General features: G+C 68.5%; 55 protein-coding genes (2 of these 55 only partly in view). 25 read left to right on the plus strand and 30 right to left on the minus strand.

Annotated elements, in window-relative coordinates; all coding sequences use genetic code 11:
• Positions 1-206 carry the beginning of a response regulator transcription factor gene (locus tag KOE53_RS12530; protein WP_370566978.1) on the minus strand. The gene continues 520 nt to the left of window position 1, outside the view, so 206 of the gene's 726 nt are visible here — the first part of the coding sequence; the start codon lies at positions 204-206; its stop codon lies off the left edge, out of view.
• Between the two features lie 92 nt (positions 207-298).
• Here KOE53_RS12530 and KOE53_RS12535 point away from each other — a divergent pair, with 92 nt between their 5' ends.
• On the plus strand, positions 299-898 hold the full coding sequence (locus tag KOE53_RS12535) for a YqaJ viral recombinase family protein (protein WP_188046337.1): 600 nt from the start codon (positions 299-301) through the stop codon (positions 896-898).
• Here the strand turns inward: KOE53_RS12535 and KOE53_RS12540 are convergent, their stop codons facing one another.
• From KOE53_RS12540 to KOE53_RS12560, 5 genes are all read right to left on the minus strand, one after another.
• Complete coding sequence (locus KOE53_RS12540; protein ID WP_188058711.1) at positions 899-1,507, minus strand: TetR/AcrR family transcriptional regulator; 609 nt, start codon at positions 1,505-1,507, stop codon at positions 899-901.
• A 91-nt stretch (positions 1,508-1,598) separates the two neighbouring features.
• Positions 1,599-3,818, minus strand: a complete 2,220-nt coding sequence (locus KOE53_RS12545) for a YhgE/Pip family protein (RefSeq protein ID WP_251364332.1) — start codon at positions 3,816-3,818, stop codon at positions 1,599-1,601.
• Positions 3,815-4,555, minus strand: coding sequence for an ATP-binding cassette domain-containing protein (locus KOE53_RS12550; RefSeq protein WP_188058712.1), 741 nt, complete (start codon positions 4,553-4,555; stop codon positions 3,815-3,817). The genes KOE53_RS12545 and KOE53_RS12550 overlap by 4 nt, the downstream gene beginning before the upstream one ends.
• 153 nt (positions 4,556-4,708) lie before the next feature.
• A complete protein-coding gene (locus KOE53_RS12555; protein ID WP_188058713.1) occupies positions 4,709-5,320 on the minus strand; it encodes a PH domain-containing protein in 612 nt (203 codons plus the stop codon).
• A gap of 96 nt (positions 5,321-5,416) precedes the next feature.
• Positions 5,417-6,271: a biotin--[acetyl-CoA-carboxylase] ligase gene (locus tag KOE53_RS12560; protein ID WP_188058714.1), complete on the minus strand. Its 855-nt coding sequence runs from the start codon at positions 6,269-6,271 to the stop codon at positions 5,417-5,419.
• 91 nt (positions 6,272-6,362) lie between these two features.
• Between KOE53_RS12560 and KOE53_RS12565 the strand changes: the two genes are divergently transcribed.
• The 3 genes from KOE53_RS12565 to KOE53_RS12575 are packed head-to-tail and all read left to right on the plus strand — an operon-like array spanning position 6,363 to position 9,017.
• Entirely contained in the window at positions 6,363-7,988 is a 1,626-nt protein-coding gene (locus tag KOE53_RS12565; RefSeq protein ID WP_223159990.1) for an acyl-CoA carboxylase subunit beta, read from the plus strand.
• 15 nt (positions 7,989-8,003) lie between these two features.
• On the plus strand, positions 8,004-8,285 hold the full coding sequence (locus KOE53_RS12570; RefSeq protein ID WP_188046331.1) for a hypothetical protein: 282 nt from the start codon (positions 8,004-8,006) through the stop codon (positions 8,283-8,285).
• 54 nt (positions 8,286-8,339) lie between these two features.
• Positions 8,340-9,017, plus strand: a complete 678-nt coding sequence (locus KOE53_RS12575) for an NUDIX hydrolase (protein WP_188046330.1) — start codon at positions 8,340-8,342, stop codon at positions 9,015-9,017.
• Between the two features lie 189 nt (positions 9,018-9,206).
• Here KOE53_RS12575 and KOE53_RS12580 read toward each other — a convergent pair whose 3' ends face one another.
• The 7 genes from KOE53_RS12580 to KOE53_RS12610 all read right to left on the minus strand — a co-directional run bounded on the left by KOE53_RS12580 (position 9,207) and on the right by KOE53_RS12610 (position 17,742).
• Positions 9,207-10,778 carry a zinc-binding metallopeptidase family protein gene (locus KOE53_RS12580; RefSeq protein WP_215401709.1) on the minus strand — a complete coding sequence of 524 codons (1,572 nt, stop codon included), beginning with the start codon at positions 10,776-10,778 and terminating at the stop codon, positions 9,207-9,209.
• 78 nt (positions 10,779-10,856) lie between these two features.
• Positions 10,857-12,536: a thiamine pyrophosphate-binding protein gene (locus tag KOE53_RS12585; RefSeq protein WP_188058715.1), complete on the minus strand. Its 1,680-nt coding sequence runs from the start codon at positions 12,534-12,536 to the stop codon at positions 10,857-10,859.
• Complete coding sequence (locus tag KOE53_RS12590) at positions 12,533-14,221, minus strand: amidohydrolase (RefSeq protein WP_188058716.1); 1,689 nt, start codon at positions 14,219-14,221, stop codon at positions 12,533-12,535. The genes KOE53_RS12585 and KOE53_RS12590 overlap by 4 nt, the downstream gene beginning before the upstream one ends.
• Before the next feature lie 2 nt (positions 14,222-14,223).
• Entirely contained in the window at positions 14,224-15,273 is a 1,050-nt protein-coding gene (locus KOE53_RS12595; protein ID WP_188058717.1) for a C-terminal binding protein, read from the minus strand.
• Positions 15,263-16,072, minus strand: coding sequence for an amino acid ABC transporter ATP-binding protein (locus KOE53_RS12600; RefSeq protein ID WP_188058718.1), 810 nt, complete (start codon positions 16,070-16,072; stop codon positions 15,263-15,265). Before KOE53_RS12600 ends, KOE53_RS12595 begins: the two co-directional genes overlap by 11 nt.
• The gene (locus KOE53_RS12605; protein ID WP_188046692.1) at positions 16,069-16,815 is read right to left on the minus strand and encodes an amino acid ABC transporter permease; all 747 of its coding nucleotides are present in this window, start codon (positions 16,813-16,815) and stop codon (positions 16,069-16,071) included. Before KOE53_RS12605 ends, KOE53_RS12600 begins: the two co-directional genes overlap by 4 nt.
• Positions 16,816-16,887: 72 nt before the next feature.
• Entirely contained in the window at positions 16,888-17,742 is an 855-nt protein-coding gene (locus KOE53_RS12610) for an ABC transporter substrate-binding protein (RefSeq protein WP_188046693.1), read from the minus strand.
• A 234-nt stretch (positions 17,743-17,976) separates the two neighbouring features.
• Here KOE53_RS12610 and KOE53_RS13900 point away from each other — a divergent pair, with 234 nt between their 5' ends.
• Positions 17,977-18,915, plus strand: coding sequence for an Lrp/AsnC family transcriptional regulator (locus KOE53_RS13900; protein WP_188046694.1), 939 nt, complete (start codon positions 17,977-17,979; stop codon positions 18,913-18,915).
• Positions 18,916-19,097: 182 nt separating this feature from the next.
• Here the strand turns inward: KOE53_RS13900 and KOE53_RS12620 are convergent, their stop codons facing one another.
• The gene (locus KOE53_RS12620) at positions 19,098-19,583 is read right to left on the minus strand and encodes a hypothetical protein (protein ID WP_188058719.1); all 486 of its coding nucleotides are present in this window, start codon (positions 19,581-19,583) and stop codon (positions 19,098-19,100) included.
• 149 nt (positions 19,584-19,732) lie between these two features.
• Between KOE53_RS12620 and KOE53_RS12625 the strand changes: the two genes are divergently transcribed.
• Positions 19,733-20,914: an acetyl-CoA C-acyltransferase gene (locus KOE53_RS12625; RefSeq protein ID WP_188058720.1), complete on the plus strand. Its 1,182-nt coding sequence runs from the start codon at positions 19,733-19,735 to the stop codon at positions 20,912-20,914.
• Positions 20,915-20,952: 38 nt separating this feature from the next.
• Here KOE53_RS12625 and KOE53_RS13905 read toward each other — a convergent pair whose 3' ends face one another.
• Positions 20,953-22,389: a PucR family transcriptional regulator gene (locus KOE53_RS13905; protein ID WP_188058721.1), complete on the minus strand. Its 1,437-nt coding sequence runs from the start codon at positions 22,387-22,389 to the stop codon at positions 20,953-20,955.
• A gap of 136 nt (positions 22,390-22,525) precedes the next feature.
• On the opposite strand from KOE53_RS13905, the gene KOE53_RS12635 reads away from it, so the two are divergent.
• The 5 genes from KOE53_RS12635 (at position 22,526) to KOE53_RS12655 (ending at position 27,743) form a co-directional block, all read left to right on the plus strand.
• Complete coding sequence (locus KOE53_RS12635; protein ID WP_188046698.1) at positions 22,526-23,623, plus strand: alcohol dehydrogenase catalytic domain-containing protein; 1,098 nt, start codon at positions 22,526-22,528, stop codon at positions 23,621-23,623.
• A 59-nt stretch (positions 23,624-23,682) separates the two neighbouring features.
• The gene (locus KOE53_RS12640) at positions 23,683-25,116 is read left to right on the plus strand and encodes an APC family permease (protein WP_251364333.1); all 1,434 of its coding nucleotides are present in this window, start codon (positions 23,683-23,685) and stop codon (positions 25,114-25,116) included.
• Between the two features lie 152 nt (positions 25,117-25,268).
• Entirely contained in the window at positions 25,269-26,585 is a 1,317-nt protein-coding gene (locus tag KOE53_RS12645) for a hypothetical protein (RefSeq protein WP_188058722.1), read from the plus strand.
• Between the two features lie 43 nt (positions 26,586-26,628).
• Positions 26,629-27,195: a hypothetical protein gene (locus tag KOE53_RS12650; protein WP_188058723.1), complete on the plus strand. Its 567-nt coding sequence runs from the start codon at positions 26,629-26,631 to the stop codon at positions 27,193-27,195.
• 59 nt (positions 27,196-27,254) lie between these two features.
• Positions 27,255-27,743 carry an Lrp/AsnC family transcriptional regulator gene (locus KOE53_RS12655; RefSeq protein WP_188046701.1) on the plus strand — a complete coding sequence of 163 codons (489 nt, stop codon included), beginning with the start codon at positions 27,255-27,257 and terminating at the stop codon, positions 27,741-27,743.
• 3 nt (positions 27,744-27,746) lie between these two features.
• On the opposite strand, the gene KOE53_RS12660 is transcribed toward KOE53_RS12655, so the two are convergent.
• The 9 genes from KOE53_RS12660 to KOE53_RS12700 form a co-directional block, all read right to left on the minus strand.
• The gene (locus KOE53_RS12660; protein ID WP_223160220.1) at positions 27,747-28,235 is read right to left on the minus strand and encodes an Lrp/AsnC family transcriptional regulator; all 489 of its coding nucleotides are present in this window, start codon (positions 28,233-28,235) and stop codon (positions 27,747-27,749) included.
• Between the two features lie 92 nt (positions 28,236-28,327).
• On the minus strand, positions 28,328-29,050 hold the full coding sequence (locus KOE53_RS12665) for a 3-keto-5-aminohexanoate cleavage protein (RefSeq protein WP_188058724.1): 723 nt from the start codon (positions 29,048-29,050) through the stop codon (positions 28,328-28,330).
• Positions 29,051-29,137: 87 nt separating this feature from the next.
• Complete coding sequence (locus KOE53_RS12670; RefSeq protein WP_188058725.1) at positions 29,138-29,824, minus strand: RraA family protein; 687 nt, start codon at positions 29,822-29,824, stop codon at positions 29,138-29,140.
• A complete protein-coding gene (locus tag KOE53_RS12675) occupies positions 29,824-30,630 on the minus strand; it encodes a nitrilase-related carbon-nitrogen hydrolase (RefSeq protein WP_188058726.1) in 807 nt (268 codons plus the stop codon). Before KOE53_RS12675 ends, KOE53_RS12670 begins: the two co-directional genes overlap by 1 nt.
• A gap of 34 nt (positions 30,631-30,664) precedes the next feature.
• Positions 30,665-31,780, minus strand: coding sequence for an ABC transporter ATP-binding protein (locus KOE53_RS12680; RefSeq protein WP_188058727.1), 1,116 nt, complete (start codon positions 31,778-31,780; stop codon positions 30,665-30,667).
• 26 nt (positions 31,781-31,806) lie between these two features.
• A complete protein-coding gene (locus KOE53_RS12685) occupies positions 31,807-32,871 on the minus strand; it encodes an ABC transporter substrate-binding protein (RefSeq protein ID WP_188046706.1) in 1,065 nt (354 codons plus the stop codon).
• 44 nt (positions 32,872-32,915) lie between these two features.
• The gene (locus tag KOE53_RS12690) at positions 32,916-33,698 is read right to left on the minus strand and encodes an ABC transporter permease (RefSeq protein WP_188046707.1); all 783 of its coding nucleotides are present in this window, start codon (positions 33,696-33,698) and stop codon (positions 32,916-32,918) included.
• Positions 33,699-33,701: 3 nt separating this feature from the next.
• Positions 33,702-34,586, minus strand: coding sequence for an ABC transporter permease (locus KOE53_RS12695; protein ID WP_241095506.1), 885 nt, complete (start codon positions 34,584-34,586; stop codon positions 33,702-33,704).
• A 220-nt stretch (positions 34,587-34,806) separates the two neighbouring features.
• Entirely contained in the window at positions 34,807-35,211 is a 405-nt protein-coding gene (locus KOE53_RS12700) for a (deoxy)nucleoside triphosphate pyrophosphohydrolase (protein WP_188058728.1), read from the minus strand.
• Positions 35,212-35,316: 105 nt separating this feature from the next.
• Between KOE53_RS12700 and KOE53_RS12705 the strand changes: the two genes are divergently transcribed.
• The 4 genes from KOE53_RS12705 to KOE53_RS12720 are packed head-to-tail and all read left to right on the plus strand — an operon-like array spanning position 35,317 to position 40,327.
• Positions 35,317-36,819 carry a sugar ABC transporter ATP-binding protein gene (locus tag KOE53_RS12705; protein ID WP_188058729.1) on the plus strand — a complete coding sequence of 501 codons (1,503 nt, stop codon included), beginning with the start codon at positions 35,317-35,319 and terminating at the stop codon, positions 36,817-36,819.
• On the plus strand, positions 36,816-37,802 hold the full coding sequence (locus KOE53_RS12710; RefSeq protein ID WP_188058730.1) for an ABC transporter permease: 987 nt from the start codon (positions 36,816-36,818) through the stop codon (positions 37,800-37,802). The genes KOE53_RS12705 and KOE53_RS12710 overlap by 4 nt, the downstream gene beginning before the upstream one ends.
• Positions 37,802-39,364 carry an FGGY family carbohydrate kinase gene (locus tag KOE53_RS13910; protein WP_188058731.1) on the plus strand — a complete coding sequence of 521 codons (1,563 nt, stop codon included), beginning with the start codon at positions 37,802-37,804 and terminating at the stop codon, positions 39,362-39,364. Before KOE53_RS12710 ends, KOE53_RS13910 begins: the two co-directional genes overlap by 1 nt.
• Positions 39,365-39,397: 33 nt before the next feature.
• Complete coding sequence (locus KOE53_RS12720) at positions 39,398-40,327, plus strand: sugar ABC transporter substrate-binding protein (RefSeq protein WP_188058732.1); 930 nt, start codon at positions 39,398-39,400, stop codon at positions 40,325-40,327.
• A gap of 174 nt (positions 40,328-40,501) precedes the next feature.
• On the opposite strand, the gene KOE53_RS12725 is transcribed toward KOE53_RS12720, so the two are convergent.
• On the minus strand, positions 40,502-41,089 hold the full coding sequence (locus tag KOE53_RS12725) for a hypothetical protein (RefSeq protein WP_188058733.1): 588 nt from the start codon (positions 41,087-41,089) through the stop codon (positions 40,502-40,504).
• Positions 41,090-41,257: 168 nt separating this feature from the next.
• Here KOE53_RS12725 and KOE53_RS12730 point away from each other — a divergent pair, with 168 nt between their 5' ends.
• Positions 41,258-42,502, plus strand: coding sequence for a MalY/PatB family protein (locus KOE53_RS12730; protein ID WP_188058734.1), 1,245 nt, complete (start codon positions 41,258-41,260; stop codon positions 42,500-42,502).
• Positions 42,499-43,839, plus strand: a complete 1,341-nt coding sequence (locus tag KOE53_RS12735; protein ID WP_188058735.1) for an O-acetylhomoserine aminocarboxypropyltransferase/cysteine synthase family protein — start codon at positions 42,499-42,501, stop codon at positions 43,837-43,839. The genes KOE53_RS12730 and KOE53_RS12735 overlap by 4 nt, the downstream gene beginning before the upstream one ends.
• A gap of 20 nt (positions 43,840-43,859) precedes the next feature.
• Here the strand turns inward: KOE53_RS12735 and KOE53_RS12740 are convergent, their stop codons facing one another.
• Genes KOE53_RS12740 through KOE53_RS12750 form a run of 3 tightly spaced genes read right to left on the minus strand, consistent with a single transcriptional unit; the run spans position 43,860 to position 45,922 of the window.
• On the minus strand, positions 43,860-45,020 hold the full coding sequence (locus KOE53_RS12740; protein ID WP_188045970.1) for a UDP-N-acetylmuramate dehydrogenase: 1,161 nt from the start codon (positions 45,018-45,020) through the stop codon (positions 43,860-43,862).
• A gap of 6 nt (positions 45,021-45,026) precedes the next feature.
• A complete protein-coding gene (locus KOE53_RS12745) occupies positions 45,027-45,467 on the minus strand; it encodes a MaoC/PaaZ C-terminal domain-containing protein (protein ID WP_188045971.1) in 441 nt (146 codons plus the stop codon).
• Positions 45,464-45,922 (minus strand): FAS1-like dehydratase domain-containing protein, encoded by a 459-nt coding sequence (locus KOE53_RS12750; RefSeq protein WP_188045972.1) that lies wholly within the window; start codon positions 45,920-45,922, stop codon positions 45,464-45,466. Before KOE53_RS12750 ends, KOE53_RS12745 begins: the two co-directional genes overlap by 4 nt.
• A 164-nt stretch (positions 45,923-46,086) precedes the next feature.
• Here KOE53_RS12750 and KOE53_RS12755 point away from each other — a divergent pair, with 164 nt between their 5' ends.
• The 3 genes from KOE53_RS12755 to KOE53_RS12765 are packed head-to-tail and all read left to right on the plus strand — an operon-like array spanning position 46,087 to position 47,914.
• Positions 46,087-46,293 carry a hypothetical protein gene (locus KOE53_RS12755; protein ID WP_188058736.1) on the plus strand — a complete coding sequence of 69 codons (207 nt, stop codon included), beginning with the start codon at positions 46,087-46,089 and terminating at the stop codon, positions 46,291-46,293.
• The gene (folP, locus tag KOE53_RS12760; RefSeq protein WP_353055657.1) at positions 46,290-47,192 is read left to right on the plus strand and encodes a dihydropteroate synthase; all 903 of its coding nucleotides are present in this window, start codon (positions 46,290-46,292) and stop codon (positions 47,190-47,192) included. Before KOE53_RS12755 ends, folP begins: the two co-directional genes overlap by 4 nt.
• Positions 47,192-47,914, plus strand: coding sequence for a pyrimidine reductase family protein (locus tag KOE53_RS12765; protein WP_188058737.1), 723 nt, complete (start codon positions 47,192-47,194; stop codon positions 47,912-47,914). Before folP ends, KOE53_RS12765 begins: the two co-directional genes overlap by 1 nt.
• A gap of 100 nt (positions 47,915-48,014) precedes the next feature.
• On the opposite strand, the gene KOE53_RS12770 is transcribed toward KOE53_RS12765, so the two are convergent.
• A complete protein-coding gene (locus KOE53_RS12770; protein WP_188058738.1) occupies positions 48,015-48,614 on the minus strand; it encodes a DUF937 domain-containing protein in 600 nt (199 codons plus the stop codon).
• Between the two features lie 192 nt (positions 48,615-48,806).
• Here KOE53_RS12770 and KOE53_RS12775 point away from each other — a divergent pair, with 192 nt between their 5' ends.
• The gene (locus KOE53_RS12775; RefSeq protein WP_188045976.1) at positions 48,807-50,573 is read left to right on the plus strand and encodes an acetyl/propionyl/methylcrotonyl-CoA carboxylase subunit alpha; all 1,767 of its coding nucleotides are present in this window, start codon (positions 48,807-48,809) and stop codon (positions 50,571-50,573) included.
• A 9-nt stretch (positions 50,574-50,582) separates the two neighbouring features.
• Here KOE53_RS12775 and KOE53_RS12780 read toward each other — a convergent pair whose 3' ends face one another.
• A complete protein-coding gene (locus tag KOE53_RS12780; protein ID WP_188058739.1) occupies positions 50,583-52,037 on the minus strand; it encodes a PucR family transcriptional regulator in 1,455 nt (484 codons plus the stop codon).
• A 409-nt stretch (positions 52,038-52,446) separates the two neighbouring features.
• Between KOE53_RS12780 and KOE53_RS12785 the strand changes: the two genes are divergently transcribed.
• The 4 genes in view from KOE53_RS12785 to KOE53_RS12800 are tightly spaced (at most 5 nt apart) and all read left to right on the plus strand, a layout consistent with a single transcriptional unit that may run on beyond the window.
• A complete protein-coding gene (locus KOE53_RS12785; protein ID WP_188058740.1) occupies positions 52,447-53,574 on the plus strand; it encodes an extracellular solute-binding protein in 1,128 nt (375 codons plus the stop codon).
• A 5-nt stretch (positions 53,575-53,579) separates the two neighbouring features.
• Positions 53,580-54,494 carry an ABC transporter permease gene (locus tag KOE53_RS12790; protein ID WP_188058741.1) on the plus strand — a complete coding sequence of 305 codons (915 nt, stop codon included), beginning with the start codon at positions 53,580-53,582 and terminating at the stop codon, positions 54,492-54,494.
• Positions 54,494-55,279: an ABC transporter permease gene (locus KOE53_RS12795; protein ID WP_188045980.1), complete on the plus strand. Its 786-nt coding sequence runs from the start codon at positions 54,494-54,496 to the stop codon at positions 55,277-55,279. The genes KOE53_RS12790 and KOE53_RS12795 overlap by 1 nt, the downstream gene beginning before the upstream one ends.
• Positions 55,276-56,079: the 5' portion of an ABC transporter ATP-binding protein gene (locus tag KOE53_RS12800; RefSeq protein WP_241095504.1), read on the plus strand. 387 nt of this gene lie beyond the right edge of the window; 804 of the gene's 1,191 nt are visible here — the first part of the coding sequence; it begins with the start codon at positions 55,276-55,278; its stop codon lies off the right edge, out of view. The genes KOE53_RS12795 and KOE53_RS12800 overlap by 4 nt, the downstream gene beginning before the upstream one ends.

A 56,079-nucleotide genomic window follows, 5' to 3' on the forward strand; every position in this document is an offset into this window, starting at 1 on the left:
TGCATGCCATCGAGATCGGGCAGCATGATATCGAGCACCATGATGTCGGGCTCGAACGACCGCACCGCAGCGAGCGCCTCTTGTCCGCTAGCGGCCGTCGATACGTCCCATCCCTCGTAGCGCAGCGCCATCGCGAGCAGACTTGACAGGGACTCCTCGTCGTCAACAACGAGTGCCCTGATCTTCTCTCCATTTGCCTTAGACAATGTGCTCCCCAACATGAGCCTCATTGTCCGGCTAAAGGCTATGAATCCGCTCGAAGGTTTCCGACTGCTTCGTAGGTGGGAGAATGGAACCCATGTCCACTCCGCCGACTCAGCCTGATTTCGCCTACCGACGGCGTCTCGTCACAGACGGAACCGACCGTGTCGCATGGATGCGAGCCCGGGCGCGTGGCATTACCGCGACGGATGTTGCGAAGCTTTCGACGCCAAAGTCCATCGACAGCGCGGCTTGGGCGAAGCTGCACGGGACGGGCTTTAGCGGAAACGCGTTTACCGACCACGGCAAGGCCCGGGAGCCCGAGATTGCCGCCTGGGTGCGCGACGGGTACCGCATCGAGTCGAGCTCGGCACTTTTCCACGCCCCCGGCGACATCCGACACCTCGCGACGCCCGACGGCATTGGCGAACGCGCGGACGGCGTGCTCGAGCTGGCCGAGATCAAGACGACGAACAAGGTGTGGCGTTCGATCCCCCGCAACTACCTGCGTCAGGTGTGGTGGCAGCAGTATGTGCTCGGCGCGGAACGCACCCTCGTGGTGTGGGAACGACACGAGAACTTCGTGCCCGTCGGTGACCCCGAATGCCGCTGGGTCGACCGCGACGAGAACGAGATCGCACATCTCGTGGGACTCGCGGGCCAGATGATCGACACGCTCATCAAACGAACCAGCTAGCTACCGCTCGCCGCTCAGCGACAGCTGCGCGAGCACGGCCTCGACGACCGTTTCGCGGGGCAGGTCAGGCTCAAACACGAGCCACTCGAGGCCCGCGAGCAGCGAGGCGCCAAACACGCCCGCCGCGCCGATCAGCCTCGCCGGGCGCGGCGTCGGCGCGGATCCTGCCCCGTTCTCAACAGCCGCAGCATCGAGTGCCGTCGCGAACAGCCCGAGCACCTCGTGGCGCAGCGCCGCAAACGACTGCTGCCAGCTGCGGTCCATGCGGAAAAGCTCGGCCGCCATCAGCTTCGCGAACTCCGTATTCTCTTGCGTGAGGGTGATCACGCCGGCGACGAGCGCGCGAAGCGCCTCCTGTCCCGAGAGCCCGGCCGATCGCTCGGACAGGCGCGCGGCGACCGCCACGATGCCTTCCTCGAGCAGCACCTCGAAGAGACGGTCCTTCGAGGAGAAGTTGTAGTACAGACTGCCTTTGGCGACCCCCGCCAGCTGCGCCACGTCGTCCATCGACGTCCCCGTGATGCCTCGCGCCGACGCCAGCTCGAGCGCCGCGTCGAGAATCGCGCGCTTCGTCGGCGAGGTGCGGCGAGTGGGTGCGGGTTCCGCCATGAGGTTCTGCCTTTCGCTCGCCTGGGATGGGGAAGCTGAGCTTCCACCATCCCAGGCTAGATCACCGGGTCCTGCCAGCCCGCCCGGCCCGCTAGATCACGAGCTCGGGGTAGAGCCGCTTCATGCTCCACACCCGCTGCCGCGCCGCGCTCCACGAGCTCACCGCGAGCGAGCCGATCAGGATCCCGGCCATGACCAGGATCGAACCGAGGAGCCGGCCGTCGATGCCGCCGGTGATGAGCTGGCGCAGCCCGTCGACGACCCAGCTCGCCGGCATGAATGGGTGCAGCGCCTGGAAGAATCCGGGCGTCGTCTCGACGGGGTAGGTGCCGCCCGACGAACTCAGCTGCAGCATGAGGAGCACGAGGCTGATCACGCGGCCGGCCGCCGACCCGAACAGCACGATGAACATCTGCTGCAGCGCCATGAAGGCCAGGGTCACCAGCAGCATGAACAGCGTCGTGCCCACCCAGTGCGTGGGTTCGAGGCCGATGCCGTAGACGAGCACCAGCATCATGATGACGACCTGGCCGACGCCGATGACCACCGCGGGCACGAAGCCGGTCAGCACCGCGCGCAGTCCGCTCGCACCTGCGGCGAGCGCGCGCTGCGGCAGCGGACGCAGGATCAGCCAGGTGATCAGCGCACCGACGAAGGTCGCCAGGGCAATGAAAAAGGGCGCGAAGCCCTCGCCGAATCCCCCAGCCTCGGCCGCGTTCGCCTCTTCAAGCGCGATCGGCGCCGCAGCGATGTCTGCGCGGCCCGCGATCTCCGTCTGCGTCAGGCTGGGGATGCGCTCCCCGCCCTCGGCCAGGCTGGTGTGCAGCTGGTCCGCGCCGGTCGCGAGGCGCGTGGCCCCGTCGCCGAGGGTGCCCGCCCCCGTCAGGATCTTCCCGGCGCCGTCTGCCACAGCCGTGGCGCCCGTGTCGAGCCGGGTGATGTCGGGGCTCCCCGCCGCGAGCGATCCGGCGAGGGTGCCGGCTCCGTTTGCGAGGGTCGCCGCGCCGCCCGAAGCCGCGCCGAGGCTCGAGGCTAGGGTTGCCGAACCGTCGCGCGCCTTCGCCACGCCGTCCGCGACCGCGTGTGCACCGTCGTTCAGCTGCGCAAGCTTCGTGGGGTCGGCACTCGCCAGCTGCCCCACGAGCGCCTGGACGCTCGAGTTCAACGTGGCGATGTTGTCGCGCAGGGTCACGCTCGATGCGGACAGGCTGCTCGCTCCGGTCGAGACACTGTGCGCGCCGGTACTAAGCCCCTGCAGCGCCGGCAAGAAATCGCTCGCTGGGGTGCCAGCCGGTGCCGCCGCGATCTGCGCGGCGAGGTCGGCGAGGCCGGCATCGACCCCGCTCGCCCCGGCCGCGACCGACCCGGCGCCGTCGGCGAGCTGCGATGATCCCGCCGCGAGACCGGCAGTGCCGTTCGCGAGGGTCGGCGCCTGTTCTACCAGTGTGCCGGCAAGGCCGGTGACCTCGCGTACGCCCGTCTCGACCTGGGCAGCCCCGGCCGCGAGATCGACGAGGCCGGTGTTGAGCGTGCTCGCGCCGCTCGCTGCCGCACGCATTCCGTCGGCGAGTTGCGTCGCACCGTCTGCTACCTGGCCGGATCCCGCGACCGCTGCGCCGTACTTCGTGCGCAGCGTGCCGACGCCGTCGGCCACCTGGCTCGCGCCCGAACTCAGTGTGCCGAGCGACGCGGCGAGCGTGCCCACTCCGTCGGATGCGGTCTGCAGCCCGTCGGCGAGGGTGCCCGCGCCATCGGCGGCCTGACGGATCCCGTCGCCCGCCTCGTTCAAGCCGACGAGCATGGCGTCGGCCGTCTGCGCACTCACCTGTTCGGCGACGGCGTCGCGCAGCTGGGTCATGCCCTGCTTGCCCATCGTGGTCGCGAGAAAGCCGTTGGCGTCGTTGTACTCGACGTCGATGCTCGCCTGGCGCGGCCCGTCGGTGCCGACCGAGATCGCATCCTTCGAGAAGTTCGCGGGCAGGGTGACCGAGAAGTAGTAGCTGCCGTCCGCGACGCCGCGCGCGGCATCAGCCGCGTCGGTCTCGACCCACCCGAGGTCGGCAGAGTCGACGAGCTCTGCCACCACATCGTCGCCGAGATCGAGAGCCTCGCCGTCGCGTGTGGCGCCCCGGTCCTCGTTCACCAGGGCGACGGGCAGGTTGGTCATCTCGCCCGTCGGGTTCCAGAATGCCCAGAGGTACAGCGCGCCATAGATCAGCGGAATGAAGAGCAGCACGGCGACGGCGACCTTCGGCAGCACCCCGTGACGGAAGCGCTTGAGCTCGGTGCCCGGGGAGAACATCGACATCATCGCGCGCTCACCTGCGCTGCGGCGATGGTCTGCGACGGAGAAGTCGCGGCCCCGGCCGGCGCGAGCCAGGCCACGGTGCAGGGCACGTCCGCGGCAGCTGCCTCGGCCCGCGCGGTGCGGGCGGCGCTTTCGGTGCCGGAAGCGATCACCCGAACGCCGGTCGCCGCGATGCGGGCGAGCGTCGCCCAGATCGCGGCGCGGTCCGCCTCGGACTGGAGGCGGTCGGCGCCGTCATAGACGAGCAGTTCGGGCTCCGCGAGGAGCGCGAGGGCGAGCTGCAGGCGCGCCCGGCTGAGCTCGTCGAGGTCGCGGACGAGAGTTCCGCCGGTCGGCGCGGATCCTGCCGCCGGGGCGAAGACCGGCGCGAGCGCGGCGCGCACGTCGTCCTCACTGGCGCGACGCTTCGGCGCCCACCAGGGGGCGAGCCAGGCACGACGCTCGGCGATGGTCTGGGCGAGCGTCACCGTGTCCTCGAGGTCATCGATCTCGTGGAAGCCCGCGATCGCGGCGCGGCGCTGGAGCGCACGGAGGTCGTGCGGGAGCTTGTCGCCGAGCACGCTGGCGGAGCCTCCGCTTGGGCGCATCCGTCCGGCAAGAGTGAGCAGCAGCGGGGTGCGACCGCTGCCCGGGGCGCCCGCGATGACCGTGAGCGGGGTGTCGCTCACGAAGCTCACAGGCCCAAAGACGGGCCCGCGTCGGGTGGCGAGACGCAGCTCGTCGGTTCGGATGATGGTCACGATTGGTCCTCTCCCCGGGGTCACCGGGAACTCCTGATTTGTACTGACCAGTCAGTTTAAATCGGATCGAGGGAAATCGCAAGGCACTACCTGGGCACGCCAAAGCGCCGCCGCGTCACAGCGGGCGGTGAGAGACACGCAGGCTCGTACGCGCTAAATTCGCGCGGTGTCGCCGGTCTCGCCGGGCATCCCGTGGACACCCAGGGCGGAGGTCGCGTTCGGGGCGAGGCGGTCGAGCGCATAGCTGCGCTCAATGAGTTCGTGTAGCGCGTCGACCATGCGCTCGACCTGCGGCACATCGCGCAGCACGAGGGGTGCCTCGGCGCCCACGAGCAGCTCGACGTCGCCCGCGGCCCACATGCGCTGGCCGAGCGTGCGGCGCGAGCGCACCTCGCGGATGCGCCCCAGCGACACTTCCTGGCGGTGGCGCACGAAAAACCCCGAGCGCACGATCACTCGCCGCGACGTGATGGTGTCCGTCTGTGCGAGCCAGGCGAGAAATGGGAGGACCACGAAGAGCAAGAGCGCGAGACCCGCGCCGAGTACCGCCAGGAGGTTCTGCCAGGGTTCGTCGAAGCGGCCGATGAACACTCCGGCGGCGCCGGCGATCACGACGAGCGCGAGGGCGACCCACGCGAGGTGACGCGCGTGACGTCGCACCCGCAGCACGACGACCTCGGGGCGCAGGTGGGCGGCCGTTGCGGGGCCCAGCGAGGCCTCCACTTCGGCGACCCGCAATGCGGCGCGCTCCTCACGGTTCGACATGCCTCCTATTGTGTCGGACGCGCCGAGGTTGAGCCTCCGCGCGCGCCGTGAACTTCAGCTCGGAGAGCGCGATCGCTCGCGGCGGTTGCCCCGGGGCTACCGCAGGTGCTCGACGTCGCCGGCGGAAACGGTGAGGGGCTCCCGCTCTTCGCGCTCCACAATCAGCGATCCGTCCGCCGCGAGCGCGCGAGCGAGCCCCTGGACGACCTCGCCACCAGGGAGATGTGCTCGCACGTGCGCCCCGAGGGTTGCCGAGTCGGCGATTACCCGGGCACGCGCCGCATCGGCGTCGGTCTGCGCCAGGCGGGCGAGCCGCAGCAGCTCCGTGCCCGCCGCTGCGAGCACCCGGTCGAGCAGCTCGGCGCCGGCCGGGTCATCCACGGTGGCGGCCACGGCCCCGGGCGCGCCCTCGGCCGCAAGCGACGTCGCTCGCTCGGTGGGCAGCGCGTCCCTCGAGATCAGCAGGTTCACCCCGGCACCCACGATCGCATCACCCGCGCCATCGACGAATCCGGGCAGCAGCTCGCACAGGATCCCGCAAATCTTTCGTCCGATTCCGCCACGCTCGGCGGAATCCTGCCCGAGATCGAACACGTGCACGTCGTTCGGCCACTTCACCGCGACGCGCGCGCCCGGGAGTTCCACCCGCACCGCCGCGGCCACGGCCGAGCCGGCGAGCAGTGGAAGCCAGCCGACCCCCAGCGCGCCCGCGGTCCCCTCAATGGAAACGTCTCGGATGAGGAACGACACGGCAAGCGCGGTGCCGCTTGGGGTGGCCCACTCGCGTCCCAGGCGCCCGCGCCCAGCGGTCTGCGTGGCGGTGGCGATCGCGGTGCCGTGTGGCGCATCGGGCCGCGCCGCTCGAAGCTCGCGCAGCGACTGGTTGGTCGAGGGGGCCTCTTCGAGCCAAATGACCTCGGGCAGGGCAGCGCGTGAGCGAGGGAGTTCCATACCCGCAGTGTACGAGTTGGCGAAACCCTCGAACACTTTCCGGATTCCCTTGGAGGACATCTCCTGAGTTGCGCATGTACCGCGCGGTAGGCTGACTGACGTGACTGCCCCTGACGCTACCCCCGAGAACGCGACCGCCGAGCCCCTGACGACGACGGCCGCGCGCATCGCCGACCACCGTCGCAAGTACCAGGAGGCCGTCGGAGACCGCGACGCCCAGGCTGCTGCCAAGCAGCACCCGCGCGGCAAGATGACCGCACGCGAGCGCATCAACGAGCTGCTCGACCCGGGCTCGTTCGTCGAGTTCGACAAGTACGTGAAGCACCGCACCCACGCCTTCGGCATGGACAGCAACCGCCCCTTCGGTGACGCGGTCGTCACGGGCGCCGGCACGATTCACGGCCGCAACGTGGTCGTGTACTCGCAGGACTTCACCACCTTCGGTGGCTCGCTCGGCGAGGTCGCCGGCGAAAAGATCATCAAGGCGATGAACTTCGCGCTGAAGACGGGCGCCCCAATCCTGGGCATTCTCGACTCGGGCGGCGCCCGCATCCAGGAGGGCGTGGTCGCCCTCGGCAAGTACGCCGAGATCTTCCGCCTGAACACTATGTGCTCGGGCGTCATCCCGCAGATCTCCATCGTGATGGGCCCGGCCGCCGGCGGCGCCGTCTACTCCCCCGCGCTCACCGACTTCGTGATCATGGTCGACAAGACCAGCCACATGTTCGTGACCGGCCCCGACGTCATCAAGACAGTCACGGGCGAAGAGGTCGGCTTCGAAGAGCTCGGCGGCGCGCTGACGCACAACAAGATCAGCGGCGTCTCGCACTTCCTCGCGAGCGATGAGCACGACGCGCTCGACTATGCGCGCGCGCTCATCAGCTACCTTCCCGACAACAACATGGCCGAGGCCCCGATCTACGACAGCGACACCGCGCTCGAGATCACCGACGCCGACCGCAAGCTGAACACGGTCATCCCCGACAGCCCGAACCAGCCCTACGACATGAAGATCGTCATCGAGGCGATCCTTGACTCGGGCGAGTTCCTCGAGGTGCAGCCCTTGTTCGCCCCGAACATTCTGATCGGCTTTGGCCGCGTCGAGGGCCGCAGCGTCGGCATCATCGCGAACCAGCCGAACCAGATGGCCGGCACGCTGAACATCGACGCCGGCGAGAAGGCCGCGCGCTTCGTGCGCCTGTGCGACGCCTTCTCGATCCCGATCCTCACCCTCGTCGACGTTCCCGGCTACCTGCCCGGCACCGACCAGGAGTGGTCGGGCGTCATCCGCCGCGGTGCGAAGCTGCTCTACGCCTACGCCGAGGCGACCGTGCCGCTCGTGACGATCATCACGCGCAAGGCGTACGGCGGGGCGTACATCGTGATGGGCTCGAAGCAGATCGGCGCCGACATCAACATCGCGTGGCCGACCGCCGAGATCGCCGTGATGGGCGGCCAGGGCGCCGTCAACATCCTGTACCGCAAGGAGCTGGCCCAGGCCGCCGCCGAGGGGCGCGACGTCGACGCGCTGCGCAAGGAGCTCTCGGAGGCGTACACCTACAACGTCGCCAGCCCGTTCCTCGCGGCCGAGCGCGGCGAGCTGGACAACGTCCTCGAGCCCGCCGGCAGCCGCCTCGCCGTCATCAAGGCGCTCCGCGGCCTCCGCGGCAAGCGCACCGAGCAGCCCGCCAAGAAGCACGGGAACATCCCGCTCTAGGCGGGACGGACTGACATGAGCGACAGCAACGAGGCGGGGCTCGCCCCCGACGCGGCCGCCCGCGACGCCGCCCTGCGCGGCACCATGGGCGTGACCGACGACGCGCTCACGGGCGACGGCATCACCTTCGTGACCCGCGGCACCAGTGACGAAGAGCGCGCGGCGGTCATTGCCGTGCTCGCAGAGGTGCGCGCCGAAGAGTCCCAGCGCGTGCGCCGGGTCGAGCGCCGCGATCGCGACCCCTGGGCTCGCTCGCAGCGCACCCCCGAGGGAATCAACGAGGTCCTCGGAGGCTAGGCAGGATCCTGCCGACTCTCGCCGCCGGACGCCCGCGCGGCGTAGGCTGAGGCCATGGTGCGTTCCGTGGCAGATGCGCGAGCTGAGCTCGAGGCGCTGCTCGACCGCGGCGTCCACTTCGCCGTCCCACCCCAAGGGGCCCCGGGCGACCGGGGCGTGCGCAGCTCGGCGGTGTTGATCCTGTTCGGCGCCCTCGATCAAGTGGCCGCGAACACGGCTGCCAGTAGCGTGCCGCGCGAGCTGGACGTGCTGCTCACCCGGCGCGCCGACACCATGCGCCACCACCCGGGGCAGATCTCATTCCCCGGCGGCGGGGTCGAACCTGGCGACGCGGACTCGGCCGGCACCGCGCTGCGCGAGGCCGCCGAGGAGACCGGCCTCGACCCGAGCGGCGTCACCGTGCTCGGCACCCTGCCCGAAATACCCATCGTCGTGAGCAACAACCTCGTCACCCCGGTGATTGGCTGGTGGTCGCGGCCCAGCTCGGTCGCGGTCGTCGACCACACCGAGGCCGTCGAGGTGTTCCGGGCCCCGGTCGCCGAGCTGCTCGACCCCGCGAACCGCGGCACCGCAGTGCTGCGCTACGGCGAGCGAGTCTTTCGCTCGGACGCGTTTCTCGTCCGCGGCCACGTTGTGTGGGGCTTCACCGGGATCCTGCTCTCGACCCTCTTCACCGAGCTCGGCTGGGCCGAGCCGTGGGACCGGGCGCGGGAACTCCCGGTGACGGGCTAGCGCTTCCCCCTTCCCCCCTCTACCCCTTCCCCGTACATCCCAGAACCCCTGGACCCCTGGCCCTCTGCCCCATCGAGGGGGCGCACTTTGCTCAATCACGTCGAGTGAAGCAGCAATGTGCGACCCCTCGGCGGGGAGATTTGGAAAGGTAGGGACGGGCAGGAGTGGTGACGGGGAGTCCTCGCGACCCTACCCCCAGAACCGCTCCCCCGCGTGCTCCCGGTAGTCGGGCCACGGCAGGCCGATCGGCGCCTCGAAGTCGGCCGGCAACAGCGGCGGCATCGGGTCTTCCTCGACCCGGCGCGCGAACTCCGCCTGCGCCTCAGCCAGCAGCTCGGGCTGTGTGAGTAGGTCGATGAAGGTGCCCGACACGGTCTTGCCCGCGGTGAGGATGGTGGGCGCGATCGTGGCGGGAATGCCGCCCATCGCGTTCATCACCCAGGCCGGGTAGGCGCCCCGGCCCGCGGCGGGCTCGAGGGCGGGGCGCGAGACGTAGAACCGGACGGTCGGCGCGTAGTGCGTCATCTCGACGTAGTCGTCGCTCGTCCAGTTGCGCTGCCAGGGCGCGAGGTGCTCGCGCAGCGCGCGCTCGGCGCTTTCCGGGTCAATCAGCTGCTCGGTCTCGGCGAGGAACGGGCGCTCAGTGGGCTCGAGCCCCAGGGTGCGCTGGATGTCCTGCGCGACCGCGATCGCCTCGGGGCCGTAGCTCGGCGCGCCGACCGCCTCGAGGTTGGCGTAGAGCACGCTCGCCATCGCGTGGTTCGTGCGCCCGGGTCGGCTGCGCGCCACCCAGGTGGTTTCGAGCTCGCAGTGCGCCATCGCGGCGGCATGTTCGGCGTTTCGATCGAGCACCGCGAGCACGTGCTCGGCCATCTCGACATCGGGGGTGCGCCACGAGTACTGCACGCGCGCGATGCGGGCCGGCAGATTGTCCGCGGTCGCCTGCCCCTCCGTCAGGATCGCGTCGGACAGGCTCCAACCGCCGAAGCTCGGCAGCATGGCGTCCTGCATGATGCGCGAGGAGGTGTACATCTGAGACAGCGCGACGTTGGCGCCGGGGGCGCGGGCCGCGGAGTGCGAGGCGGGGATGGGCGAGTTCTGGTTCGCCGACAGCTGCCAGGTCTCGGGCGCATCGCAGACGAAACTGTAGACCTTGCTGTAGTACGCGCCGCACTGGGTGTCCCAGCGCGCGGTGTTGCACAGCGGCAGCATGTAGAAGGGGTGGAAGCTGACGATCGCATCGGCCGAGTCGTAGTAGCCGCGCAGGCCGTGGACGACCTTCGACCCGTGCATCTTCTCGGCGGGCTCGCCCGTGTAGTTCAGCGTGCCGGTGATGCCGTGCACCGTCATCGCGTGCTTCGTGCCGAGCAGCCCGGCCAGCGTCGAGATGCCGAGCACCGAGTGCGGGTCGGTGTGCCCCGGGGCGAATCGGCTCAGGCCGTCGCGCGGCGTCTCGCTGACCGACGCCGCCTGACTGTTGCCCGGCACCGCGTCGTACTCGGCGTAGGTGAGCAGGGTCGGGCCGTCACCGTTCGACCAGCTCGCGCTGAACGCCGTCGGCATGCCCGCCGAGCCCGCCTCGACCGTGAATCCTTGATCCCGCAGCAGGCCGACGTACCACTCTGCGGACCGAAACTCGCGCCAGGCGGGCTCGGCGAGCTCCCAAATGTGGCTGTGCCATTCGAGCAGCTGCTCGAGGTGTTCGTCGATCCAGACTTGGGCGGTGCGCTTGGCGTCAGTGCTGAGGGTGATGGCGTTCACGGAATGTCTTTCGTTCTCGGGTGTGCGGGAAAAGAAGGGGCCGGGGCGATCGGGGCCGCCCCGGCCCTGTGGGGAGGGTTACGCCGGGTCCCCGGCAGGCGCCGCGGCATCCGGGAAGAGCTCCAGCGGCACGTGCACAAGGCTGAGCCCTGGCTCGGCGATCGCCGTGGCAATCACGCGCTCGAGGTCGCCCTGATCCACTACGCGGTGCCCGTGCCCGCCGAACGCGTCGGCCAGCGCGGCCCAGTCTGGCTGCGCGAGATCCACGCCCACCGGCGCGATGCCACGGTCGCGCTCGTTCTGCTTGATCTCGGCGTAGCCGCCGTTGTCGACGCACACGACGGTCAGGTCGAGGCGCTGCTCGATGGCGGTCGCAAACTCCTGGATGGCGAACATGAGCGCGCCGTCGCCGAGCACACACACGACCGGGCGATCCGGGCTCGCCACCCGCGCACCAATCGAGGCGGGCAGGCCATAGCCGAGCGTGGCGTACGCCGGGGTGTAGAGGAACGAGTGTGAGCGCTCCTGTACCGCGCGGCTCGCCATACCGAAGTACGTGATCTGCGAGCTGTCGCCGCCGACGATCGTGTCGACGGGCAGCACGGAGGCGATCCGCGCGGCGACGCCGTTGAGCACCGGCGAGAAGCCAGCTGACTCCTCGGCGAGCGCGGCACGCACGGCGTCCAGGTCGACCCAGGCGGGGCGATCCTGCCCGGCGAGCGCGGCGGTGAGCTGCGGCACGACCGCCTCGCAGTGGCCCACGACGCCCGCCGCGACCGCGACGTTCTTCTGAAGCTGTGAGCCGAGCACGTCAACGCGCAACACCGGCCCCTCGGGCGCGATGACGCCGCCCCAGAGCTCGGCCTCACCGAGCTTCGAGCCGAGCACGAGCAGCGCATCCGCACGGTTGATGAGCGCATGAGCGCCGGTGAGGCGCAGCTCGGACCCGATCGAGAGCGGGTGGTGTTCCGACACTGCGGCCTTGCCGTTGAGCGTCGTGACGACCGGGGCGCCGAGGCGCTCCGCGAGCTCCGTGAGGGGCAAGCCCACCCGCGCCGCTCCCCCGCCCGCGATGATCAGCGGGCGCTTCGCCTCCGACAGGATCCGGGCGACGGCGTCCACCTCGGCAGCCGTGCCCGCGGTGGGCGCCGGGGCAGGGATCGCCGCGAGTAGTTCCGGCGGGCAATCGCTCTGGCCCTCGAGCACGTTGAGCGGGATCTCGATGTGAACCGGCCGCGGCCGGCCCGTGCGGAAGAGCGCGAAGGCCTCGTGCACGCAAGCCACGGCCTCGGTCGCGCTGCCTACGCGGCGGCTCCACTCGACGATCGCGCCGGCGGCTCCGGTCGGATCCTTCGTCTCGTGCAGCGAGCCGATGTCGGCGAACTCCTCCCCCTCCGGCACACCGGGCGAGAGGATGATGAGCGGGCGCGACTCGCAGTAAGCGGTGCCCGCGGCCGAGAGCGCGTTCAAGAGGCCCGGCCCGGAGGTCGTGATGACGACGCCCGGCAACCCGGTCTGCTGCGCCCAGCCGTCGGCGCCGTAGCCCGCGCCCTGCTCGTGGCGGGTCGTGACCGGGTGGATCCCGAGCGGCGCGAGGTGACGGTAGAACTCGAGGTTGTGCGTGCCGGGGATGCCGAACACGGTGTCGACGCCGTAGTTGCGAATCGTGGTGAGCACCGCGAGGCCCGCGTTATCGATGGCGACGCCGGCCTGGGCCGCAAGCTCGCGCTCGGTGGCGGCCTCGGTGACGGCGATCATCGTGCGACCTCGTCCGCGACGTACTGGCGCACCCCGTCGACCCAGGTCTGCGCGACCCGGATCTCGGCGATCGTTTCGGGCGCGACCGTGTACGGGTCGGCGGCCAGCACGGCGAAGTCGGCACGCTTGCCGACCTCGAGCGAGCCGAGGTCGTCCTCTCGTCCGAGCACGGTGGCGGCGCTGATGGTGTGCCCGCGCAGGGCGGTGTCGACCGAGATAGCGAGGTCCGCGGGGCCGAGCTTGGCGCCGCGGCGCGTCACCCGGGTGACCGCGGCCTGGACCGCCTCCATCGGGCGGGGGTCGGCCACCGGGGCGTCCGAGCTGATCGTGACGGGTACGCCCGCGCGCTCAAACTCGCCGAGCGGGTTGAACCGCTCGCCCGGGGTGCCGATCGCCTGCTCGACCCCCTCGCCCCAGTTGTAGTAGTGCTGGGGCTGGTTCACCGGGTAAATTCCGGCGGCGGCCATGCGCGTGATCTGCGCCGGCGTGGGCAGCCCGCAGTGCTCGATGCGGTGGCGCGCGTCGGCGTCGGGCCGCTCGGCCTGCGCCGCCTCGATCGCGGTGATCACCATCTCGAGCGCGTCCGGGGACTGCGCGTGCGTGGCCGTCTGCAGCCCGACCCTGTGGGCGCGGGAGATCATCTCCGTGTAGTCGGCGGGGTCGTGGTAGAGCTGGCCCGTGCGGCAGGGGTCGCCCACATAGCCGTCCGGGAAGTAGGCCGTCCAGCCGCCGAGCGTGCCGTCGGCGTAGAACTTGATGCCAGCGAAGCTCAGGTGCGCGTTGCCGAACTGGCCGTGCATCCCGGTCTCGAGCGCCTCCTCGAGCAGGTGCGAGAGCAGGTACATGCTGTACCGGGTCTTCAGCTCGTTGCGCTCGGCGAGCGCGAGGTAGTTGTCGAACTCACGGCGCGAGACCTGCGCGTCGCCGATCGTGGTGACGCCGCCCTGCAAGAAGTTCTCCTGGGCCACCGCGAGCTGGCGGCGGTGCTCCTCGGGGGCGTCGGCCAGGTGGAAGTTCGGTCCGTGGTGGCCGATCTTCACACCCTCGAGCCCGGTCAGAATGTTGCAGGCCGCGTCCGAGAGCTCGCCGGTCAGCTCGCCGTCGCCGCTGCGGAAGAACTCGCCGCCCTGCGGGTTCGGCGTATCGCGCGTGACGCCGTGCAGCTCGAACGTGTAGCTGTTGACGACGCCGCCGTGGCCCGACGCGTTCATCACGTAGACCTCGCGGTCGGTGGCGACCTCGTCGAGTTCGAAGCGGGTGGGGTGGCGTCGCTCAGCGAGGTTGCGCTGCTCGTAGCCGTAGCCGCGAATCGGGAGCCCGGCGGGCACCGTCTCGGCCGCGGCCTTGAGCCGGGCCACCATCTCGGGGATCGAGCCGGCCTGGTCGGGGCCGCAGTCGACCCAGCTCATCATCTGCCCGAGCATGAGCGGATGCGCGTGCGCGTCGATGAAGCCGGGCAGCACGGTGTGTGCACCGAGCTCGGTGATCTCCGGGGTCCGCGGGCTGATCTCGGCGGAGGCCGCGAGGCATTCCTCGAGTGTGCCGAGCGCGGCGATCGCCCCGCCGAACATGAGTATCGCGGTGACGGTCGACCCCGCGGCGTCGAGCGTGTGGATCCGGTCGGCCGTCACGATGGACGGCGAGAAGGTCGCTGCCGGCGTTTCGTAGGTGGCAAGTTTTCGCATGGTTACGCTCCTGCGGATGCCGCCGCGGCGGGCGCGGCGTGCGTGGGGGAAATGGTGGGGGTGTTGACCGGCGCGTCGGGGCGCCCGGTCTGGGCATAGGTCACGACGTTCTGCGCCTGTTGCCGCACGTACTCCGCGTCGGACTCGCTCGAGTAGTACGCGATGTGCGGCGTGACGATGACGCCGGGGGCGTCGACCAGCGGGTGATCCTGCCGCGGCGGCTCCTCGTCCAGCACGTCGAGCCCGGCACCGGCGAGGTGGCCGGAGTCCACGGCCGCGCGGAGCGCCGCCGAGTCGATGAGCTGCCCGCGGCTGACGTTCACGAGGTACGAGCCACGGGGCATCGCCGCGAGAAACTCGGCGTCGACGAAGCTCTCGGTCTCCGGCGTGAGCGGGACGTGCAGGGACAGCACATTGGCCGTGTCCCGCACCTCCGAAAGGCTCGCCCGGCGCACCCCGAGGGACGCGAGCCGCGCCCGCGTCTCGTCGGTGTCGGGGAGGAACGGGTCGTACCCGACGATCTCGCCAAACAGGGGCTGCGCCAGCTCGGCGAGCTTGGAACCGATCTTGCCGAGGCCGAGAATGCCGAGGGTGAGCGCACTCAGGCGGGGCTGCGCGATGGCGGCCCGACTGTTCCAGCGCCCCGCCACAACGGACTCACCGTAGAAGGAGAGCCCGCGCGTGGCGTGCAGCGCGAGGGCGAGGGCGTGGGTCGCGACCTCCTCGGTCGCGGCGCCAGGAATGTTCGACACCCAGACCCCGTGCTCGGCCGCGGCCGCGGTGTCGACATTGTTGAAGCCCATCGACATGAGCGCGATGATCTCGAGCTTCGGCAGCCGCGCGATCATCTCCCCGGTGATCGTGGCGTACCCCACGAGCATCGCGACCGCGTCTTGCGAGAGGGCAACGATGGCTTCCGGATCCTGCGTGTCGAGGTAGCGCACCTCGAAACCCTGGTCTTCGAGCAGCCGCACGCCCGCGGTGAAGTCGGTGTCGTCGAGGTCGGTGTAAACGGCGAGGGGGCGCCCGCCCGCTCCCGGGTTAGTGGACATGGCTCAGGAACCGCTTCGTGCGCTCGTGCTGCGGGTTCTCGAAGAACGCCTCGGGCTCGGCCTGCTCGACGATGACACCGCTGTCGAACAGCGTGACCTCGTTGGCGACGCGACGCGCGAACCGCACCTCGTGGGTCACGACGATCATGGTCATGCCCGACTCTGCGAGCCGCTCCATTACCTCGAGCACCTCACCGACGAGCTCGGGGTCGAGCGCGCTGGTCGGCTCGTCAAAGAGCATGACCTGCGGGTTCATCACAAGGGCGCGGGCGATCGCGACGCGCTGCTGCTGGCCGCCCGAGAGCTCGGACGGGAAGTGCCTGTCGCGGTCGCCGAGGCCCACCTTCTGCAGCATCTCGTACGAGCGCTCGCGTGCCTCGGCCTTCTTCGCGCCCTGGACCTCGGTGAGGCCGACCACGACGTTCTCGAGCGCGGTGAGGTGCGGGAACAGATTGAACTTCTGAAACACCATGCCGATGTCGCGGCGCTGCACCGCGAGCTTGCGTTCGGGCAGGTGGTGCAGGCGCTTGCCACGATCTTCCGATCCGATGCGGTGTCCGCCCAACAGGATCTCGCCGCGGTCGGCCGGTTCGAGCAGCGCCATGAGGCGCAGCATCGTGGACTTTCCCGAGCCGGAGGGGCCGAGCACGGCCTTCACCTGACCCTTGTTGACGTCGAACTCGACGCCCTTGAGCACCTCGTTGCCGTCGTAGGCCTTGTGCAGGTTGCGCACCTGGAGCGTGGGCACGACGAGCGACGTGTCCGGCCCAGTGGCGTTCAGTGGCGCGGCGGCATTCATGCGCTCTTCTCCTTCTGTCGTGCGGAGACGACCTGGATCGCGCGGGTCATGGTGTTGACCCGAGTGCGGGACGACCAGGCGAACTTCTGTTCAACCCGGTTCTGGATCAGGGTGATGATCGTGACGATGATCAGGTAGTAGATGATCGCGACGGCGTAGTACTCGGCGTAGCGGAAGGTGATGTTGACGCCGACCTGCGCGGTGGTGAGGAGCTCTCGCAACGAGATCACCGACGCGAGCGAGGAGTACTTGATCAGCCCGATGAACTCGTTCCCCGTCGGGGGAAGGGCGACGCGGATCGCCTGAGGCAGGATGATCTTCCGCATGACCGAGCCCGGCTTCATGCCCAGCGCGCGCCCGGCAAGGGACTGGCCCTCGTCAACGCTGCTCAGCGCCGAGCGAATGATCTCGGCCATGAAGGCCGCCTCGACGAGTCCGAGGCCGATGGAGGCGGCGATGAACGGGGTGTACCAGTCCTGCTTGAGGGCGGGGATGAGCTGGGGCAGTGCGTTCCACATGATGAGCAGCACCAGCAGGGCGGGCAGAGCACGGAAGAACCAGATGTAGAAGTTCGCCGGGGTGCGCAGACTCAGCTTCTGCGAGGTGCGCCCGAGGGCCACGAAGAACCCGATGACGGTCGCGATCACGAGCGAGCAGAGCGCGACGCCGATGGAGAGGAGCGCACCCCAGAGGTAGGCGGGATTGAACAGTTGTTCAAGGAAGATTTGCGGGTCGAACAGCATGGTGTCCTTGTTCCAAAGAGAGGGGGAATCGGGAGGGGGTGCGCCGGGAGGTTGCCCCGGCGCACCAGTCGCCTACTTGACCTCGAGGATGCTCTCGTCGAGGTTGTAGTCGGCGGCGATCTTCGCCAGGGTGCCGTCGGCGCGGAGCTCTTCAATGGCGGTGGCCAGCGCGGCCGTGAAGGGGTTGTCGAGCTTCGTGAAGGCACCGAAGGTGGTGTCGGGCGCGAAGACGCCCGGGGCCTCGGCCAGTTTGCCCTCGTTTTGCGTCACCATGTAGGCCGCTGCGACGTTCGTCTCGACCAGCGCGTCTGCCTTGCCGTTGAGCACCGCGAGCACGGTCTCAGAGACCTTCGGGTACTCGGCGGTCTCGATGGGATCCTTGCCGTCCGCAACGCACTTCTCGCTGAGCGCGACGACGCTCGCCGCGTTGGCGGAGGCAGCCTGGCTCACCACACGGAGGCCGCAGAGGTCCTCGGGCGTGGAGATCGTCTTCGCGGTCTCGGGGGTTGCGAGCACCGCAGGTCCGGCGTTCATGATGGGCGCGGCATCGGCGATCTTCAGGCGATCCTCGCTCATGTACAGGCCGCCGAAGATGACGTCGCACTTGCCCGACTGCAGGCCGGGCATGAGGCCATCGAACGAGGTGACCTCGAACTTGTAGTCGATGCCCCAGTGGTCGGCGAGCGCGCGAATGCCGTCGGCGTCGAAGCCGATGATGTCGCCGCCGGTCGAATCCGCGTAGTACTCGAGCGGAGCGTACTCGGGGTCGATGCAGGCGGTCAGCGTGCCGGCGTTCACGAGGCCCTCGGGCTCATTCGCGCTGGCTGCGCCGTCGCCCGACGGCTCGGAGGTGGCGCCGCCCGAACACGCGGAAAGGGCCAGGGTCACGGTGGCTGCGGCGGCGAGGATGAACAGCGATTTCTTCATTAGCGTCTCCATTGAGGCTCGAATCGTTCCCTGCACATCCATCGTGCGGGGGTCGGGTCTGATGATCATCACCCAAGAATCTCGACTTGTCAAAGCATTTTCTTCGCAAATGGGTCACTTCACAAAGGAATCGCAATCTTGGGCCCACCAAATCCTGGCAATAGCGCGGAATTTGCCCACACGCGCCGCGACATCGTTATTTACCTGAGACCCAGAGTGCGATAGTTTTTTCAGGTGGACTCACTCACGGAACGCTCGATCGCCCTCCTTCGCCGCGACGGAAGGGCCTCGTTCAGTGACCTCGCCCGCCAGCTCGACACCAGCCGCATGAGCATCGCGAACCGCCTGAACCCCCTCTTCGAGAGCGGCGCCCTTCGCGTCTTCGCGGCGGTGCACCCGCGCCTCATCGGGCTCACCATGCTGGCCCACCTGAGCATCCGGGTGAGCGGACCAACGAAGCACCTTGCGCGAAGTCTGGCCCAGCTCGACTCTCCGGTCTTCGTCTCCGAGTCAACGGGAAAATACCAGATCATCGCCGAGTTGCACGCAGAGAGCCTGACGGAACTGCAGCGCGACGTGCACCTGATCCGCGAGATGCCCGGCGTCATCGACATCGACCTCATGCTCTACGAGCGCATCCTCAGCAGCCTCTTCCTCGGGGAGGAACCGCGGGCGATCTCGCAAAGCTTCGATAAGTCCGACCTCGTGCTCATGGAGCTCCTGCAGCGTGACGGCCGCATCGGGTACGCAGAACTCGGCGAACTCGTCGGACTCTCAGCGAGCGCAGCGCGCAGCCGAGTGGCCCGCCTGATCGAGTCGGATGCGATGCGCATCGGAGTCGTGCGCGGGCGCACCGAGCTGAATTCTGAGCTCGTGTTCGGCTTCGGCTTCAACCTCAGTGGCGACCAGACCGCGCTCGTCGCGCACCTCAAGGCGCACCCGGGAATTGAGTTCCTAGCCCAGACCGTCGGGCGCTACGACCTCGTGGCCACCCTCGCATTCGGCACCCAGCCCGAGTTCCTCGAACTCTTTGACGCGGTGCGCGAGCTCCCCGAGGTGCGCACGGCCGAGAGCTGGATCCACGCCCGGATCAGCCTCGAACGCTTCCACCACAGCACGCACCGCCTCGCGCAGATCGGCCGCACGGAGACCGATCCACTCATCATTCGCTAGTCAGACAAGGGCTTCGGCGCCGCAGGGATCCTGCCCACCTTGCACATTCTGCACCTCGCCTGCCATCGAGAAGTCTCGATCTGCGGCTTCAATCGCTGGGAAGCCGCAGATTGAGACGTCTCGGTGATGGTCGTCGAGGGAGGGCAAGGACGAGGGATCACGACCGCCAGGGCCAGCGCGGTCTACGCCTCCGGCGCCCGGAACGCCTCGCGCATGTGGTCACTCGTCAGGAAATCCGCGATGCCGATCATAACGAGGCTGAAGATGATCTGCTCGGTGACCATCCAGGTCGGGTAGAGCCCCGGGATCGCGGCCATCACGAGCGTGATGACGGGGAAGATCTGCGCGAAGAGGCGCAGCCGCTGGTAGCCCCACCGCAGGCCCTTCGACGCGCGCCAGGCGAAGTAGAAGAGCGTCGCGGTCATGCCCAGCACCACGACGGTCCGCATCCAGACGACAAACGGCACGGGCTCGCCTCCCAGGGCGATCACGACGGCGAACACCACCGCGCCGAGCCCAAGAAGCAATTCGAACACCAACAGCCAGAACACCCACCGAAAGGCGCGTTTCGTGCGCGGGTGTTCCCGGTGGTGGTCTGCGATGGTGACGGTCGACTGACGGCCTCCGGCCAGGCGGTCGATGCGTTGGAAAAGTGGTTCAAGCCCCATGCCCGAATTGTATGAGACCGGGGCGATGCCGGCCTCATCCGGGAGATGGAACACGTCGGGGGTAGGCTCGAATCACCCGTGGGCGAGGCCGCCCACGTGAGCCATTGCCGGCGCCGACCACCCCAGCATTCCCCGGAAGGACCTCGTTCATGAGCGCTTCGCCCACCGTCATCGTCTCCACCGCACGCACCCCCATGGGCCGGCTGCTGGGTGGTGCCTCCCGCCTGAGCGGTGCCGAGCTTGGCGCAGTCGCGATCCGGGGCGCGCTCGACCGCGCCGGGGTCGCGCCCGAGACGGTCGATCAGGTGCTCATGGGGCAGGTCCTCACCGCGGGCGCCGGGCAGCTGCCCGCCCGCCAGGCCGCGATCGACGCCGGGATCCCGCTCTCGGTGCCGGCCACCACCATCAGCAAGGTCTGCCTCTCGGGCATTCAGGCGATCATTCTCGCAGATATGATGCTGCGCACGGGCGACGCCACCCGCGTGATCGCGGGCGGCCAGGAATCGATGACTCGCGCCCCGCACCTCCAGGAGGCCCGACGCGGCACGAAGTACGGTGCCATCGAAATGGCCGACCACATGGCGCTCGACGGCCTTACGGACGCGCTGACCGGCGAGCCGATGGGGCTGCTCACCGAGCAGGCGAACGACCGTTTCAGCATCAGCCGTGCCGAGCAGGACGCCTTCGCTGCTCGGTCCCACCAGCTCGCCGCCGCCGCCTGGGATGCCGGATTCTTGGCCGACGAGGTCGTGCCCGTGCACGGTCCGCGCGGCGAGGTGCTGCTCGAGCGCGACGAGAGCATCCGCCCCGATTCGACCGCCGAGTCGCTTGGGGGCCTGCGCGCCTCGTTCCGCGACGGCGGCACGATCACCGCGGGCAACGCCTCCCCCATTTCTGACGGCGCGAGCGCGCTGCTGCTGATGTCACGGGACGCCGCCGAGGCCGCTGGTCTCAGCTGGATCGCCGAGATCGGCGCCCACGGCATGGTCGCGGGCCCCGACACGTCGCTGCAGGAGCAGCCCGCCCACGCGATCGAGGCCGCCTGCGCCCGCGAGGGCATTACCCCCGCCGACCTCGACCTCGTCGAGATCAACGAGGCCTTCGCCGCGGTCGGCATCGCCTCGGCGAATCGCCTCGGGATCCCGCTTGAGAAGATCAACGTGAACGGCGGCGCGATCGCCCTCGGTCACCCGCTCGGCATGTCGGGCGCCCGCATCGTCGCGCACCTCGCGCTCGAACTGCGCCGTCGCGGCGGCGGCATCGGCGCGGCGGCTCTCTGCGGCGGCGGCGGCCAGGGTGACGCCCTGATCGTGCGCGTGCCGAAGGCATAGCGCGCTTGGCCTGACGCAGACGTCGCGGAGCAGAACCCCTAGTCCCCGAGCGCCCGCAGCGCGAGCCAGGCGGCGGCGCGGTCGTCGGGGCGCGCAAGTGTCAATCCGGTCAGTTCTTCGACCCGCAGGATCCTGCTGGCGAGCGTCTGGCGGTGAATCTCGAGGCGGCGGGCGGCGGGCCGCCAGCCCCCGTTCTCGGCGAGAAAGACGCGCAGGGTTTCGGTGAGCAGGCCGTGTTCCCCCGCCGCATCGCGCAGCGGATCAAGCACGCCGGCGAGTTGACGGGAAGAGTCGCTCGGCAACATCCCGAGCACGAACTCAACCGTCGGAATGCGCTCGTAGCGCTGAGCGCGCGTGCCGCGGTCGAGGGCGGTTTCGCACGCCTGACTCGCCTGCCTCGCGGACTGGGCCAGGGACTCGACCGGGGCGGACAAGCCGAGGCCGAGCGACAGCCCGCCGGGCGCGTGCGTCGAGAATCGCTCGGCGAGCTCGAGGAGGTCGGGCACGAGGTCGTCACGCACGAATCCCGACACGCTGCCGCCGCGACGGGCGAGCACGTGGAGGGTTCCGAGCTCGTCGAGCCAGCGCGTCGCCAGGCGTTCGATGTCGATATTGCGTGAGCGCGAGCCGAGCTGAAACGCGGTCAGGCTCGTCTCGTGCAGCCCCCACCGACGCAAGAGGTCGCTCGCCGCTGGCCCACCGGCGAGGAGCGTGTCGAGGAGGACCTCGCGGCCGAGCCGTTCGGTCACCGAGTGGTCACTCGTGCGCAAGATGAGGTCGAACAGGGCCGCCGCCTGCGAGGCGAGGGCGCGATTGCGGCTAGTCACGCTCGAGCGCGACGCGATGACGAGGTAACCGGCCCGGTCGCGGTCGACACCAATCGGGTGCACCTGTAGTCCCGGGTGCCGCACCCGGACGGGCCGACTGAACGCCACCGCGACGGCGTCGTCAATGTGCAGTCTGCCGGCGCCGGCGCTCGCAATGAGCTGACCGTGGGTGTCGAGCAGCACGGCCCAGCCGTCGATCCGGCTCGCGAGCTCCGTGATCGCCGCGGGTGCGCCCCCGCGCCGGGCGACCTCGGTGAGCACTTTGGTGCCCGTCGTCACGAGGCGGTCGGCCGCGGCCTGGTCGTCGGCCACCAGCGCGGTGAGCCGTGCGTGCAGCGCCTCGCCCTGGGGACGGGTCCCCAGGATCCCGGTGACCCCGTGCAGCGCGAGGAGCTCGCGCAACGACCCTGAGTCCGCGTGACTCACGATGGCGGCGCCCGTGAGCGCGGCACGGCGGCTGCCGGGATGGCGCAGCGCCGCGCGAATCTCCGCGTCAGAGCCGGTGACCAGCGTCGCGAACTCGGAGTTCCCGACCACCACGTACTCGTCAATGGTGGTGACCCCGTCGACCGGGGTACGGGCGTGCACGCCAGCGACCTGGCAGTCCCCGCCGACCGCGCGGGTGATGGCTTCGAGAGTGAGCGACACGAGTCAAGTGTACCGAACGTTGATCTTGCACTAAATTTCTCGACCATTGGCCCAGTGCCGCAGGGACGGCAGCCACGTAACATTCCGAGAAGTCATTTCCCGCGCACCCGCGGGCGCCCACTACGAAGGAGTAATCGTGAAGGCAATCGTGTTCCGTGACCCGGCCACCCGCGCCGAGTACGTCGAGGTCGAGCTCGCCGGCCCGAAGGCGAACGAGGTCCGCGTCAAGATCGCCGCCGCCGGCGTCTGCCACTCCGACCTCCACGTGAAGCGCGGCGAGTGGGATGCCCCGGCACCGCTCATCATGGGCCACGAGGGCTCGGGCGTCGTCGTTGAGCTGGGCGAGGGCGTCACCTCCCTGGCCGTCGGCGACCACGTCGTTCTCAGCTGGGTCCCGCCGTGCGGCGAGTGCCGCTACTGCCTGCTCGGCCACGAGGCGCGCTGCCAGAAGGTCGCGACCGTCGTCGCACCGAAGGGCGTGCTCTTTGACGGAACCTCCCGCCTCTCGATGGACGGCGAGCCCGTGCACCACTACCTCGGCGTCTCCTCGTTCGCCGAAGAGGTCGTCGTGCCCGCGTCAGGCGCCATCAAGGTGCGCGACGACGCCCCGCTCGACGTGATCGCGGTCGTCGGTTGCGCCGTCGCGACCGGCGTCGGCGCGGTCACCAACACGGCGGGCGTCGAGCCCGGCTCGACGGTCGCCGTCATCGGCTGTGGCGGCGTCGGCCTCAACGTCGTCCAGGGCGCCAAGCTCGCGGGCGCCGAGCGCATCATCGCGATCGACATCGTCGCCGACAAGACCGCGATGGCGATGCAGTTCGGCGCGACCGACCGCATCGATTCATCGGCGGGCGACGCGGTCGAGCAGCTGTTCGCCCTGCTGCCCGACGGCGTCGACTACGCGTTCGACGCGATCGGCCGCACCGTCACGACCGAGCAGGCCATCAAGATGCTCGGTCTCGGCGGCGCCGCTGTAATTGTCGGGCTGCCCCCGACCGGCGCCAAGGCATCGTTCGAGCCGCTCGTTCTCGCCGAGGCCGACCAGCGCATCCTTGGATCGAACTACGGCTCGGTTCGCCCCTCCATCGACATCCCCGCGCTCGTGGACCGCTACATGGACGGGCAGCTCAAGCTCGATCCGCTCATCTCGGGTCGCCGCCCACTGAGCGAGGCCGCTGAGGCTCTCGACGACCTCGAGGCCGGCGGCGTGCTGCGCACGCTCCTGATCCCGTAATTCCCGGCGCTTCGCCGCTGCACGACGACCCACCCAACTCGAAGGAGAGTTCCCTCCCCATGACCGCACCCACCACTTCCGGGCTCAAGCCCAGCGACGCCGGCCTCCGCCGCGGCGTCATGAGCGGGCCCGAGCTTGCCGCTCAGGCCATCGCGAACATCGCGCCGAGCGCCGTCATCGCGTTCACCGCGGCCGGCATCTTCATGGGCGCCGGCAACGGCACCATGCTGTCGTTCGTCCTCGCCACCATCGTCATCCTCTGCGTCGGCTACTGCGTCTCGGTGTTCGCGCGCAAGCACGCCTCCGCCGGTTCGCTCTACACCTACGTCTCAAAGGGCCTCGGCCCCCTCGGCGCGTACACCGCCGGTGTCGCGCTGATCGTCGGCTGCTGGGGCATCGCCGCGGGTTCCCTCGGCGGCGCCGTCTCGTACATGAGCGACTTCTTCGGCCACCTCGGCCTGCCGATGGACAGCCTGGCCGCCAAGATCGGTCTCGCCATCGTGCTCGGCGGTCTCGCGACGCTCTTCACCATCCGTGGAATCCGCCTCTCGGCGCGCGTCTCGCTCGTGCTCGAACTCGTTTCGGTCGCCATCATCCTGATCCTGCTGGTGCTCGCGCTCGTCGCGATCGGACCAGAGGCTTGGGACCCATCGCAGTTCTCGCTCGAGGGCGTGCCCTTCCAGGGCGTCGCCGCGGGTATGGTGCTCGGCATCCTTGGCTTCGTCGGCTTCTCGTCGGCGGACGCGCTCGGCCGCGAGGCGAAGAACCCGTACACCGCGATCCCCCGCGCCATCATGTGGAGCGCCCTCGTCGTCGGCGTGCTGTACGTCTTCGCTGCCTACACACAGATCGCGGTCCTCGGTTCGGACCTCGGCACCGTCGCGAGCCCGCTGCAGGCCATCTCCGACAAGATCGGCATGCCCGACTGGTTCGCCCCCGTGCTGACCTTTGGCGTCGGCGCTTCGTTCTTCGCCGTGGTCGTCGCCCCGCTCAACGTGGTCGGTCGCATCATCTACGTAATGGGCAAGGAGGGCGTGGTGCCCGAGCGCTTCGGCCGCACCCACACGACCCACCTCACCCCGCACCGGGTGCTGCTCATCGCGGGCCCCGCAGCGATCCTGCTCGACATCATCATGCTGTCCTTCGGCGTGCACCCGATGGACATCGTGGTGTGGGTCGACACGTACGGCACCTTCGGCTACATGGTGGCGTACTCGCTCGTCGCCATCGCGTGCGTGCTCTACACGCGCCGCGAGGGCATGAAGAACGGCCTGGTCTGGGTCACCGCGACGATCGCGGTGCTCGCGATGATCTACGTCTTCATTGCGAACGTCTACCCCGTGCCCGCCTACCCGCTGAACGTCATCCCGTACATCTTCCTCGTGACGATGGTGGCGGCGCTCGCCTGGTACGCGTACATCGCGAAGAACCGCCCCGCGGTGCTCGCCGCGATCGGCAACACTGAGACGGACGCGCTCGAGGGCGTCGGCTAGTCCGCTTCTCTCGCACAAACGCGCGCGTCGCCCCGATTGCCGGGTCGGCGCGCGCGTTTGTGTATCGCCCAGTGGTCCAGGCAGGATCCTGCCGCGCGATAGCCTGGCAGAACGCCCCGGCAGTGGGGGCCGCGTACCGATGGAGGAGCCTGATGTCCGCACCCGCAGGCGCGGCGCAGACGTTGCTTGCCCGCGGACTCTCGGCGCTGATAGCGCTGGTGCTCGCCTCGATCGTCTGGCCACAGCTCAGCGCCCTGGCTGGCCTCGTCGGGCTCCTCCTGCTCGTACCCGCGCTCGTCACCGCGGGGTCGCGCACCCGCATTGTCGCCATCTTGATCACCGCCATCGGCCTGGCCTGCGCCGTCGCGGCGGCCATGCTCGGCGAGCTGCCTAGCCTGAGCCACACCGGCAAGCTCAACCAAGACCTCATCGCGATGCTCGCGGGCGGCGCATTCGTCGGGCTGACGCTGCGGAGCCGAGGTGGCACGGCGGAGGTCGCCCCGGAGTCACAGCTGTCCGGAATACCCGCCGTCTTTCGCACCGGACTCGTCATCCACCTGCTCGGCTCGGTACTGAACATGGTTACGCTCGGCCTCGTCGGCGACCGCTTGTCAGCTCAGACGCGACTCGATGTCCGCGACGCGGGCCTCCTCGCGCGGTCCTACTCGATCGCCGCACTGTGGTCGCCTTTTTGGACGGTCACCGCGCTGATCGTCGTGCTGGTGCCCGGCGTAAACCTCTGGCGGCTGTTCGGTATCGGTGCGATCTTCGCCGTGGTGTTTCTCGCGCTGAGCACCTGGCAGAACGCCGCCTCGCGCGGCCCGGCCGTCCGCGAGTTCCGCGGCTACTCGCTCGCGCCGCGCCAGCTGATCGTGCCGGTCGCGCTCGTCGTGGTCGTGCTCGGCAGCCACTTCCTGCTGCCCGAGACCCCGGTGCCCCGGCTCGTCCTCCTCGCCTCGGTCGGCGTCACGCTCGTGATCCTGTGGGTCAGGTTTGGCCCGCAAGAGGCCGCGCGCATGATGTCTCGGGTCGCGAACCGCGACCTCGCCGCGTCGGTCAACGAGGTGGCCCTGTTCCTCGCCGCCGGCGTGATGACGGTGGGCGCGAGCCTGCTACTCTCGGCCGTCGACTTCCAGCTCGCCCTCCCGCCGTTCGGGCCGCTGCTGGCGTGGCTGCTCGTCCTGACCATCGTGGTGCTCTCGGCAGTCGGGGTACACCCCATCATCGGCATCTCGCTCGCCGTGAGCCTGCTGCAGCCCTTCACCGGCGACCCGACGCTGCTCGCCGCCGCCATCACCTGGGCGTGGGCGATCTCGGCCCCCACCGGACCTCTCTCGGGCAACACGATCTTCCTATCGCAGCGCTATGGGCTCAGCGCGGGTGTGATCGTCCGGCAAAACCTGCCGTACGGTCTGATCGGGCTGGCGCTCGCGGCGGGCGGGCTCGCGGCGGTGGCCGCTGCGGGGTAGCTGAATCCTGCTCCCGCGTACGCCCGCGATCTACACTGAGTCCATGACAACCCGGAGCGGCAACCAGACTCGCGGCGAACGCATCCCCGCGATCGAACGCGCGACGAACCGACCGTGGAACGAGTGGGTCGCCTATTTCGACAGCCACGGCGCACGCACCCTGGATCACCCGGCCATCGCCAGGCTCGCGCGACCAGAGATGCCGGCGGATCTCGACAGCCCCGACTGGTGGGCGCAGGGCGTCGCGATCGCGTACGAGCAGTTCGTCGGGCTGCGCGTGCCCGGCCAGTCGTCAACGGGCACGTTTCGCGTGAGCGCGAGCCGCACCCTCCCCGTCGATCGAGACACTGCCCTCGGCCTGTGGCTCGCCGCGCACGATGCGACGACGGAGCACCTCGGCCACGCCGTCGAAGATCGCCGGAGCTCCCGCACCGAAAAGCGCTCGTTTCGGCGATTCTCCCTCGAGGGCGCCGGCAAGGTCGAGGTCGCCGCAACCGCGGGGAAGGATCCGGCGAAGACGATCCTCTCGGTCTCACAGGACGGGCTCCCCGACGGCGAACGCATCGAGGAGTGGCGTGCGCACTGGAAGGCGCTCCTCAAGGCGCTGTAGCCCGGCGTGATCCTGTGAGAAAAGACCGGAGAGCTGCGGCCCGCGAATAGACTCGGGGGATGGCACAGCAGCCCGCAACCGTAGAACGACAGATCGATCGCGCCGACCGCGAGATCATCGATCAGCTGCGCGTCGACGGCCGACGACCGTTCTCGGAGATCGGCCGCAACATCGGCCTCTCTGAGCCGACGGTGCGGCAGCGCTACAACCGGCTCGTGTCAATGGGAGTGCTGCACGTCGTCGGCATGCACGACGAGACGAAACTCGGCGGCATCTCCGCGCACATCGGCATTCGCGTCTCGGGAGCAGCCGTGGCCCGCGTGGCGGAGCAGCTTGTCGATCACCCGCAGATTAAGTACATCGCGTGCACCCTCGGCTACTACGACATCCTGCTCAGCGTCGAGACGCCCGACGCTCAGGCCCTTGGCCGGGTGGTGCTGCACGACATTCGGCGCATCCACGGGGTCTCTGAGGTTGAGACGCTCACGGTGCTCGAGATGCGCAAAGACACCTATCTGTGGAGCTGGTTCAACGAAGCACACGCGTAGCGTCTACGCGTCGGGGTTGCTCACGCTCTGCCCTGCGGTGCCTCGCAACCCGTGCCAGGTGTAGTCCTTGGCGAGCGAGGTGATGATAATCGGCTGGATCGCCGCGACCCCCGGCGTGCATCGGATCTCATCGAGCAGGCGGATCAGTTGTTCCTGATCGCGGCAGGTCACCTCAAGGTAGATGTCGTAGGAGCCCGAGATGAGCGCGATATGGTGAATGTCGGGGTTCGCCGCGAGGTCGTCCGCCACGTCCTGCGGGGTGAGGTTGCGCACGCGAATGAGTAGCCGCGCGACTTCGTGCCCGAGCATCAGCGCATTGCAGATGCCGACGATGTTGAGCACGTCGTCGTCCTGCAGCTTTGCCATCCGGCCGCGGACGGTGGACTGCGAGACCCCGAGCTCTTCCGCAAGCGACGTGAACGACCGCCGGCCGTCTCGCCCTAAGAGTTCGATCAGCCGGCGATCGAGCTCATCGACCACTGCGTCGCCCAAGGTTCACCATTCCTCCAGGGTACCGCGGCTCCGGCGCGCGGCCCGCGGAACGGGGCAGCGCCGCCGAAGTGGCGACGCTGCCCCACTCGCGGCTAGGCGCCGAGGGCGCGTGCGGCCTCGACCAGCTCGACGTTCGACGCGGCGACGCTCCCGTCTTCGAGGGTGAGCCCGTCCTCGAACCCGATCCGGGTCTCGCAGCCGTCCTCGATCGCGGCGCGAACGATCGGCCAGACGGTCTCGCCGTAGCCGTGGTAGAGAATCGGCGCGGTCACGCCGGCTGCGCGAATCGCCGCGGCCATCTCGCGGCACTCCGCGACGGCCTGATCCGCGTCCTCAGTCTCGGGCTCGATCAGCACGCGCACGTTCTGGTGCAGGGTCGGCGAGGCCAGCAGTGCGGGCATATCGGCCATCGACCAGACGGCCGACTCGAGGACCATGCCGCGCTCGAGCACGAGCTCGGCGGCCTCTGCCGCCCCTTCTTCCACGAAGGCGACCGAGGCGAAGTCGGGCAGCGCGTCCGCAGGCCAGGCTGCCAGGTGGGCCATGCGTTCCGCGTGCGACGAGACCGTCCAGAGTCCCGTCGTGGTGCCGATGACCACGCTGGGGTCGGCCGCACGCATTGCACGGACCCATTCGCCGATGTCTTCCGGGGCGATCGTCTGCCCGTCAGCCCCGACCCGCACGTGCGCGTGCACGACGTCGGCACCGGCCGCCACAGCGGCGATACTTGCCGCCACCACCTGGTCGATGGTGAGCGGAGTTGCGGGGTGATCCTCGAGGGTACGTCCGCCGTTGATTGCTGCTTTGAGAAGCATGAGTTTCCTTCCGAAATGATGAAAATGGGCAGCGCGGGGCGGGGCCTACCCGCCAAGCGGATAGACCCATGCGCGTCGCCTGTGTGGTTAGTCCTGGGGCGTGGACTGTGCGAGCAGCGCGGCGACCGTGTCGCTCGCACCGGTCAGCGAGCCAAGCGGCTTGCCCGCGCGCAGGTCGGCGACGAGTTCGGGCTCCTCCGCGTCGTCGGCAAGCGCGATGTCGACGATCTTCTCGAGCACGTCAAGGGGAACGACAAGCACGCCGTTCGCGTCGGCGAGCACGACGTCGCCGGGACGCACTGCGGTGCCGCCGACCGTGACCGGGATGTTCACGCCGCCAGCATCGATCCCGTGCAGCTTGGTCGTGAGCATGCTGGTGCCGCGAGCGTGGACCTCGAGGCCCAGCTCCGCGATCTCGTCGGTGTCGGTGACGACCCCGTCGACGATCGCGCCCGCCGCGCCGCGCGCCACGAGCTGCGCCGCGACGACCTCTCCGAGGGGTGCATGCCGAACGTCGCCGCCCGTATCAATCACCATGACCTGGCCGGCCTCGATCAGGCCCGCACCGTGGTGCAGCATGGTTGAGTCGGTGGCCGTCGTGCGCACGGTGAAGGCGGTGCCGATCACGCGGCCGGCACCCACCTGACGCCGGATCCCCGAATCGGCAAAGCCCTCTTCCAGGTAGTGGCCGAGCGTCGGAAAGCTCAGGCGCTCGAGCTTCGCGCGAAGCTCGGGCGACAGGGTGGTCGGGGTCTCGCCGACGTTGGCAAACATTACTGGCCCTTCATGGAGTATCGCGTGTCGATCCTCCGGTTCTCGAGTGCGGGAAGTGAGGCGCGCGCCTGGTCAAGGCGCTCGCGGGTGATATCGGCGAAGGCGATGCCTTCGTTGTGCGCGTCGAGGCCGGCACGCACGATGCCCATGGGGTCGATCACGCGGCTGAGTCCGGCGGCGTCCGCCTGCACGGTACCCGCGGCGATTAGCCAGCTCACGTTCTCCACCGCGCGGGCCTGAGTAAGCAGCTCCCAGTGCATCTCCTTGCCCTTGCCCGACACCCACGCTGCGGACAGCGAAATGATGTCGACGCCGCGGTCCGCCATGCTGCGGAACAGCTCGGGGAAACGCACGTCGTAGCAGTTGGCGATTCCGACGCGGAACCCTTCCACCTCGATGACCGGCGGGAGGGCCGCGCCGTGCGTGATGTAGTCCGATTCCTTGTAGGAGAAGGCGTCGTAGAGGTGCACCTTGTGGTATCGCGCGGCCTCCACGCCATCCGGGCCGACCGCGAGAATCGTGTTGAAAGGCACCCCACTCGGGTTCGGCTCGTACCCGGCGGCAATGATCGTCAGTTGGTGCTGGGTAGCCAACTCCGCAAGCAGTGCCTCAAAGCGCGGCCATGCCTCGGCGAGCAGCGCGGGGAATTGCGGCTTGATCTCGTCGTCCGCGAGCAGCATTGACTCCTCGGGGAACACGACCAGGGCCGCGCCCGCTGCTGCCGCCTCCGCGGTGAAGCGGCGAATCACAGCGAAGTTGTGCTCGAAATCGATCGTGGGTGACGTCTGCGCTACGGCGACTCTCATCAGGTACTCCTTGAAACTTCGGGGAAACGGTGCGTTAGCGGGTGACGATGCGGGCGTCCTGCGGGCGCCAGCTCAGGCTGAGCTGCTCGCCCTGACGGAGCCCGGGGAGGTCTCGTTCGGCGACCAGGCTCGAGACCGACACTTTGAGCGGGGTCTCCCCCGCGCGCAGGTGCAGCTGCCACTCCTCACCCAGGAACACGAGGTTCTCAACCGTGGCCGGGATCCCCGTGCCGCCCCGCGTGACATCCACGCGCTCGGGGCGCAAGAGCAGGGTGCCCGGCGAGGCGTGCGCGCCCGTTTCGGCGCGGACTCCGACGACCTGGCCCACTCCGGGAATCTCGACGGTCGTCTCCTTGCCGGCGACCCCTGCGGGGACGGTGACGTCGAGCAGGTTGCAGCTGCCGATGAAGCCGGCGACGAAGCGGGTCTCCGGGGCGTTGTAGATGCGCTCCGGGCTCGCGACCTGCTGCACGACGCCGTTCGACATGACCGCGATGCGGTCGGACATTGTCAGTGCTTCCTCTTGGTCGTGAGTGACGTAGATGAAGGTGATGCCGACCTCACGCTGCATGCGCTTGAGTTCAAACTGCATCTCCTTGCGCAGCTGCTGGTCGAGCGCGCCGAGCGGCTCGTCGAGCAGCACCACCTTCGGGCCGGAAACCACAGCGCGCGCGAGGGCGACGCGCTGCCGCTGACCGCCCGAGAGCTGGTCTGGTTTCCGGTCCGCCAGGTGGGCCAGCTTGACGAGGTCGAGCGCCTCGGATGCCCGGCGGTTGGCTTCCGCCTTGGGCACCCGACGCACGCGAAGCTCGAACACGACGTTGTCGAACACCGTCAGGTGCGGAAACAGCGCGTAGCTCTGGAAGAGCATGTTGAGGTCACGGTTGCGCGTCGGCACGTCGGTGACGTCCACGCCGCCCAGGTGCACTCGGCCGTCGGTGGGCGTTTCAAACCCGGTAATCATCCGCATGAGCGTCGTCTTGCCGCAGCCCGAGGGGCCGAGGATCGAGAAGAACTCGTTCTCGGCGATTTCGAGGTTGAGCGGTTCGACCACGAGGTTCTTCCCAAATGTCTTGGTCAGCCCCTTCAGCTCGACGGCGGGGGTCGCCGTGATGGTGTCCGTGTGCGGGGTGCGTGTCTGCGTGTCCATGATTCTCAGCTGTCTCCGGTTTCCGACTAGGAGGCCTTTACTCGCGTCCAGCCATCCTGGTAGAACTTCATTGCCGCGCCCGGGTCGACGATGAAGTCGGCCTCCGCGATCTGCTCTTCCGTGGGATAGACGGCCGCGTTCGTCAGCAGGCCCTTGTCGGTGATGAACTCCTGTGCACCCGTGTTCGGCGTCGCCATGCCGCCATCGTTCGTCGCCATCGCGGCGATCTCGGGCTGGAGCAGGAAGTTGATGAACTTGTACGCAGCGTCCGAGTGCGGGGCACCCTTCGCGATCGAGAGGCCGTCAACCCAGAGGCTGCCGCCCTCCTCGGGGATCACGTAGTGGACGTCTTCGTTGTCCGCGACGATCTTGGCGGTGCTGTTGCCACCCCAAGCCTCAGAGATGCAAGCGTCGCCGTTTGCGACGAGCTCGCCGTAGTTGGTCGAGTTGTAGCCGGCGAGCAAGCTCTTCTGCTCGATGAGCGACTCGGTCGCCTTCGCGATCTCCTTCTCGTCCTTGCTGTCGGCGCCGTAGCCGTTGACCTGCAGGCCCGCGATGTAGGCGGCGAGCATGTTGTCCAACATGTAGACCTTGCCCTGCCACTTCGGGTCGAACAGCGACTCCCAGCTCGTGATCTCTTCGCCACCGGTGCAGGTGGAGTTGTACAGCAGGCCGGTGGTGCCCCAGACCCACGGCACTGAGTGCTTCATGCCGGGGTCGTAGCTCGGGTCAGCAAACTTCTCGGCGATGTTCTCGAGGCCTTCGAGCTTTGAGTGGTCAAGCGGCTCGAGCAGCTCCTGGCCGACGAGCTGCTGCACGGCGTACTGGCTGGGCTGGACGACGTCGTAGCCCGAGCCGCCCGCGGCGAGCTTCGAGATCATCGTCTCGTTGCTGTCGAAGTTGTCGAGGTTGACCTTGATGCCGGTCTCCTCGGTGAACGCGTCGATCACTGTCTGGGGGATCTCGCCGTCCCAGGCGTAGATGTTGAGTTCCTTCGACGGCGCGGCATCGCCGCCGGAGGTGCCGCCGCTGCAGGCGGTGAGCGCGAGAGCGGCGACGATGCCGACCGTTGCGAACGCAATCTTCTTCATGGGTGTTCCTTTCAAAGGGGTGAACGGGGTGAGTACGAGGGGCGCTACGAGCGGGAGTCGACGAGGATGCGACGCATCTGCCGGATCCCGACCGAGAGCACGATGACGAGCGTGAGCAGGATCAAGAGCGCGCCGAGCGCGTTGATGCTGGGCGTCAGGCCGGTCTTGAGACTCGAGTAGATTTTGAGCGGGAGGGTCGTCGAGCCGACGCCGCTGAGGAACGTCGACATCACGATGTTGCTGAACGAGGTGGTGAAGCTCAGCAACCAGGCCGCCATGACCGCGGGCCGCAAGAGCGGGAAGTACACGCGGGTGAAGGTCTGCCACGGGGTGCAACCGAGATCGGTCGCCGCCTCGGGCAGACTCGGATCGAGCATCGATGCCGAGCTCATCAGCACGAGCGTCGCGAGCGGCAGGGCCACGATGAGGTGGCCGAGCACGAGCGTCAGGATCCCGAGCGGAACCTTCGTCGAGCTAAACACGCTCAGCAGCGCCACGCCCAGCACAATCTCGGGAACGATCAACGGCAGGGCGATCATGCCGATCATCGCGGTCTTGCCCTTGCCCCGGTAGCGCTGGAGCCCGAGCGCGAACATGATGCCGATCGCGGTGGCGAGGGTCGCGGCGAGCACGCCGACGATCGCGCTCGTGCGCAGGGTGGTCATGAGCTGCTCATCCTGGAACAGGTCGACGTACCACTGCAGTGTCAGGCCCTCGAAGCGGGTACTGGTGCCGGCCGCGTTGAACGAGTACACGATGACCGCGCAGATCGGAATGTAGAGGAATACGAATACGGCGCGCGCAATGCCGTTCACCATCCGGTCCATGAATCAGGCACCCTTCTTGCGGTTCGGCTTCTTCAGCGCGAGGCCGATCAATGCCATAGAAATCAACATAAGAACGAGGAGCACCATCGACACTGCGGCGCCCATCGGCTGGTTGCGGAACTCGGTGTACAGCGTGACGATCAAGTTGCCGACGAGCGGATCCTTTCCACCGCCCAGGAGCACGGGGATCACGAAGACGCCCATCGTGGGGATAAAGGTCAGCATCGCTGCCCCGAGGATGCCGGGCATGCTCAGCGGCAGGATGACACGGCGGTGCACGCCCCACCAGCTGCAGCCGAGGTCAGTGGCCGCCTCGCGCAGCGACCCGTCGATCGAGCGCATCGACGCGTAGATCGGGAAGATGGCGGTCGGCAGGAACGAGTAGAGCAGTCCCAGGATCACCGCGGTGTTACTCGGGATGAGCGAGAAGCCGCTGATGCCGAATATCCCGAGCACCCCGGCGATCGGTCCCCCCGAGCCCAGGATCGTGATCCAGGCGAAGGTCCGCACGAGGAAGTCCGTCCAAAACGGAATGATGATGAGGAGCAGCAGGAAGCCCTGGCGCCCCTCGGGGCGGGACACGATGTAGTACGAAGTCAGGTAGCCGATGACGACGCAGACGAGCGTGTTGAGGGCGGCGAGGCCGATCGAGTACAGCATCGTCTTCGAATAGACGGGATCGAGCAGCTTGAGGTAGTGCTCAAGCGTGAATCCGCCGATGATGCCGCCGTAGTTGTCGGCCTCTGCCACGCTGTTCCGGGCCACGATAAACAACGGCAGGATTCCGAGCAGGACCACGGTCGCGATCCCCGGGATGAGAAGAAGCAGGGAGCCTCGGGTCGGGCGGCTCTTTCGGCCGAGTGCGATGACTCGTGTCGTCGAGGTCACTTCTCTCCTTCTGGCGTCGGCGGCAGGGTGTGCGTTCTCAAGTGTTTCCCACGCGCCCAGTCCGCCACGAATCGAACACCGTCGGAAACCGTGGAATCCGCGCCCGATATGCGTGGAGTTCGCGACGGGGTCTATTCGGCGGCCGCCCATTCAGTCGCCGTGGACTCGGAATGGGCGCGTTCTGCCTCGGGATTGCGGGATCGAGCCCGGACCACGAAATCTAGAGTCGTCCGAGGTCCCTCGCGACACGACGTACTGCGGGCACGTCGGCCGGAGCCCAATCGAGGTCCATCAGCTCGGACGGCGCGAGCCAGCGCGCATCGACGTGCTCAGTCAGGGCCGGCTCGGCTTCGCCCGCTATGAGCGTGCAGTAGAAGGTCGTCAGCACGATCGTGCCGAACGCCTCTTCGTGCTCGGTCGTCTCGATCCGGTCCCCGACCGTGACCGCGGCACCCAGCTCCTCGACGATCTCGCGCACGAGCGCGGCCCGGGGCGGTTCCCCCGATTCGACCTTGCCGCCCGGGAACTCCCACCGGCCGGCCTGGCTGCCGCCGGGGCCTCGCTGGGCACACAACACCAGGCCGCCACGGACGATCACCGCGCCCACCACCTCGATCCGTGTCATCTGGCCAGCCTATGCGGAAGCCCCATGCGCCCTCGCCCCCGACTTCCCGGTATTCTCGGGAGAGTGCCTCCACCCGAGCGAGGCGACCAGACGTGAAAGAACCCCGTGAGCCAAGCCGTCCCCCTCGCAACCGATCAGGTATGCCGTGACTACGGCCCCGTCCGCGTGCTGTCGGACGTCTCGATCGCGCTGCACGCAGGATCCATCCACGCGCTGCTCGGCGAGAACGGCGCGGGGAAGTCGACGCTGATCAAGATCCTGGCCGGAGTGATTGAGCCGAGCGCCGGGGACATCGTGCTCGGCGGCGAGCGCCGCCGCTTTCGTGGAGTGCGAGACGCGCAGTCGGCCGGCGTCGTCGCGCTGCCGCAGGAGCTCGCGCTCGTGCCGACGCTCGGGGTGGCCGAGAACATCTTCCTGGGCATGCCAGCGCACGGCCGCGGCGGGATCCTGCGCCGCCGCTCGCTGAACGCGGCCGCCGAGATCGAGCTGGCGAAGCTGGGGCAGCGGCTGCCGCTCGACGTCCCCGTTGGCGAGCTCTCCGCGGTGCAGCAGACCATGGTGGCGCTCGCGCGCGCCCTGGCCCGCGATGCCCGCGTCCTCATCCTGGACGAGCCGACGGCCGCGCTCACCGACACCGAGGCGGAGCAGCTCTTCGCGGTCCTGCGGCGGCTGCGCTCGGCCGGCACCGCGATCCTGTACGTCTCGCACCGCCTGGACGAGGTCTTCGCGCTCGCCGACACCGCGACGGTGCTGCGCGGCGGTGCGCACGTGTGGACGCGGCCAATTGCCGAGACCTCGCTCGACGAGGTCGTTACCGCGATGATCGGGCGCGAGCACGGCCAGGTGTACCCTGCGCGTGCCGCCGGCCTCCCGGAGGACTCCCCCGTCGTGCTGCGCACCCACACACTCACCGGCCGCACCCTCGACGGCGTCTCGATCGAGGCCCGCGCTGGCCGGGTGCTCGGCGTCGCCGGCCTCGCAGGTGCTGGCCGCAGCGAGCTGCTCCGTCTCATCGCCGGGGCCGAGCGGCCCGCGAGCGGCAGCATCGATCTCTCGGGAACCGATGTGACGCGCCTGCGCCTCGCCCGCCGGATGGACGCCGGCATCGTCCTCGTGCCCGAGGAGCGCCGCAGCCAGGGGCTCGTGATGAACGCGACGATCCTGCAGAACATCGCCCTTGCCGACCCTCGCACGCTCAGCACCCTCGGCGTAGCCTCGCCTCGCCGCGAGCGCAAAGCTGCGGAGCGAGGCAAGGCCGACCTCGCGATCTCCGCCACCTCGGTGCAGCAGCCGGTCGCCGAGCTCTCGGGCGGCAACCAGCAGAAGGTCGTGCTCGCGAAGATGCTCGGGCGAACCCCGCGGGTGCTCCTGCTCGACGAGCCGACCCGCGGCATCGATATCGGCACGAAGTCCGAGATCTATCAGCTGATTCGCGACCTCGCGGACAGCGGCGTCGCCATCGTCGTGGTGTCGAGCGAGCTGCCCGAGCTCATCGGCGTCGCGGATGAAGTATCCGTACTCTCGGACGGCCGCCTGGTCGACACCGTTCCCGCCGCGTCCCTCACCGAGGCATCGCTGCTCCATCTCTGCACGAGGACATCCGCATGACGACGACCGAACGCACCGCAGCCCCCGCACCCCGCGCAGCTCGCCGCAACGCCACCGCGCGCCTCGCCTCGTTCGGCACGCTGATCGGCCTCGTGGGGCTCATCGCGCTGTTCGCGATCCTCAAGCCGCAGGCGTTCCTCACCCCGCTGAACTTCTCGAACATCCTCGAGCAGCTCGCCATCCTCGCCATGATCGCCGCCGTCCAGACGGTCGTGATGGTCGTCGGGGACTTCGACCTCTCGGTCGGCGCGCTCGCGAGCCTGACCGGCGTGCTCACCGCCCAGCTGCTCGTCGCGGGGCTGCACCCGGCGCTGGCCATCGCCGCCGGGCTGGCCGCGGGCCTTGTCGCCGGTGCACTCAACGGCTTCCTCGTCGCCTACCTCGGCCTCTCGGCGTTTATCGCGACGCTCGCGACCATGACCTCCTTCACCGGCCTCGCGCTCCTCATCTCCGAGGGCACCACGGTCTTCGGGCTGCCCGACGCATTCGTCTGGCTCGGCCAGGGCAAGCTTGGCCCCATCCCGGTACCAGTGGTGGTCGCGATCCTGCTCGCCCTCACGGTCTGGTTCTTGCTGTCCCGCACCGTCCTCGGCCGACAGTGGTACGCCGTCGGCGGCGGCCCCGAGGCGGCGCGCCTCACGGGCGTGAACGTGAAGCTGGTGCGCTTTAGCGCGTTCCTCGTCTCGGGTGCGGGCGCGGCCCTCGCGGGCATTGTGCTCACGGCCCGGCTCGCCTCCGCGCACCCGAACGCCGCCGACCCGTTCATGCTCTCCTCGATCGCGGCCGTCTTCCTCGGGATCACGCTGTCGCGCGCCGGCACGCCGTCGATCGGCGGCACCGTCGTCGGCCTCGGCATCGTCGGCGTGCTCGGCAACGGCCTGAACATCCTCCAGGTCAACAGCTACGTCCAGCAAGTGCTCACCGGCGTCATCATCGTGCTTGCGGTGAGCCTCAGCCGAATCAACAAGCGCGGGCGGCTGTAGTGGCCGACCCCGTCATCGTCGGCCTCGACTTCGGCACCTCCGGCGTCAAGCTTGCGGCGGTCTCCCCCGACGGCACCACCCTGCTGAGCGCGTTCGCTGGGTACCCGACCATCACCGGTTCAGGCAGCGCAGGGTCCGCAGAACAGGATCCCGCTGACTGGTGGGCGGCCGCGCGCACGGTGTGCGGCGAACTCGCCGGGGCGGGGCTCGCCGACCGCGTCGTAGCGCTCGGGGTCACCGGGCAGATGCAGGACCTGGTGCCGGTGCGCGCTGGCACGCAGGCTCTTGCGGGCTCGGCTGTGCGCCCGGCGCTGCTCTACTCTGACACGCGCGCCGGCCTCGAGCACGCCGCGCTCGTCGACCGGCTGCCCGGCTGGGAGGAACGCACCGGAAACCACCAGGACGTCTCGAACGTTGCGGCGAAAATCTCGTGGCTTGCGGCGCACGAGCCCGCGACGCTCGCCGTCGCGACCCACCTCCTCTTCGGCGCCCACAGCTACATCGCCTGGCGCGCGGCGGGAACCACCGCCGAGGCGGCGCTCTGCGACGTCGTGACGGCCTCCACCACCGGGCTCCTAAACATCGAGACCCGCGACTGGGACGCCGAGGTGCTCGCGGTTTCGGGCGCCCGCATCGATCAGCTTCCCCGGCTGTCCGGATCCGGCCCCGAGTCTGTCGCGGGCGCCCTCGACCCGGCGGCGGCGGCAGAGCTCGGCCTGCCCGCGGGCATCCCGATCGCGCACGCCACCGGCGATGCGGGCGCGACCACGGACGGGCTCGCGGGCTCCACCCCCGGCGACGCCTACCTCTACCTCGGCGGATCGGGCTGGCTCGCCGCGGTGACCCCCGCCGCCGAGCCGGGCTCGCCCCAGGCCGAGCCCTCCCCGATCCACTCGCTCGTGATGCCCGGCTGGGATACCCGCCTGCGCATCGGTGCGGTGCAGTCCGCCGGCTCGGCGTCGGCCTGGGCGCTCGAGACCTTCCTGCCGGGCTGCGACTTCGCAGTCGCCGAGGCGCGCATCGCCGCCCGCGTCAGCGATCCGGCGGCACTGGCCGCGCGCCCGCTCGTGCTCCCCGGCCTCGGCGGCGAGCGCACCCCAGTGCGAGACGGCGCGCTGCGCGGCGCCTTCGTCGGCGTAACCGAGGGAACCACCCCGGAAGACCTCTATCTCGGCGTGCTCACGGGCGTCGCGATGGGGCTGCGCCACGCGGCCGATGCGATGGGGATCACCCAGGACCGGCTTCCCCTCGTCGGCGGCGGCTCGGACAGCCCCGCCTGGCGGCAGATCTGCGCTGACGTCTTCGGCGCCACGATGGTGACGGGCGACACCGCGGGCAGCGTCGAGGAGGACCCCGGCAGCCGCTCCGCCGCCCGCGCCGCGGCGGACGCCATCGGGCTCAGCCACCGGATCGAGCCGTTGCTGTCCGCGCACGGGACCGCCGGCAGGATCCTGACCGAGACCCGGCCCGGCCCCGCCCGCGGGCCGCTCACCGAGCGCCTCGCCACTCACCGCGCGCTCTATGCGGCGCTGACCCCCACCTTTCACCAGCTCGCACGCTGAGCTCATCCCGACCCCCACCCGAACAGGAGCACCATGAAGACCTTTACCCGGATCGCCACGGCCGGCCTCGCGCTCGCCGCAGGTCTCGCGCTGACCGGCTGCGCAAGCGAAGCGACCCCCGAGGGCGCGGGCGACGACGCCCTCACCGTCGCCGTCGTCACGCCGTACCTCGGCAACGCCGCCACCAAGGAGGTCATTGACCTCTTCGAGGAGGAGGGCAAGAGCCGCGGCTGGAACGTCAGCGTGGTCGACACCGCCGGCGACATGAACAAGCTGAACAGCGCGTTCCAGGACGCCGCGGCGCAGCAGCCCGACGCGATCGTGCTCGGCATGGGCGACCCGACCCAGCTGTCGCTCGGCCTGAAGTCGGCTGCCGACGCGGGCATCCCGGTCTTCGCGATCGACGCCGCACCCGCCGAGGGCATCGCCGCGAACGTCACGAGCGACAACATCGATCTCGGCGAGCAGAGCGCCACGGCCCTCATCGACGCGATGGGCGGATCCGGCTCGGTGGTCATGCTGACGCACGACCCGCACCCCGGGGTGAAGGCCCGTGCCGAGGGCGCTCGCGCGACCTTCGAGGCCGCCGGCATCACCATTCTCGAAGAAAAGCACGTCAACGTGCCCGGGCCCGTCGATGACGCGCGCGCCTCGGTGCAGGACCTGCTCTCGACGGCCGGCGACAAGTTCACCGGTATCTGGGGCGGCTGGGACGAGCCCGCGCTCGGCGCCACCCAGGCGCTCGACGCGGCCGGCAAGACCGGCATCTCGGTCGTCGGCGTCGACGGCCAGGACTTCGCGCTCGCCGAAATCAAGAAGGGTGGCCCCTTCGTCGCGACGGTGAAGCAGGACTGGCCCGCGATCTCCAAGCAGGTCGCCGAGCTGATCCAGGCCCAGGTCGTGGACGGCCAGGCGCCGACGAAGGCTCAGGTCGAGCTCCCCGGAACGCTCATCACGAAGTAGCGCGCATCTTCGAACGGGGCTCGGCGGACTTCCGCCGGGCCCCGTTTGTGCGTCAGCGAGGAGTCGCACCCGCGCACGTCGCCGAGAAGTCTCAATCTGCGGCTTCCAAGTAGCTGAAGCAGCAGATTGCGACGTCTCGATGAGGGAAGCGGCGAGATTGAGGGCGGCGAGCCGTTACTGGAACACGTGTACCGGGATCGGGGTTCCACGCATCACCGGCACCTCGAGCACTGTGCCCCGTTTCGTCCCCTCTGGCACGACCACTACCCCTGGGAAAGGCCGTTCCAGTCCCGTCGCCTCATCGGGCAGTGCACGGTCCGGGACGAGAGCCGCGATGAGCATCGGCCTGTCTGAAATGCCCGAGTAGCCCAGACCAGATCCGCTCTGATTGAACAGGCGAATCGAGCCGCAGCTGCCCCCTGCACCCTTGTCGGCCGTGCTCGCCACGAAGCAGACGTTGCCGTCCGCAGTGCGCGCGGCCCAGAGGCTCACTCCTTCATACTCGCCCAAGTGTCGAAAACTATCTGCGACGTAGCGCGACGGATCCGCGGGATCCAAGTGTTCAACGAGGTACGCGGGCGGCTCATCCGTGGCGGTCCTGGGCTCGTTCAGCAGGGCAAGGTCGGGAGTCATCCCATGGTTGTTCCATACCAGGCCCTGGTATCGGGCAGTCGGAAGAGTCACCGCGATCGCCCCGATCAGCGCCGCGCTAACCGCGAGTACCGCGACCAGAGGAATCCACGCCTTCGGCTTCGCATCCAAGTTGGGCTCCCTCGCTCAAGCAGGGCGCAACAGAGCACCGAGCTGTAGCTCATCTCAACAACTATGGGGAATCCTGTCAATGGTCTATGGCATGCGAGCAGCACCGAAGTGTGACGCCCGCTTACCTGGCCGCTGGCGCGCACCCAGGCCGCGGAGCACCATAGAGCCATGAGCAGCGCCACCACCTCCGCCGAACCCGGCTGTACCATCCCCACGCCCGCGCAGCTGCGCCGGGACCGCACGAGCGTGAAGTGGACCCGCTACCCCGCGGACGTGCTGCCGCTGTTCGTAGCGGAGATGGACTTCGAGGTCGCGGCCGAGGTGCGCGAGACCCTGATCGAGCGCGTGAACGCATCCGACTTTGGCTACATCGGCGACGCGGGCCCGCTCGCGCCGGCCTTCGCCGACTTCGCGCGCGACCGGTGGGGCTGGGACGTCGACCCGGCGCACGTACACGTCACCACCGACGTGAGCGTCGGCATCGTCGAGACCTTCCGGCACGTGCTCCCCGCGGCTGGCGGCCGCATCGCCGTCACTACCCCGGTCTACCCCTCGTTCTTCGAAATGCTCGAGGAGCTCCCGATCGAGATCGTCGAGATCCCGCTGGCCCAGCCCGCCGGCGCCGAACCAGGCGCGGTGCGCCTCGACCTCGCGGCCCTCGAACGCTCGGCCGCCGGCGCGGACGGCCTGGGCGGGCTCGACGGGATCCTGCTCTGCAACCCGCACAACCCCCACGGGCTGCTGCACACCGCCGATGAGCTGACGGCGCTGGCCGAACTCGCCACACGCCACAACGTGTTCGTCATCTCCGACGAGATCCACGCACCGCTCACGCACCCCGGTGAGACGTTCATCCCGTTCGCCCCGATCGCGGCCCGCGCCGCCACCCCGTCCATCACGGTGACCTCGGCGAGCAAGGGCTGGAACCTCGCGGGCACGAAGTGCTCGGTCATGGTGGCCTCAGACGAGGCGAGCGACGCGGTCATCCGAGCCTTGCCGCCGGAGGTCCCCTTCCGCGCGAGCATCCTGGGGCTGCACGCGAACACCGCCGCGTTCCGCGATGCCCGCGGCTGGCTCGACAGCACGATCGACCAGATCACCGCGAACCTCGACCTGCTCGAGCGCCTCCTCACCGAGCACCTCCCGGCGGCACGCTTCGTGCGGCCCCGCGCCGGGTACCTCGCCTGGGTGGACCTGCGAGCGGCCGGCTTCGGCGACAACCCCCACGGCAGGATCCTGTCCGAGGGGAAGGTGGCCCTCGGCGACGGCGCCGATTTCGGCGCCCCAGGCCGCGGCTTTGTGCGCATCAACGTCGCCTGCGCCCCGGAGACCCTGCGAGAGGCGATCGAACGCATCGCCCGGGTCGCCGCAGGCACGACCCCATCACCGATCCCCACGGGAGCATCCGCATGAGCACCGTCACCGAGGCCACCAGGCCCGCCAGCGCGTTGAGCCCCGAACACGACTGGGACGGGTACGCCTTCGAGACCCGCCAGGTGCACGCCGGCGCAGAGCCCGACCCCGCGCACGGCCTGCGCGTGCCGCCGATCGCACTCTCGGCGGGCTACGTCTTCGACGACTTCGACGACGGCGCCGCCCGCTTCAGCGGGGACTCCCGCGGCCCGATCTACTCGCGCCAGGGCAACCCGACGAACGCCGTGGCCGAGCGCCGCCTCGCCTCGCTCGAGGGCGGGGTCGCGGCCGTCGCCGTCTCGTCCGGGCAGGCCGCCATCAGCGCGGCGCTCTTCGCGCTCGCCGGGGCTGGCGAGCACATCGTCTCGACCGCCTCGATTTACGGCGGCACCCGGATCTTGTTCGGGCGCAGTTTTCGTCGGTTCGGGATCGGCGTGTCGTACGTCTGGGACTCGGCCGATGACGCCGAGTGGGAGCGCGCGATCACGCCCCAGACCCGCGCGATCTACACCGAGACCGTACCGAACCCGCTCGGCGACATCACCGACCTGTCGCGCATCGCGGAGGTGGCGCGTCGGCACGGCCTGCCCCTCGTCGTCGACAACACGGTGGGCACCCCGGCACTCATTCGCCCGATCGAGCACGGGGCGAACATCGTCGTGCACTCGAGCACGAAGTTCCTCACCGGCAACGGCGCCGCGGTCTCGGGCATCATCGTCGACGGCGGAAGCTTCGACTGGGACGCGACCGGTGACCGCTACCCGCTCGTCACGCGGGCCCCGCGGCCGGGCGTGCGCTCGCTGCGCGACCGCTTCGGCGACGCCGCCTATGCGCAGGCCGCGCGCGAGGCCGTCGTGAACGACATCGGCCCGAGCCTCTCGCCCTTCAACGGGTTCCTGCTGCACCAGGGCCTCGAGACGCTGTCACTGCGGATGGCGCGCCACGTCGATTCCACGCTCACGATCGCCGCGTGGCTTGCCGAGCAGCCCGAGGTCGAGGCCGTGCACTACGCCGGCTTGCCGGAGCATCCGCTGCACGCTCTCGCCCAGCGGGACTACGCGGGGCGCACCGGATCGGTGTTCGGCGTGACCGTGCGCGGGGGCGTCGACGGCGCCCGCGAGGTGTTCAACGGGGTGCGCGTGTTCTCGCGCATGACCGGCATCGGCGACACCCGCTCGATGATCCTGCACCCGCGCACGTCGACGCACGCGTCGTTCGACAACGAGACGAACGAGCGGCTCGGCATCGAGCAGGGCCTGCTGCGCTTGTCGGTCGGCCTGGAGTCTCCGGACGACCTGATCCGCGACCTGCGGGGCGCGCTCGACCGGCTGGCGTAGGGCAGCCGCACGAGCTCGAGCTAGAGCTCGATCCCAAACAGGTTCGGCTCGGGCACCAGCACGACGCCGAACTCCGACTGCACGCGCTGCACGACGAGGCGGGCAAGCTGCGCCACGTCCGCCGCCGTCGCATTTCCCTGGTTGGTGAGGGCGAGCGTGTGCTTGGACGAGATTGCGGCGCCCGAACCGGGCAGCCGATAGCCGCGCGAGATGCCGGAGTGCTCGATCAGCCAGGCTGCCGAAAGCTTGACCAGGTGCGGCGGCTCGGGCTCGGGCACCCGCAGCGGCACACCAGCGGCGAGCTCGTCGAGGCTCGTCACGGCGGGCGCCGGAACCGGGTCGGCGATCGGGAAGCGCGGGGCGTTCGCCGGCAGGGTGCGCGCGAATCGCTCCGACACGATCGGGTTGGTGAAGAACGAGCCGGCGCTCCACGTGTCGTGGTCGCTGTCGTCGAGCACCATACCCTTTGACGCGCGCAAGCGCAGCACCGTGCGTCGTAGCTCACGGATCGAGACCCGCTGGCCGATCGTCACGCCGAGCGCGTCAGCGAGCTGGCCGTACGCGATCGGGGCGCTCATGGGGTTCGGTACATCACGGTTCTCGGTGAGCTGCACGTCGATCGACAGCACGACGCCCTCGAGACCCTGTTTGATCGCCGAGGTGCGGTACCCGAGCTCGAGGTCGGCGGCCGCGATGCGGCGCACCTCGCCCGACACCCGGTCGAGGAAGGTGATCGAGTGCAGGGCGTCCGAGAGCTCCTGACCGTAGGCGCCGATGTTCTGCACCGGGGCCGCGCCGGCACGGCCCGGGATCCCGGAAAGCGCCTCGAGACCGGACCAGCCGCGCTCGACACAAGCCTCTACGAGTGAGTCCCAGTCGTGCCCCGCCTGCACGCGCAGCCGAACCATGCCGTCGGGCACACCGCCCGCCACTAGCTCGATGCCCGAGCTGCGCACGAGCAGCACCGAGCCGGGGTAACCCTCATCGGCGACCACCGTGTTCGAGCCGCCGCCGAGCAGCAGCCAGTCCTCGCCCTCGGCCCAGAGCTGTTGGGCGAGGCGAACGAGATCGTCCGAGGTCTGCGCCTCGAGCACGCGCTCGGCCGGTCCGCCGACCCGCAGGGTCGTGAGTTCGCTGAGCCTCGGGGCGCGCTCCAGGTTCAACAGGTCCTGATCCGTCATCGTCACCTACGCCGAGTGCGGGGCGAAGGCGAGGACGAGCTGCGACTTGCCGAGCACAGTCTGATCGGCGAAGACGACCCGCAGGTCGATCCTGGCCGTCTGTGCCTCAGCGTCGACTGTTCCGACGGTCGCGGTGACGCGCACGGTCGCCCCGCCGTCGGCGTCGACCGGCACCGGCCGCGTGAAGCGGACCTGGTAATCAACGACGCTGCCCTGGCCGCCCAGCCAGTCGAGCACCGGCGATGCCGCGGCGCCCATCGTGAGCATGCCGTGGGCAAGCACGCCGGGCAGGCCGACGGACTGCGCGACGTCGTCGCGGTAGTGAATGGGGTTGAAGTCCCCCGAGGCCCCGGCATACCGCACTAGGCGGTCGCGGGTGAAGTGGAGTTCGCGGTCGACGATGACCTCGCCGATGACGAGGGCGTCGAACTTGGGTGCAATGCTCATGCCGCGTCCTCCTCAGCGCCGCGCACCACGAGCGTGGAAATCGCGGTGACGACGTGCGCGCCGGTGGCGTCGCGAATATCGCTCGAGGCAGTCACCATCGAGTGGCCGCCGAGCTGCTTGACCGCGGCAATGGTGAGCCGAGCAAACAGCTCGTCGCCCGCCACGATGGGGCGCGTGTAGGTGAAGCGCTGATCGCCGTGCACCACACGAGTGAAGTCAACGCCGGCCGACGGGTCGGCGAGCAGCTGCTGCAGCGTGAACTCCTGCACCACGACCGCGAAGGTCGGCGGAGCGACCACATCGGGGTAGCCCGCGTGCTGCGCCGCGACCACGTCGTAGTGGACGGGTGACTCACTCATCACCGCGCGCGCAAACTCACGCACCTTCTCGCGACCGACCAGATAGGGCCGCGTTGGAGGGTACGTCTTGCCTTGAATTTCAGGGTTCACCGACACGATCTCAGTCTACCCGGTGTGGCCGGTTTGGGACGTGCCGCTTCCGGTCCGGCGCAATCGGGTCGGGCCCGCGAGTGCGAGCAAACCGGGGCTGAGTGTCGCCTGCACGCACACGCTTGACACCCCCACACCGCCGTCCTACCGTGAGCACAGGGAGGCCGACAATGTCTGAGATCGTGATCGCAGGCGGCGCAGTCGCCGCGGCATCAGCAGCGCAAACCCTTCGAGCGGAGGGCACTCTCGCCGGGACTGAGGGGCACGGCACCCGCGCGCTGACCGGCGTCGCGGCCGACCACATCGAGGGCGACGAGCGCGTGAGCGCAGAGCTCGCCGATCCGGGAGTTCCGCTCGACCGTCTGGTCGCCGCGTGACCGCGGCAGTCGAGGCGGCCATCGAGCACCCCGTTCGCCGGTTTGGCGACCGCAAGATCGATCTCTCTCGCCGAATCGCGGTGATGGCGGTCGTCAACCGCACGCCCGACTCGTTCTACGACCAGGGGGCGACGTTCGCGCTCGACGCGGCCGTTACGGCGGGCGCCGCAGCGTTCGAGGCCGGCGCCGATCTTGTGGACGTCGGCGGCGTGAAGTTCGCGCCTGGCCCGCCTCTCCCGATCGACGAGGAGTGCGAGCGTGTCATCCCGTTGGTGCGCGAGCTCGCACAGCTCGGTGCCGTCAGCGTCGACACCTTCCAGCCTGAGGTTGCCCGGCGGGCGATCGCCGCCGGCGCCGCCGTCATCAACGACACCACCGGGGTGCATGACCCGGCAATGGCTGACGTGGTCGCGGACAGCGACGCCACACTGGTCGTGGCGCACAGCCGCGCGTCGCCACGCACTCAGCTCCCGATGCCGCACTACGACGATGTCGTGGCCGAGGTCCGCGCGTTTCTCGACGAGCGGGTCGCCCTCGCGGAATCTCGCGGTGTGCCCCGCGAGCGGCTGATCATCGACCCGGGGCACGACCTGAACAAAAACACTCGACACTCGCTCGAGCTGACCCGGCGCCTCGGCGAACTCGCGAATAGCGGGCTGCCGCTGCTCGTCGCGCTCTCCAACAAGGACTTCATCGGGGAGTCGTTGGGGCGCGCGCGGGACGAGCGCCTGCCCGGATCCCTCGCCGCCGCGGTGTACTGCGCGCTGCAGGGGGCACGGCTGCTGCGCGTGCACAACGTCCGCGAGAGCGTCGATGCCGCCCGCATGGTCGAGAGCATCTGGGGCTGGCGCGATCCGGTCGCGCTCGTGCACAACATGCGCCCGGAGGGGAACGAGTGATGACACCTGCGCTCACCCGCGAGGAGCTGTTCGCCGCCTACGCGCTTGCCGGACGCGACGAGCCGAGCATTCGCGTGAACTTCGTCTCGAGCGCCGACGGCGCGCTCACCGTCGATGGCCACAGCGGGGGCCTGGGCGGAGTTACCGACCGACGGCTCATGCAGGTGCTCCGAGCGATGAGCGACGCGATCCTGGTCGGCGCCGGAACTGTGCGCTCCGAGGGCTACGCGGGGGTGCGGCCCGGCGCGAGGGATGCTGCCTGGCGGGCCGACCGGGGCCTCGAGGCGGTGCCGCCGATCGTGATCGTGAGCGGCGACCTCGCGCTCGACCCCGGACTGGGCGTCTTCACCGAGGCCGCGGCGCGGCCAATAGTGGTCACGCACTCGGCCTCCCCCGTCGAGCAACGCCGCGCACTCGATCCGGTGGCGGACGTGCTCGTGTGTGGCCCCGGGGAGAGCGGCCGCGTCGACCTCTCCAACGCCCGCGATCAGCTCGCCGCGCGCGGCCTGTCTCAGCTACTCTCCGAGGGCGGCCCGCACCTCTTTGGGGCGCTGCTCGAGGCGAACCTGGTCGACGAACTCTGCCTGACCGTCTCACCACACTTGGTGGGCGGCAGTTCAGGCCGCATCGTGCAGGGCGCCGGCGAAGCCGCGAGGCCCTACGTTCTCGCGCACGCGCTCACCGACGACGAGGGCTTCGTCTTCCTGCGGTACACCCGCTAATCGGCACCTCACGCCGCGCACGCACCCGCGGGCAGACGAAAGCCCGAGCAGGATCCGTGGCCGCGGGAAGCGACCGGATCCTGCCCGGGCGTCAGGGGTGTTACTTCTTGCCGCCACCGAGGAGGCCGCCGAGGAGATCGCCCAGGCCGCCGCCCGAGTTGTTGTTGCCGCCGCCGAGCAGGCCGCCCAGCAGGTCCCCCAGGCCGCCGCCCGCACTGCTGTTGTTGTCTCCGCCACCCAGCAGGCCGCCGAGCAGATCGCCGATGCCGCCGCCAGCGGACTCAGCCTGGGCGTTGTTGTCATTGCCCTTCGACATGCTATTGGCGAGCAGGCCCATCACGATCGGGGCGAGCATCGGGAGAAGCTTGCCGATGATGTCGCCCATGCCGCCGCCATCCGCCTGAGCGCCCAGTGCCGCGACGACGTCGCCCTTCTTCTCGCCGAACACGTGGCCGACGATCTTCTCGCCGTCCTCGGTGTCGATGGCATTGAGGTCGATCTTCGCCTCGGGCGTCTGGTGCTTGGCGAGCGCGGACTCGAGCTTCTGCGCACCCTCGCTCGACTGCGCGTTGACCGTCATGCCGCCGAGCAGCGCAGGCACCGCCTGCTGAATGGCGGCCTCCGCCGTGCTCTGATCGACCCCGAGCTTCTCGGCAATGTCGCTGACGGGGATGTTCTTCAGGATGTCGTCAAGGTTCATCGTGGCGGTTCCTTCGATATCAGGGCGGGCCGATGCAGGATTGCTCGGCGCCGAGCGTGTGCTGTGTGCTCAGCGTAATGGCGCGAGTGGTCCGCCCGCTACGCCCGAACTGTCTGCTCCGGCAACGATCTGGTGAAAGGTTTGTTGCTCATATCCAAGGATCACCATTGGCACTCGAATAGGCTTGGGCCCATGTCTCGCATCCGTAAAGTGCTCATCGCCAACCGTGGCGAGATCGCCGTCCGCATTATTCGCGCAGCCCACGACAGCGGGATCGCCTCCGTCGCCGTCTACGCGGACCAGGATCGAGATGCCATGCACGCTCAGCTCGCTGACGAGGCGTACGCGCTGGTCGGCACGACGAGCGCCGAGACGTACCTCGTCATCGACAAGATTCTCGCGGCAGCTCGCCGCTCTGGTGCCGACGCCGTGCACCCCGGCTATGGCTTCCTCGCCGAGAACGCCGAGTTCGCGCGCGCCGTCATCGCCGCCGGTATGACCTGGATCGGACCGAGCCCCGAGGCAATCGAGCAGCTCGGCGACAAGGTGTCCGCGCGCCACGTGGCCGAGAGCGTCAACGCGCCGCTCGCCCCCGGAACGAGCGACCCCGTCAAGGACGCGTCCGAGGTCCTCGACTTCGTCGACGTGCACGGCCTGCCCGTCGCGATCAAGGCGGCCTTCGGCGGCGGAGGCCGCGGCCTCAAGGTCGCCTACGAGCGCGACGAGGTCGCCGAGCTCTTCGAATCGGCCACCCGCGAGGCCGTGTCGGCTTTCGGCCGCGGCGAGTGCTTCGTCGAGAAGTACCTGGAGAAGCCCCGCCACGTCGAGACCCAGTGCCTCGCCGACCAGCACGGCAACGTCGTCGTCGTCTCGACCCGCGACTGCTCGCTGCAGCGTCGCCACCAGAAGCTCGTGGAAGAGGCGCCCGCGCCGTTCCTCACCGATGCGCAGAACGCCGAGCTCGTGCGCGCGTCGAAGGAAATCCTGAAGGCCGTGAACTACGTCGGCGCCGGCACCTGCGAGTTCCTCGTCGCGCGTGATGGCACGGTCTCGTTCCTCGAGGTCAACACCCGCCTGCAGGTCGAGCACCCCGTCTCCGAGGAGATCACGGGCATCGACCTCGTGCGCGAACAGTTCCGCATCGCGGAGGGCGGCGTCCTCGACTACTCCGACCCCGTCCCCCACGGTCACTCCTTCGAGTTCCGCCTGAACGGCGAGGATCCGGGCAACGGCTTCCTCCCCGCCCCCGGCCCCGTTACGCAGTTCAAGGCGGCGAGTGGCCCCGGCGTGCGCGTCGACACGGGCGTTGCCGCGGGCGATGTCATCTCGGGATCCTTCGACTCGATGCTCGGCAAGCTCATCGTGACGGGCGCGACCCGCGAGCAGGCGCTTGAGCGCGCCCGCCGCGCGCTCGACGAGTTCGAGATCACCGGCCTGCCGACCGTGCTTCCGTTCCACCGCAAGATCGTACGCGATCCGGCGTTCACCGCGCAGGACGGCACGTTCGGCGTGTACACGCTCTGGATCGAGCAGGAGTTTGAGAACGACATCGAGCCTTGGGAGGGTGAGGTGCCGCCGCTCGGCGTCGCCGCGAGCCGCCAGAGCGTTGTCGTCGAGGTCGAGGGCCGCCGCGTCGAGGTCACCATGCCGACCTCGCTGCTGCCCCTGTCTGACCTCGAGGTCACTCGTGGTCCCGCTCCCCGCCGCGCGCACGGCAGCTCGGTCGCCACGGCAACCGGCGACTCGGTCTCCGCGCCCATGCAGGCCACGGTCGTCAAGATCGCGGTCGAAGAGGGCCAGCAGGTTTCCGCCGGCGACCTCGTCGTCGTGCTCGAGGCGATGAAGATGGAGCAGTCGATCTTCGCGCACCGTGATGGCATCATCAGCAGCATCAATGCCGAGGCCGGCACGACCGTGCCGAGCGGGCACGTGCTGCTCTCGGTGATCGACGCGGAGTAGCGCGGGACCCTACGCTTCGGCCCCGGGGCCCTCGTCGCCGTTTGGCGCGAGGTCCCCACAACGAATGGCTGCCTGCACCGCGAGCCAGCACTCTGCGGTGTCTTCCATCGCTGAGAGGTCCCGGTCGATGATCTTCTCAATGCGGGAAACTCGCGCGATCAGCGTCTGTCGATGCACGAAGAGTCGTTCTGATGCTCGCACCCAGCTGCAGTTTTCTTCAAGAAACACCCTGAGTGTGTGCGTGAGCGAGGTCCCTCGCTGTTGGTCGTAGGTTTGCAGCGGGCCCAGCACTTGCCGCGCAATATGCCGTAGTTGCTCAGTGCTGTTCGGCAAGAACAATGAGGCGTTCTCGTGCTCCTCAAAGTGCATCACGCGACCGCTTTGATGGTTCCGGATCAGGGCGCTGCGGGCCTGCCGCAGCGCGGGCTGCAACTCTGCCAGCCCGAGAAACGTCGCACTGACTCCGATACGCGTCTGCTCGTCAGCGAGCGCAGCCAGCGCCTCCTCAAGCGCGTCGTTCCTTCCGGTCAACAGCAGCACCTGCGCGTCCTTGGTGGTTGCGAGTGCAGGGATCCTGAGCATCGCAAAGGTCGCGTGTGCTCGGTCGATCGTCGCGAGCGCACCCTCACTCTGCAGCACCGCGAGGAAATAGGGCGGCAGCACCCCATGCGCGGCCACGAGATTCTCTGCGGGTCCGCTTGCGACTGAATCGTCGCAGAGGTCCGCGAGCAGGAGTGAGCCATGCAGCCACTCACTGCGATGGTTTGCCGCCTGTATTGACAGCGCGCTACTCACGATGCTGGCGACATGCTGCAGGAGGGTGCGATTCATCGTGTGCGGGTACTCGAACTTCAGCTCGGGGCTTGCGGGAGCATGGGTCGCAATTGCGACAACGCCCGTCGCGATGCGCTGCATCGTCCCTGGTGCATTCGAGATGCCGAGACTGCCGCGTTGGTGAAGCGTCAGCGGCCCGCCCAGCATTTCACCGAGCGCATCGAGCAGGTCTTCAATCGGGGCACTATCCGGGTGAGCCGCGAGTGCCGCATACATTTGCTCGGTCTGCTGGACTCTGGCAGAGCGGCCCTGCTGCACGCTCTCCGCCACGGCCTTTCCCACCACCGCAAAGGGCACGTCATGCTCTGTCTGCAAGACGGGAAACCCTAGTTCCGCAGCGTGCTCAAGCGCCTCAGCGGTGAAGGGAACTTCGATGAGTTCCGGGTCGACCGTCACCGCACTGATTCCCGCGGCGTACATGCCGTCGAGGTACGTGCACTGCTCGGCGGTTGTCGCCGGAACCCCGATCCCGGTCGTCATCACGAGCGTGCCTGCCCCAAGCCATCGCCCTGGCTCTACGAGCTCGCAGACATGCGCCCAGGTGATCGGCCGGTCCTCCCCCACCCCTGGGGTCAGAGAAACCGTGCGCGCAATGGGAAGCTCGATGAGTGACTTGACCGTGAACTTCATGCGTCCCGTTCCGCCGCAGCCGTGAGGTCCGCATCGAATTGCGGCGCACGGGAGTTGTCGCGAAGCGACATCCCAACGTCCACAACTTCCATGCGCGTTCCTCCTCGAACTGCCATCGCTGCTCATCTCATCGTAGGCAGGACTGAGCCCGAGCGGGTTCCATGCGCACTCGCTGCCGCCAAATCCCTATCTTCGTACGATGTCGAGAGCGGGCTGTGTACGAAGCTATGAAAGATCGCTGACGCGGTAACGAAGCGGTCACAGGGGCCATGGTCTGGGTGAATTTCGCTGGTAGCTTCAGGGCAGCCGCCGGGCGAACTGATCCGGCTGGTCGACTGAAACCACCGATGAGCACCGACCGAGTTGCCGGGTCGTCGGTGATATCCATCACGATGAAGTGAGGAAGCACATGTCCACTGTGAACAACACAAAAGCTCGACGAGGCCTGGGGCTGGTCGCTGGCGCGGCAGCCCTCGCGCTGACTCTGGTCGGCTGTAGCGGAGCCTCCGAGCCGGAGCCCGCAGCAGATCACAACCTTGGCACGCCCGTCGCCGGTGAGATCAAGGCCGGCGCGCTCGACGGCGTCACACTCACGTTCGCCGGGTCCGGCGGAGTCTTCCAGGACGGCCAGACCGAAGCACTCTGGGACCCGTTCGCGAAGGCTTCAGGCGCGACGATGAACCAAGACGCGTTCGATGCCGGGAAGCTGAAGGCCATGGTGGACGCCGGCAACGTGAGCTGGGACATCGTGAACACGACGCAGTTCGACACCGCCCGTGGCTGCGGAACCCTGTACGAAGAGATTGACTACAGCCAGATCGATATCTCGAAGGTGCCCGAGGGCACGATCACCGACAAGTGCATGGTTCCTCAGATTCTGTATGGCCTCGTTGTCGTCTACAACACCGACAAATTTGGGGACAACCCGCCCACAAGCGCCGCCGACTTCTTCGACACGGAGAAGTTCCCCGGGAAGCGCACCGTGAGCCAGTCCACCTACGTCGATCCTCAGACGGTCGAGTTTGCTCTCACGGCGCAGGGCAAGGACGTCACCGATCTGTCGACTGACGACATCGAAGGCGCCTTCGACATGTACAAGGATCTCGGCGACAACGTGATCGGTTGGACCACCGGCGCGCAGGCGCAGCAGCAGCTTGAATCCGGAGAAGCGGTGATGGGTCTCGTCTGGTCGGGCCGCGGCTACGGAGCCGCAGCGGCCGGGGCCCCGGTTGCACCGATGTGGGACCAGTGGATGATCATGGTCGACTCGAACGGCATCCCGAAGGGCGTCAAGGACAAGCAGGCCGCCTTCGCAGCGGTGAACTACTCCATCGGCGCCGAGCAGCAGGCCAAGATGAGCGAGCTCACCTCGTATGGCGGGGTGAACATCGACGCGAAGCCGAAGTTGGACGATCAGCTCGCGGAATGGATGACCACGGAGCACCTCGACACCGGAATCGCGCCCAACGTCGACTTCTGGGTCGAGAACTACGATGCACTTTCTGCGGCATGGGCCGGCTGGGCGACCGGAAACTAATCACCATGACCGAAAACACTGCTACCGGGGGCGTCGCGCGAGTGGGCGGCGCCTCCGGTACGGATGCGGCAGGCGCGAAGACTCGAGGGCCAAAGAACTGGCGTCCGTTCCTTCTGCTGATACCCGCATTCGTGATCGTTACCCTGTTCTTCCTCGCGCCGCTCATCGATGTGTTTATTCGCTCCGTCACCGATCCCGTGCCGGGACTGCAGAACTATGAGTGGCTCTTTAGCACCGAGGCCAACCTCAACGTCGTGCTCCGCACCTTTGGAACAGCATTCCTGGTCACCTTCGTGTGTTTGTTGCTCGCGTACCCCTACGCCTACCTGATGACCATCGTGTCGGATCGCACGCGCAACATGATGCAGCTCTTCATCATGATGCCGCTGTGGACCTCGATCCTGGTGCGCACCCTCGCATGGATGGTGTTGCTCCAAGACACCGGACCGATCAACGGCCTACTCGAGGTGTGGTTCGGGATCGGCCCGATCCCGCTGATCCGCACGACGTTCGGCGTCGCGCTCGGCATGAGCCAAGTCTTGCTCCCGTTCATGGTGCTGCCTTTGTACTCATCGATGTCAAAGATCGACAAGCGTCTGTTGCCCGCAGCATCCAACCTCGGGGCAAACCCGGTGACGGCCTTCTTCACGGTGTATCTGCCGCTGTCCAAGCCCGGAATCTTCTCGGGTGGAGTGACGGTCTTCATCCTGGGCCTCGGCTTCTACATCATCCCGGCGCTGCTGGGTTCGTCGAAGGAGATCATGATTTCGGCGCTCATCCAGCAGCAGATCAGCGTCTTCCTCATGTGGGGCCAGGGCACTGCGCTCGGCATATTTCTGCTCGCCTGCACGATCGCGATCCTCGTCTTGGTGTCGCGATTCAATAGGAACGGCAGCCTGTTCCCGGGGGTGGATCGCTGATGACAACGAAACGGCTGCTCGGCGCATTCGCCGTCATCATCGTGCTGTGGTTGATCCTTCCCACGCTCGTCATCGTGCCGATGTCGTTCAACGAGGCCTCGTCGTTCAACTTCCCGCCCAAGGGGTTCTCGACCAGGTGGTACGAGAACTTCTTCACGGACCCGAACTGGATGAAGGCACTCTTCTCCTCGCTCCAGGTCGCCGTACTCACCATGGTGATTGCAACGTCGGTGGGCGTGCTCGCTTCCCTGGGCTTGGCAAAGGTGAAGTTTCGCGGGAAGGGCCTGCTTGAGGGCTACTTCCTCCTCCCCCTGATCGTGCCTGGCATTGTGCTCGCGGTCGGCCTCTACTCACTGTTCCTGCGACTCGACCTCCTCGGCACGCTCCCCGGGTTCGTCCTCGCGCACACCATCGTGTCGATGCCGCTCGTGATCACCAACGTGATGGCATCGCTACAGGGGGTTGACCCTCGACTCGAACAGGCCTCGGCAAGCCTGGGTGCAGGGCGGGTACAAACGTTCTTCAGCATTACGTTGCCCTTGATCGCGCCGGGGGTGACTGCGGGTGCACTCTTCGCCTTCGTCACCTCGTTCGATGAAGTAATTCTGTCCCTCTTCATTCAGAGCCCCTCCTTGCAGACGCTGCCAGTGAAAATCTTCAACAGCGTCACGCAAAGCAATGACCCAACAGTGGCCGCGGTGGCGGTAATCACGATGCTCACCTCGGTGATCGTGATGCTCATCGCGCAGTTCGCCACGCGGAAAAGAAAGCGACCGGTAGCGTGAACGCTCTGACACACAACGACAACCCCCTGCCCGAAGGACATGAGCAGGAGCTGCGGACTGAGGGTCTGAACACCTCCGCAATCCACGCCATCGGCGACGCCGGGATCAGCTTGAACTCGGTGACGAAGCGCTACGGCGAGAGCACCGTGGTCGACGAGATCGACCTGGTGATCGAGCCGGGCGAGTTCATGACTTTCCTCGGCCCGTCCGGGTCAGGCAAGACGACCACGCTCAACATGATCGCGGGCTTCACCTCGGTCACGGAAGGCCTGCTGCATATCTATGGCAAGCCCGTGGCGAAGCTCCCACCGCACAAGCGCGACATCGGCATGGTGTTCCAGAACTACGCCCTGTTCCCACACAAGACCGTCGCCGAGAACATCGCGTACCCCCTGCAGCGCCGCAAGCTCAGCAAGGCCGCGCAAAAAGAGAAGGTCGCGACGGCACTCGGCATGGTGCGCATGGGCGACTTCGGAGATCGCTACCCGTCAGAACTCTCCGGCGGCCAGCAGCAGCGAGTCGCTCTGGCGCGAGCGCTCGTGTACGAACCGCGCGTGCTGCTGATGGATGAGCCCCTCGGTGCCCTCGACAAGAAGCTCCGCGAGTGGTTGCAGACCGAGATCAAGCGCATCCACCGCGAGGTGGGATCGACGTTCGTGTACGTGACGCACGATCAGGAGGAAGCACTGTCCATGTCGGACCGCATCGCGGTCTTCAACAACGGCAGGATCGAGCAGGTCGGCACGTCGGAGGACCTCTACGAGGCACCGCAGACGCTGTTTGTCGGGCGGTTCCTCGGC

The organism is Leucobacter sp. CX87 (genome assembly GCF_018682295.1).
Lineage (GTDB): Bacteria > Actinomycetota > Actinomycetes > Actinomycetales > Microbacteriaceae > Cx-87.

Bases quoted from the DNA above. Each gene is read 5' to 3' on its own strand.
- KOE53_RS12570 (WP_188046331.1), top strand. From the start codon at position 8,004: ATGAGCGACAGCAACGAGGCGGGGCTCGCCCCCGACGCGGCCGCCCGC.
- KOE53_RS12720 (WP_188058732.1), top strand. From the start codon at position 39,398: ATGAAGACCTTTACCCGGATCGCCACGGCCGGCCTCGCGCTCGCCGCA.
- KOE53_RS12775 (WP_188045976.1), top strand. From the start codon at position 48,807: ATGTCTCGCATCCGTAAAGTGCTCATCGCCAACCGTGGCGAGATCGCC.
- KOE53_RS12650 (WP_188058723.1), top strand. From the start codon at position 26,629: ATGACAACCCGGAGCGGCAACCAGACTCGCGGCGAACGCATCCCCGCG.
- KOE53_RS12585 (WP_188058715.1), bottom strand. From the start codon at position 12,536: ATGATCGCCGTCACCGAGGCCGCCACCGAGCGCGAGCTTGCGGCCCAG.
- KOE53_RS12555 (WP_188058713.1), bottom strand. From the start codon at position 5,320: ATGTCGAACCGTGAGGAGCGCGCCGCATTGCGGGTCGCCGAAGTGGAG.
- KOE53_RS12595 (WP_188058717.1), bottom strand. From the start codon at position 15,273: ATGTCCACTAACCCGGGAGCGGGCGGGCGCCCCCTCGCCGTTTACACC.
- KOE53_RS12670 (WP_188058725.1), bottom strand. From the start codon at position 29,824: ATGTTTGCCAACGTCGGCGAGACCCCGACCACCCTGTCGCCCGAGCTT.
- KOE53_RS12765 (WP_188058737.1), top strand. From the start codon at position 47,192: ATGACACCTGCGCTCACCCGCGAGGAGCTGTTCGCCGCCTACGCGCTT.
- KOE53_RS12685 (WP_188046706.1), bottom strand. From the start codon at position 32,871: ATGAAGAAGATTGCGTTCGCAACGGTCGGCATCGTCGCCGCTCTCGCG.
- KOE53_RS12675 (WP_188058726.1), bottom strand. From the start codon at position 30,630: ATGAGAGTCGCCGTAGCGCAGACGTCACCCACGATCGATTTCGAGCAC.
- KOE53_RS12545 (WP_251364332.1), bottom strand. From the start codon at position 3,818: ATGATGTCGATGTTCTCCCCGGGCACCGAGCTCAAGCGCTTCCGTCAC.
- KOE53_RS12735 (WP_188058735.1), top strand. From the start codon at position 42,499: ATGAGCACCGTCACCGAGGCCACCAGGCCCGCCAGCGCGTTGAGCCCC.
- KOE53_RS12625 (WP_188058720.1), top strand. From the start codon at position 19,733: ATGAGCGCTTCGCCCACCGTCATCGTCTCCACCGCACGCACCCCCATG.
- KOE53_RS12620 (WP_188058719.1), bottom strand. From the start codon at position 19,583: ATGGGGCTTGAACCACTTTTCCAACGCATCGACCGCCTGGCCGGAGGC.
- KOE53_RS12745 (WP_188045971.1), bottom strand. From the start codon at position 45,467: ATGAGCATTGCACCCAAGTTCGACGCCCTCGTCATCGGCGAGGTCATC.
- KOE53_RS12785 (WP_188058740.1), top strand. From the start codon at position 52,447: ATGTCCACTGTGAACAACACAAAAGCTCGACGAGGCCTGGGGCTGGTC.
- KOE53_RS12700 (WP_188058728.1), bottom strand. From the start codon at position 35,211: ATGACACGGATCGAGGTGGTGGGCGCGGTGATCGTCCGTGGCGGCCTG.
- KOE53_RS12610 (WP_188046693.1), bottom strand. From the start codon at position 17,742: ATGAAGAAATCGCTGTTCATCCTCGCCGCCGCAGCCACCGTGACCCTG.
- KOE53_RS12710 (WP_188058730.1), top strand. From the start codon at position 36,816: ATGACGACGACCGAACGCACCGCAGCCCCCGCACCCCGCGCAGCTCGC.
- KOE53_RS12770 (WP_188058738.1), bottom strand. From the start codon at position 48,614: ATGAACCTTGACGACATCCTGAAGAACATCCCCGTCAGCGACATTGCC.
- KOE53_RS12560 (WP_188058714.1), bottom strand. From the start codon at position 6,271: ATGGAACTCCCTCGCTCACGCGCTGCCCTGCCCGAGGTCATTTGGCTC.
- KOE53_RS12790 (WP_188058741.1), top strand. From the start codon at position 53,580: ATGACCGAAAACACTGCTACCGGGGGCGTCGCGCGAGTGGGCGGCGCC.
- KOE53_RS12730 (WP_188058734.1), top strand. From the start codon at position 41,258: ATGAGCAGCGCCACCACCTCCGCCGAACCCGGCTGTACCATCCCCACG.
- KOE53_RS12655 (WP_188046701.1), top strand. From the start codon at position 27,255: ATGGCACAGCAGCCCGCAACCGTAGAACGACAGATCGATCGCGCCGAC.
- KOE53_RS12645 (WP_188058722.1), top strand. From the start codon at position 25,269: ATGTCCGCACCCGCAGGCGCGGCGCAGACGTTGCTTGCCCGCGGACTC.
- KOE53_RS12795 (WP_188045980.1), top strand. From the start codon at position 54,494: ATGACAACGAAACGGCTGCTCGGCGCATTCGCCGTCATCATCGTGCTG.
- KOE53_RS12590 (WP_188058716.1), bottom strand. From the start codon at position 14,221: ATGCGAAAACTTGCCACCTACGAAACGCCGGCAGCGACCTTCTCGCCG.
- KOE53_RS12600 (WP_188058718.1), bottom strand. From the start codon at position 16,072: ATGAATGCCGCCGCGCCACTGAACGCCACTGGGCCGGACACGTCGCTC.
- KOE53_RS12680 (WP_188058727.1), bottom strand. From the start codon at position 31,780: ATGGACACGCAGACACGCACCCCGCACACGGACACCATCACGGCGACC.
- KOE53_RS12605 (WP_188046692.1), bottom strand. From the start codon at position 16,815: ATGCTGTTCGACCCGCAAATCTTCCTTGAACAACTGTTCAATCCCGCC.
- KOE53_RS12780 (WP_188058739.1), bottom strand. From the start codon at position 52,037: ATGAAGTTCACGGTCAAGTCACTCATCGAGCTTCCCATTGCGCGCACG.
- KOE53_RS12665 (WP_188058724.1), bottom strand. From the start codon at position 29,050: ATGCTTCTCAAAGCAGCAATCAACGGCGGACGTACCCTCGAGGATCAC.
- KOE53_RS12690 (WP_188046707.1), bottom strand. From the start codon at position 33,698: ATGGACCGGATGGTGAACGGCATTGCGCGCGCCGTATTCGTATTCCTC.
- KOE53_RS12535 (WP_188046337.1), top strand. From the start codon at position 299: ATGTCCACTCCGCCGACTCAGCCTGATTTCGCCTACCGACGGCGTCTC.
- KOE53_RS12540 (WP_188058711.1), bottom strand. From the start codon at position 1,507: ATGGCGGAACCCGCACCCACTCGCCGCACCTCGCCGACGAAGCGCGCG.
- KOE53_RS12575 (WP_188046330.1), top strand. From the start codon at position 8,340: ATGGTGCGTTCCGTGGCAGATGCGCGAGCTGAGCTCGAGGCGCTGCTC.
- KOE53_RS12740 (WP_188045970.1), bottom strand. From the start codon at position 45,020: ATGACGGATCAGGACCTGTTGAACCTGGAGCGCGCCCCGAGGCTCAGC.
- KOE53_RS12640 (WP_251364333.1), top strand. From the start codon at position 23,683: ATGACCGCACCCACCACTTCCGGGCTCAAGCCCAGCGACGCCGGCCTC.
- KOE53_RS12755 (WP_188058736.1), top strand. From the start codon at position 46,087: ATGTCTGAGATCGTGATCGCAGGCGGCGCAGTCGCCGCGGCATCAGCA.